The organism is Streptomyces sp. NPDC086766, from assembly GCF_044746005.1.
Taxonomy (GTDB): domain Bacteria; phylum Actinomycetota; class Actinomycetes; order Streptomycetales; family Streptomycetaceae; genus Streptomyces.
Genome location: NZ_JBIVBI010000007.1, coordinates 55,040 through 111,422, shown reverse-complemented (window position 1 = coordinate 111,422; position 56,383 = coordinate 55,040). Strand labels below are relative to the sequence as shown.

Here is a 56,383-nt window from a genome sequence, read left to right as displayed (position 1 = left end):
CCGAAGACCGTGTGCTGGAACCGCCGTACGAAGGTGACGGCGAGCTCCGGGTCGCCTGTGGCCAGCCCGGACAGCAGAGCCTCGTCCGGGAGACGGCCCACGGGGAACCGGAACCTCTGCATGTCCATAGGTACGGTTCGTCCCTGCCGGGGGATTGACCAGGGATTCGACCCCTTTCCCCTCCATCATGCCGCCGTCCGCGGACGTCGCGCTCACCGAGCGGCCCGGGGCGGGCGTGGCGCAGGACGAGTGAGCCCGCGCGGGCGGCGGGCGGTACCGCCGCGGCCGGCCTAGCCCCGGCCGCTGGTGGACAGGGGGGACGGGGGCGTGTCGGTCTGCCGGAGTTCGGCCAGCAGCTCGTTCCGCCCGGCCAGCAGCTCGGTGAGGATGCGGCGGGCGGCACGCAGCAGTTCCGCGACGTCGCCGCCCGCCAGCGCGTAGCGGACGGTGGACCCCTCCCGGATGGACACCACGATGCCGGAGCGCCGCAGCACGGCCAGCTGCTGCGACAGGCTGGACGGCTCGATCTCGATGTCGGCGAGCAGGTCCCGCACCGGCACGGGCCCGTGCTGCAGCAGCTCCAGGACCCTGATGCGCACGGGGTGTCCGAGCATGCGGAAGAACTCCGCCTTGGCCTGATAGAGGGGGACCTGCATGAGTGCTCGCTCCCAGCCGCGTCGGGGATGGTCTCAAGGAGCGGCGGCGCCCCGAGGGCGCCGCCGCCGGATGTGCCCTGTGACTGCCGATCCTGGTCGCCCGGGGCCGCGTGCATCCACGTATTGGGATCTTGCTGATGTGCTGACTTGAAGAAGTTTTCACATCATGGGCGCACGTCGGCCCGGGACGCCGGACGGTCTAGACCTCGAGCTGTTCCTCCACGCGCTTGAGCTGGTGACGGGCCATCGCCAGGTTGGAGCGGTCCTTGTCGAGCACGAGGTAGAGGAACAGCCCGTTGCCGTTGCGGCCGGTGACCAGCCGGATGAGGTGGTACTGGGTGCCCAGCGTGATCAGCACGTCCTCGATCTGGCTCTTGAGGCCCAACTGCTCCATGGTGCGCACCTTGGCGCGGATGACGTCCGTGTTCCCGGCCGCCGCGATCGTCAGATCGAGATCCTTGCCCCCGCCCAGCGTTCCCAGGGCCATTCCGCTGGTGTAGTCGACGACGGCCGCCCCCAGCGAACCCTCGACCCCGGCCATCATCTCCTTCAGCGACACTTCCACACTCGCCATGGCGCCTCCCCTTGTTCGTCTGCTGCGGCGGGTCGGCGATCGCCGCCCCACCCGGTGATCGCACCGTAGGCATATGACGGCGGCGCCAGGGGAGGGTCTCCAGGAGTGACGCCCGATGATCGGAACGTGCCGGTGTGCGAGAGGCTGCCGACCGGAACTGGCGTGCCCTGGTGCCGATGTTGTCACGGAGGCGTGCCGCGCCCCGCCGCCTTCCGCCGTGCTGTGTCACCGCCGTGTCACAGGTGATCCCCGGGGGAACCCGGCGCCCGTCGGCCACCTCTCCCTCGGCGAAGGCCGGCGACGGACCGGCCGTGCAGTCCGATTTCGGGGGGCGTCATGCATTACGGGAACCGCGTTCGCAAGGCCACGCTGGCGACGGCCGCAGTCACGGCCGCACTGTCGCTGGCCGCGTGTCAGCCGGGCGGTGACGGGCCGGCGAGCGGGGCGTCCCCGCACGCGCCGGGCACGGCGGCCACTTCCGCGGGTACACCGGGTTCCGCGACCACGGCCCCCGCCGGCGGGACGCCGGGGGCCGGGGCACCGTCCTCGGGCGGGACGTCCTCCGGCACGGGCGGCGCGGGCCGCACGACGGCGCCGGCTACGGGCGCTTCCCCGGTGTCGGGGTCGTCGGGCGCGGCGGTGCGGACGTGCGCGGCGACGGCGCTGAAGGTGACCGCCCGCCAGGCCGCGCACCGTCCGCCGGGGACGGGCACCGGAGCGGCCGTCGTCGGGTTCACCAACGTCTCCGCACGGCCGTGCCTCCTCCAGGGGCATCCCACGGTGGCGGGCGCGGGCAACGGTTCCCCGCAGCACAACGTTCCGCTGTCGGTCACCCGGGTCGGCTCCGCGACGCCGGTCCGGGTCGCGCCGGGCGGCAGGGCCTGGGTGAAGCTGACCTTCGTCCAGGTCCAGGGCGAGGCGGACGGCTACTGCGTGTCCGGCGCCGACCCGGTCGTCTACCCGACGCTGGTGATCGGCCTGCCGGGCTCCGGCGCGCATCAAGTGGCTCTGGACGACGGTCAGTTCGCGGAGTGCGACAACAAGGTGACGGTCACTGCCGTGTCGGCGGCGAAGCCGGTCTGATCCGCGTCCCGGTCATGGCCGCCGGCAGTGGAGGAACAGGTGCGGCTCGGGTGCGCCCTCGGGATGATCGGGGGTGAACACCACAGTCTCCTGGGAGAGCACCGTCAGTCCCGCTCCGGCGGCCAGGCCGGTGAAGTCCGGTGCGTCGAAGCTCGTCACCCGGACGGCCTGGCCCATGAAGACGCCCTCGACGTCCTCCACAGCGAGGGGCACGGTGGCGAGGACCACGCTGCCGCCCGGCGCCACGGCCCGTGCCACCCGGCGCACCACAGATGCCTGGTCGGCGCGCGACATCTGCAGCAGGGAGAAGTACACGCAGGCCGCGTCGAAACCGGCTTCGGCGAGCGGCTCTTCGCGCACGTCGGCACACCGGAACTCGGCATCGGGCACCTGACGGGAGGCCAGGCAGACCATGACGGGGGAGACGTCGAGGCCGAGTACGCGGTGCCCCGCCGCGGCGAGCGCGGCGGCGGTGGGGCGGCCGGTGCCGCTGCCGACGTCCAGCACCCGGCTTCCGGGCGCGAGTTGGTCCAGCAGCCACGCCAACGACGCCCGGTGCGCCTCGGAGTGGGCGAACGCCTTCTCGTAGTCGGCTCCGAGGGCGTCGAACACCGCCGCCGCCCGGGTCCGTTCTCCCTGGTCGCTCAAGTAGCCTCCCCCTCCGTGAACGCCGCCGGTGCGGGCATCGTCGCATCCACGACCGCCCCGGACAACGGGGGACGCGCGCGCGGCCCCTGACGCCGACCTCGGAACCCGCGGCCGGTGCCCGCCCCGCGAGGGACGGGGGGACCCGCGGCCGGGGGCCCGCCCGGAGAGCAACAGACCGCCCGACCATCGGACCGTCCACCGCTCACGGCCGTCCCAGGGCGTACTGGCCGCTCACCGCTCAGGGCCCCGTCCCAGGGCGTCCTGGCCGTCCACCGCTCAGGGCCGTCCCAGGGCGTCCTGGCCGTCCACCGCTCAGGGCCGTCCCAGGGCGTCCTGGCCGTCCACCGCTCCCTCGTCCGCCGCACCCCGCGCTCCCGCGAGCGAGGCCTCGGTGGGCGAGGGTGCGGGGACGGAGCCGGAGGAAGTGCTCCGCCGAGCCGTCAGCCGGCGGGCCAGGGGCTCGGTGAAGCGGGCGGTGAGCGGGCCGAGAACGACCAGGATCAGCACGTAGGCGGTGGCCAGCGGGCCCAGTGCGGGCTGGATCCCGGCGGTGACGGCGAGCCCGGCGATGACGATGGAGAACTCGCCCCGGGCCACCAGGGTGCCCCCGGCCCGCCAGCGGCCCCGGGACGATATCCCCGCGCGCCGCGCCGCCCAGTAGCCGGTGGCGATCTTCGTCAGGGCGGTGACGGCGGCCAGGGCGAGGGCGGGCAGGAGGACGGGCGGGATGTCCGAGGGATCGGTGTGCAGGCCGAAGAAGACGAAGAACACCGCGGCGAACAGGTCCCGCAGCGGCGCGAGCAGGTTGTGGGCGCCCTCCGCGACCTCACCGGACAGGGCGATCCCGACCAGGAACGCGCCGACCGCCGCGGAGACCTGCAGCTCCTGCGCCAGACCGGCGACGAGCAGGGTCAGGCCGAGCACCACCAGCAGCAGCTTCTCGGGGTCGTCGCTGGAGACGAAACGGGAGATGTGGCGGCCGTAGCGCACCGCCACCAGCAGGACCAGCCCGGCGGCGCCGAGGGCGACGGCCAGCGTCACACCGCCCGCCGCGAGACCGGTCCCGGCGAGCAGGGCCGTGACGATCGGCAGGTAGACCGCCATGGACAGGTCCTCCAGGACCAGGATGCTCAGCACGACAGGCGTCTCGCGGTTGCCCAGCCGCCCGAGGTCGCCGAGCACCTTGGCGATCACCCCGGAGGACGAGATCCAGGTGACCCCGGCGAGCACGACCGCCGCGACCGGGCCCCAGCCGAGCAGCAGCGCGGCCAGGGCCCCGGGCAGCGCGTTGAGGGCCGCGTCCACGAGTCCGGCCGGGTACTGGGTCCTGAGGTTGGAGACCAGGTCGCCGGCCGTGTACTCCAGGCCCAGCATGAGCAGCAGCAGGATCACGCCGATCTCGGCGCCGATCGCCACGAACTCCTCGCTGGCGCCCAGCGGCAGCAGACCGCCCTCTCCGAAGGCGAGCCCGGCCAGCAGGTACAGCGGAATCGGCGAGAACCGCAGGCGCCCGGCGAACCGGCCCAGCAGTCCCAGGGCGAGGATGATCGCGCCGAACTCGATCAGGAAGACCGCGGAGGAGTGCACGCCCGGTCACTCCCGTCCGAGGATCGCGGCGGCCGCGTCGGCGCCCTCGCGCGTGCCGATCACGATCAGGACGTCGCCGCCCGCCAGGCGGAAGTCCGGACCGGGGGAGGGGATCGCCCCGGCCCGGCGGAGCACGGCCACGATCGACACCCCCGTCTCCGTCCGCATCCGGGTGTCGCCCAGCAGCCGCCCGTTCCAGTGCGAGGTGACCGGCAGCTCGATCCGCTCGGCCACCAGCCCGAGCTCGGTCGTCGACAGCAGGCTCGGACTGCGGTGCTCCGGCATGAGCGCGTCGACGAGGGTCTCCGCCTCGCCAGGGGACAGCCGCACCGACAGCGCGCAGGCGTCCGGATCGTCCTGCCGGTAGGCGCTCAGGGTCCGGGAGCCGTCCCGGTGGGCCACGACCGACAGCCGCCTCCGCTCCCGCGTGGTGAGGTCGTAACGGACCCCGATGCCCGGCAACGGCGTACTGCTCATGCGTGCGACCCCCACGGTTGGCTCCCGACCTGACTCGCGCGTGACTGTTTCTTGACCGATCTTTGACAACACCCTAACCGGCGTCCCCGAATCCCCGGCCGGGACCCGGGTGGCGCAAACGTGACGAAGATCGCTCCGGCCGCACGGCCTGTTTGCGTACGCCACGAGTGAGCAACCGATCCCGTGCACGCCCGTGAACCGGCAGATGGGAGCCCTCCGTGGCGGACAGCGCATCCGATCCGCTAGAGATCGACGCCGACCCCGAGGCGCTCCGGCGCCACCGCACCCTCTTCAGAGCCGTCAAGCGACGCAGGAATCCGCCCCTGCGGCGGACCGACATCACCGTCACCGACACGAAGGCCGTCCAGCGGGCGGTGAAGGCCGCCTCGCTCGGCAACGCGATGGAGTGGTTCGACTTCGGGATCTACAGCTATCTCGCGGTCACCATCGGGCACGTGTTCTTCCCGTCCGGGAACGGAACCGTCCAGCTGCTGTCCTCGTTCGCGACCTTCGCCGTGTCCTTCCTGGTGCGGCCGATCGGCGGCATGGTCTTCGGACCGATGGGGGACAAGATCGGCCGCAAGCGGGTGCTCGCCCTGACCATGATCATGATGGCGGTCGGCACGTTCGCCATCGGCCTGATCCCCTCGTACGCCGTCATCGGCTTCTGGGCCCCGGTCCTGCTGATCCTGTTCCGCCTGGTCCAGGGCTTCTCCACGGGCGGTGAGTACGGGGGCGCGTCCACCTTCATCGCCGAGTACGCGCCCGACCGGCGGCGCGGTTTCTTCGGCAGCTTCCTGGAGCTGGGCACGCTGGCCGGCTACGTCGGCGCGGCGGGCCTGGTGACCGTCCTGACCGCGCTCCTGGGCGACGCCGGCATGGAGTCCTGGGGCTGGCGGGTGCCGTTCCTGGTGGCCGGCCCCATCGGGCTGATCGGCCTGTACCTGCGGCTGAGGCTCGACGAGACGCCGGCGTTCCAGCGACTGGAGGACGGCTCCGTCCACCGGGCGTCCGAGGCGGCGTCCACCGCGGAGACCACGGCCAAGGGAGACCTGGCCAAGATCTTCCGCGAGTACTGGCCGACCCTGGTCCTGTGCGTCTGCCTGGTCGCCGCCTACAACATCACCGACTACATGCTCCTGTCGTACATGCCGACCTACCTGTCCGACGAGATGGGGTACTCCGAGACCCACGGCCTGCTGATCCTGATCGGCACCATGGTGGTGCTGATGCTGCTGATCAACGTGGTGGGCAACCTGTCCGACCGGGTGGGCCGCAAGCCGCTGCTGATGGCCGGGATGCTCGGCTTCCTCTTCCTGTCGGTCCCCGCGTTCCTGCTGGTCAAGCAGGGCAGCCTGATCGCGGTCTCCGCGGGGATGCTGATGCTCGGACTGTCGCTGGTGTGCATGCTGGGCACGATGTCGGCGGCGCTGCCCGCGCTGTTCCCCACCCAGGTCCGCTACGGCTCCCTGTCCATCGGCTACAACCTCTCCACCTCCCTCTTCGGCGGCACCACCCCCCTGGTGATCACCGCGCTGATCTCCGCCACCGGGAGCGAGCTCATGCCCGCGTACTACGCCATGGCCGCGGCGCTCGTCGGCGTCATCGCGGTCGCCTGCATGAAGGAGACGGCGCGCCGGCCGCTGGCGGGCTCCCCGCCCGCGGTGTCGACGCAGGAGGAGGCCGCCCGGCTGGTGGAGAGCCAGGCCCAGGCGCCCAGGTTCTGAGCCGCGCGGTTCCGTCCTCTCCACGGCGGGCCCTTCACGCGGGGGCGGCCCTGCGTGAAGGGTGGCCGGTAGGAGTGCGTTGCTCACTCGATCGGGGCAACGTGGCCCCCGCGGGGCCACGGGCGGCGAGACTGGTGCCGTGTTGAGCAACCTGCCCGAGAACGACGCCGACTTCGTGGGACGCCGTACCGAACTGGCCGACCTCGCCGACGCGTTGAAGCGGTACCGCCTGGTCACCGTCACGGGTATGGGCGGGGTCGGCAAGAGCCGCCTCGCCCTGCGCGCCGCGCACACGGTCCGCGACGGCGGCGCCCGCGGGGTGGCCTGGGCGGACCTGTGGCCGCTGCGGGACGACCGGCTGCTGATCGCGACGGTGGCCGACGCGGCCGACTTCTCGGACCACACCGCCACCATGCCGCAGGACGCCCTGTGCGAGTGGCTCGCGGCCAAGGACGCCGTGCTGGTGCTCGACTCCTGCGAGCACCTGGTGAGCGCCTGCCGCCATCTGGTCGCCCATCTCGTCATGACCTGCCCCGACCTGACCGTCCTGGCGACGAGCCGCGAGCCGCTGGGCGTGCCCGGGGAGCACGTGTACGCCCTGGAGCCGCTGCCGGCCGAGACCGACGCCGTCGAGCTGCTGCGCCGGCGCGCGGCCGCCGCGGGCACCCCCCTCACCGACGCGGAGGACCTCGCGACCGCCACGCGGCTGTGCCGGTGGCTGGAGGGCATCCCGCTGGCCCTGGAACTGGTCGCGGGACAGCTCGCGCGGCACACCGTCACGGAGGTCGAGCGGGACCTGCGCTCACGGCTGGACGTGCGGGCCCGCGCGGTCCCGGCGGGTCCGCAGCGCCACCGGGCGATGCGGACCGCCATCGGCTGGAGCCACGAACTGTGCGCACCGGCCGAACGGCTGCTGTGGGCACGGATGTCCGTCTTCCGCGGCCCGGTGGACCCGGGCGCCGTGCGCGCCGTGTGCGGCGGGGGGCCACTGCCGGCCGCCGACGTCGAGACGACGATGGCGGGCCTCGCGGCGAAGTCCGTCCTGTCCCGGACCTGCGACGGCTACCGGATGCTCGACACGGTGCGCGAGTACGGCGGCATGTGGCTCGACGGCGTCGGCGAGACCCCGCTGCTGGCGGACCGGCACGCCGAGCACTTCCTGAGTCTTGCCCGAACCGCCCACCGGGCCTGGCTGGGCCCCCGGCAGGCGGTCTGGTACGGGAAGGTGGAGCGCGCCCACGCCGACCTGTGCGCCGCCCTGGACCATCTGCTCGTCACCCCGGCCGGCGGCGGCACTGGAGACGGCCGGACTGCTCGCCTTCTTCTGGAGCTGCTGCGGGCACCTGCGCGAGGCCGTGGTCTACGGGGAGGCGGCGCTGGCGGCGGCGACCGAGCCCGGCCCGGAGCGCGCCCGGACCCTGTGGGGCCTCGGCGTGGCCCGCGTGCTGCGCGGGGAGCACACGGCCGCGACCGCGCTGGCCGAGGCCTGCCGTGCGGAGGCACAGGCCCGGCAGGACGGGGAAGGCCTGCTCCACGCGGCCTATCTGGAGGGCCTGGTCCATCTTCTCCAGGGCCGTCCGATGACCGCCCGGTGGGTGGTCGACGAAGCCCTGGACCTGGCCGCCGGACCGGCCTTCTCCTCGCGGGGCCGGGTCCTGTGCCGTCTGGTGCGGGTCTTCGCCCTCACGTCGGAGGGACTGCTGGGGCGGGCCCGCGACGAGGCCGGGGAACTGCACGGGGTGTGCGTGGCCCTCGGGGAGTGGTGGACCCGCGCCTACTGCGACTACCAGCTCGCCCTCGTCGCCCTGTTCGAGGACCGGGTGAAGGACGCGGCCGCGCACGCCGCGTCCATGCTGGAGGGCAAGCGGCGCATCGGGGACGGCTTCGGTCTCGCCCTCGGACTCGACCTGCTGGCATCGGCACTCGCCGCACAGGGCGCGGGGGAGCCGGCCGTCGCGGCCTACGGCGCGGGCGAGACGTTCTGGAGCGCGGTCGGCCACCCGCAGCGCGGGACCCCGGAACTGGCACCCGTGCGCGCACGCTACGAGGCCACCGCGCGGACCCTGCTCGGTGACGAGACTACGAGGAGGTCATGCTCCGCACCGCCGGCCGGGACCCCGAGTCCGTCCTGGTGGAACTCCTGGGCCGCTCGGCCGACGGCGGCTGACGCGTCGGCGGGCCGTCAGCGGGCGGCCGCCGCCACCGCGGCCGGATCCTCGCCCGTCAGTTCCACGATGCGGTTGACGGGCACACCGGCCGCGAGTGCCCGGCCCAGCAGGGCGTCCCTGCCGTCCGTGCAGTCGCGGTAGGCGAGGAGCGCCTCCTCCACCCGGGCGATCCGCTCCGGGGCGCTGTGCTGACGCACCCGGCTCAGCTCCTCCTCGCTGAGCGGGACCGGCAGGCGTTCCGCCCGCTCCGGAATGGCTGCCGTCTCGTCCGGCGGCAGCACCCGCAGCTTCGCCGACGTCGCCGAGACGCCCTGCGCGTCGAGCCACGCCCGCACTGCGGGGGTGTCCATGCACGCGAGCTGCCCGACGGCGGCCGGCGGCACGCCGAGCGAGGCGGCCGGATCGTCGAGATCGTTCAGCAGGAACAAGTAGGCGTCGTCGGTCATGCGCGGTTCTCCCGGGAAGCGGTGGGCTGGTCCCGGTTCCCGTACCCCGCGACGGCCGGATCATCGTCCGCCGACCGGGGGGTCTCGACGCGCCGGCGCCGGAATGTCAGGAAGGGCCGCGCGCACCAGGGGGCGCGCTGTCGCGGGCTGGTGCGCGTCGGCCCGGTCTGCTCGCCGGTTCGTTCACCAGTAGTGCCGGCGTCCTGCGACCGCGTGGCCCATGGCTCCCAGGACCCACAGGACGGCGCCGACCACGGCGAGGATGATGCCGATGGTCCACAGGACGGAGATGCCGGTGACGAAGCCGATGACAAGCAGAATGACGCCGAGGATGATCATGGCCGCCTCCCGTTGCAGGTGGTGCGTCTCTCCCCGTGTACCCCGAGTCGTGAGGAGTCGTCCTCCGGGTTTGGTACAAAGGCGAAACGGCTGATGACCGCGACCGCTGTGCGTGCCGGTCGGCCCATCGGGTACTGCGTGAGAAAGAACGGAACATCATACGTTTTGTCTGCCACTTACTGAAAGTGACCCACTCGTGACGCATCTCGGCGGTTTCGGCGATGACCCGGACAACGGGCCGGACGGCGATGCCAAGGCCGTCGCGCTGGAGATCGCCGACGCCGTGGACGGCCTGACGGACCTGTGGCTGCTGGCCGCGCAGGAGGCGCCGCTGCGGCTGTCCCTCCAGCAGTTGCGGGCGCTGCGGGTGGTGGCGGCCGAGCCGGGGCTGAATCTGACCACGCTGGCCGAACGGCTGGACATGGGGCCCCCGACGGCCAGCCGGCTGTGCGACCGGCTGGAGGCCGCGGGGCTGTTGGAGCGGGTGCTGCACCCGCTCAAGCGCCGTGAGGTGCAGCTGAGCCTGGCCGCGCAGGGCCGTCAGGTCCTCGACGAGGTGGCGGGACGGCGGGCGCAGGGCCTGGCGGAGGTCCTGGGGGCGATGGAGGCGGACGACCGTGCCGCGCTGCGGCGGGGGATGAGGGCGTTCCGGGCCGTACGGGACGCGGGGGTGCCGCACCCGCACGGCCCCGACAGGACGTAGACCCGGCGGCACCACGGCCTCCCGGGGCGGCGGCCCGGGGTCAGCCGTCCGCGGCGGGGCGTCCCCGCCAGTCGAGGCAGATGACGGCGGCGTCGGCGGCCAGGTCCCGGCTGCCGAAGTGCTCGACCAGGCCGGAGACCACCGCCCGCGCGGCCTCGTGCGGGGGCATGGCGGCCGCGGCGGTGATCGTCTGGCGCAGGGCCTGCTCCCCGAACAGGGCGCCCTTCTCGGAGCGGGCCCCGTGCACCCCCTTGCTGACCGCGACCAGCCGGTCGCCCGGCTCGACCTGGAAGGTCTGCTCCTCGTACAGCGTCTCCTCGAGCATGCCGAGCGGGAGTTGGGCCTCCAGCTCGATCTGGTCGATGCGGCTGCCGCGCTGCCGGAACAACTGCGGTGAGCCCGCGTCGACGGCCTGTACGACGCCGGTGTCCAGGTCGAACCGGAGCAGCAGCGTGGAGGCGTAGGCCTTGCCGCCGTACTGGGCGAAGACGGCCTGGTCGGCGAGGCACGCCTGGTCGGCCAGGCCGATGTCGGCGCGGCGGGCGTTGCGCAGGGCGCCGACGGCGAGGGTGGTGAGCAGGGAGGCGTCTATGCCCTGCCCCATGCCGTCGGTCATGGTGACGGTGAGGTGGTCCGCGTCCGCCGACCAGTCGAAGTTGTCGCCGCCGATCGCGTAGGCCGGCTCCAGATGCGCTCCGATGCTGTACTCCCGGCGGGCGCAGCCCCGGCCCGGCAGCAGCTGCCACTGCATCTCGGCGGCGAGCGTGAGCCGCCGGGTCCGCCGGGCCTGGAGGTAGAGGTCGGTGTCGCGGCCGGCCGCGGCGATCTCGTGGGCCAGGGCGGTGGCGACGTCGGCGATCTGGAGCACGGTGGCCGGATCGGTGCCGGAGGCCGGCAGCCGCACGGACAGGACGCCCAGCCGGTCGCCCCGGACGGTGATCGGCAGGTGCACCCGGTCGGTGACGGGGTCGTCGGTGACCTCGACGACCGGGACCTGGGTGGTGAACGCCCGGCCGGCCGGGCCGTCCGAGGCCGGGACCGGCTCGCCGGTGTGCGGCAGATGGGTCACCGGTTGCAGCACGCTCAGCCCGTAGTCAGCCACCAGAAGCGTGACCTCGCGGGCGCCGACGCGGTCGGCCAGCAGCCGGGCCGTGGTGGCGACCAGTTCGTGGGGCGGGGCAGCCCGGAGCAGCTTCTCGGCGCAAGGGGCCGGTTCGGAGGCCTTCACGCTGTCCACACCCTCTCCGTCTCAGTGGTCCGCGCCGTCACGGCCCGGCGCTCTTCGGGGGCCGTGACGGCCTGCTCATGGTTGGACTTCCCGGCACGCCCGGCTCACATGCCGGTCCGGTCCGGTCCGGGTCGGCGCGCCGCGCGGACCGTCACCCGCACCCGCGGGTGGGGCGGCGCGGCCCGGCTAGTACGCTGACGGGCACCCCGGTGCCTGCGAGAGTGTGACTGTGACTTCCTTCCGCCCCCGTCAAGAGCCCCAGGAGGTCGCGCGAGTGACCTCCACGGCGGCGGAGTTGCTGGAAATCCTGTGGGGGCGGGCCTCCACCGCGCCCGCTTCCGTGTCCCAGCTGCGCGTGCTGCTCGTCCTCGAACACCACGAGGGCATCAACCTGCGCACCCTGGCCGACTCCCTCGCGTCGACCCCGCCGTCCACCAGCCGCCTGTGCGACCGCCTGCAGGCCTCCGGCTTCGTCGAACGGGTCGTCAGCCCGGCCGACAGGCGCGAGGTGCGACTGCACCTCAGCCGCCGGGGCCACGCCTTCCTCGCCGATCTGCGCGCCCGCAGGGAGGCAGCGCTGAGCGCCGTGCTCGACCAGATGTCGGCCGCCGACCGGGGCGCGCTGGTGCGAGGGCTGGAAGCCTTCTGCGCCACGGCCGCGACGCGGATATACGACGAGCCCCAGGCGTCCGACAGCCGGACCGCCTGAACCGGCCCCCGCGGCACCGGGGCCGCCGAACGGTTCCCCGGACCGGCGCACGCACCGGCCTGCGCCCATCGGACCATCCCCCGTTCCTTCCCGTGCTCACGTGACGCGGCCACTTTGTTGCCTCGCGGTCATAGTTGTCAACCTGCAATAGTTGCGGAACCAGGCAATGAAAGACCCGAACCACCGGAGCCGCCGGCGAGCGCGTCTGGGTATGCTCTCGACCGTTGTCTGTCGGCAAGGGTCTGACGGGCACGATGCGGGGCGGGGAGGGGCGGGTTCATGGCGACGTCGCAGCCGGAGGCTGCCGACCTGTCCTCACAGGCGCGGGCACGGGCACAGGCACGGATACGGCCGCAGGCACGCACACCGGCGCCGGACGGCCTTCCCCTGGACCTGGCGGGCGGGAAGCCCTCGGTCCTGCTGATCGAGGACGATCCCGGCGACGCGCTGCTGGTGGAGGAACTGGTCGCCGACAGCGAGCTGACGATGCGTCTGCGGTGGGTCCGCTCGATGGCCGAGGCGAGCGAGGTGCTCGCCACGGAAGTGCCGGACTGCGTCCTGCTGGACCTCCATCTGCCCGACGCGCAGGGGCTCCAGGCCGTCTCGCGCGTCCAGGCCCACGCCGACCAGGTCGCGGTGGTGGTGCTCACCGGACTGGCCGAGGAGCACACCGGACTCGCGGCCGTCGCGGCCGGAGCCCAGGACTACCTGGTCAAGGGCAGGGTCGAACCCGACCTGTTCGGACGGGCGGTCCGCTACGCCATCCAGCGCAAGCAGGCCGAGCAGGCGGCGGTCGCCCTCCAGGCCAGCCAGATGCAGGCACGGGAGAACGCCCGCCTGGAACGGGGACTGCTGCCGCGCCCGCTGCTGCGCGGCGACGGCGTGGAGGCGGTGGCCCGCTACCGTCCCGGCCGGGCCCAGGCGCTGCTGGGCGGCGACTTCTACGACATCGTGCAGAGCGCCGACGGCACCGTGCACGCGGTGGTCGGCGACGTGTCCGGGCACGGGCCGGACGAGGCCGCCCTGGGCGTGGCCCTGCGGATCGCCTGGCGCACGCTGGTGCTCAGCGGCATCACCGGCGCGCGGCAGATCGGCCGGCTCGAGGAGATCCTCGTGGCGGAGCGGGTCAGGCCCAACGTGTTCGCCACCCTGACCAGCCTCACCGCCGCGCCCGGCGCCCGCAGGGTCCGGACGGTGCGGGCGGGCCACCCCGGCCTGCTGCGGCGCACACGGGACGGTGTGGAGTGGGTCGAGGTGCCCGCGGGCCCGGCGCTGGGCGTGCTGCCCGGCGGGGCGCGCTGGCCGGAGGAGGAGCTGCCGGTGCCCGCGGGCGCGTCCCTGGTGCTGTTCACCGACGGGCTGTTCGAGGGGCACGTCGGACGCGGGCCGGAGCGGCTGGGCGAGGACGGGCTGCTCGCCCTCGCCCGGGAGGTCGCCGCACTGGCGCCGGAGGCGTTCGTCGACGGCCTCATCGAACGCGCCGAGGGCCTGGCCGAGGAGCAGGGCGGCCTGGCCGACGACGTCGCCGTGCTGCACCTGCGGTGGAACTGAACGGACGGGACGAACGGTGGCGGAGCACACGGTGGAGAAGACGGCGGACAGGGCACGGAAGGCCGGGCGCCGGCTGACGGTGCAGGGATGGTTCCACCTGGTACTGGCGCTGATGGTGCTGCTGGTGGTGATCGGCACCGCGGTGGGCTCCAGCCTGCTCACGAGCACCGCCGAGGTCACCGACGAGTTGCTCCTGCGGGTGCAGCCGGCCCAGGTGGAGGCGTACCGGCTGCAGGCGGCGCTCGTGAACCAGGAGACCGGCATCCGCGGCTACGCCATCGCCGCCGACCGCCAGTTCCTCGACCCGTACGCCCGGGGCAAGCAGGACGAGGCGCGCTCGGCCGCCCGGCTGCGCGACCTCCTCGGCGACCGGCCGGCGCTCGTCGCGGATCTGCGCGCCGTCGAGCGGGGAGCGGCGGCCTGGCGGCGCACGTACGCCGACCCGCTGGCGGCCGGCATCACCCCGGGCCGGCCCCGGACGATCGACCGGACCAACGCCGAACGTGGAAAGGCCGCCTTCGACCACCTGCGCACGCTGTGGTCGAAGCAGAACGGCGACCTGGCCCGGGCGGTCGAGGACGGCCGGGCCCGGCTGGCGCACGCGCGCACCGTGCGCAATGCCGTCCTGACCGGCATGGTCGCGGCGTTCCTGCTCACCGGGGTGGTGCTCGCCTTCCTGGTCAGACTGCTGGTGGCCCGCCCCCTGGAGGCGTTGCGCTCGGCCTCCCGGCAGGTGGCACGCGGCGACTTCGCGCATGTCATCACCGGCGACGGTCCCGCCGACCTGACCGCCGTGGCGAGCGACGTCGAGGACATGCGGCAGCGGATCGTGACCGAGCTGGAGGCCTCCCGCAGCGCCCAGGACGTCCTGGTCCGGCAGGCCGCCGATCTGGACGCCCAGGCGGTGGAGCTGCGCCGGTCCAACGCCGAACTGGAGCAGTTCGCCTACGTCGCCTCCCACGACCTTCAGGAACCGCTGCGCAAGGTCGCCTCCTTCTGCCAGCTGCTGGAGAAGCGCTACGGCGACAGCCTGGACGCGCGCGGACAGCAGTACATCGACTTCGCGGTCGACGGCGCCAAGCGGATGCAGGTCCTCATCAACGACCTGCTCACCTTCTCCCGCGTCGGACGGGTCAACGACTCCCGGCTCCCCGTCGATCTGGACGAGGCGTTCGCCAGGGCGCTGGCGAACCTGACGGCCTCCGTCGAGGAGTCCGGCGCCCGCGTCGAGCGGCCGGAGCGGCTGCCCGGGGTCGTCGGCGATCCGATGCTGCTGGCCATGCTGTGGCAGAACCTGGTGGGCAACGCGGTCAAGTTCCGGCGCCCGGACCTCGCGCCGCACATCCGTGTCACCTGCGAGACCGACCCGGACCAGCCCGACATGTGGCGGCTGTGCGTCACCGACAACGGCATCGGCATCCCGGAGGAGTTCGCCGAGAAGGTCTTCGTCATCTTCCAGCGGCTGCACAGCCGCGACGCCTACGGGGGCACCGGCATCGGCCTGGCGCTGTGCAAGAAGATCGTCGAGTACCACGGGGGCCGGATCTGGATCGACACCGCGCACACCGGCGGCACCCGCATCTGCTTCACCCTCCCGTCCGCCGCCGGCACGGCGGAGGGCACCGACTCCCGCACCGACTCCCGCACCGAAGAGAAGGCCCTGACATGACCGTCCCCGCTGCCACCCCCATCGACGTCCTCCTCGTGGAGGACGACCCCGGTGACGAGTTGATGACCCGTGAGGCCTTCGAGGACAACAAGATAGGCAACACCCTCCACGTCGTGCGGGACGGCGAGGAGGCGCTCGACTTCCTCTACCGGCGGGGCGAGCACGCCGCCGCGCCGCGGCCGGACCTGATCCTGCTCGACCTCAACCTGCCCAAGTACGACGGCCGTCAGGTCCTGGAGAGGGTCAAGTCCGACCCGGACCTGACCCACATCCCGGTCGTGGTGCTCACCACCTCCGCGGCCGAGGAGGACATCCTGCGCAGCTACAAGCTGCACGCCAACGCCTACGTCACCAAGCCCGTGGACCTCGACCAGTTCATCGCCGCCGTCCGCCAGATCGACGACTTCTTCGTCCAGGTCGTCCGCCTGCCGAGGTACGGCCGCTGAGTCCCGGCTCTTGGGCAGGGCGCCGCTCGATGACAGCTCTTCGGCAAGGTGCCGATCAGCCGCGGCCCTTGGGCTTCGCGTGGGCCCGGCCATGGGCCTTGGGCTGATGCGCCGGGGCGGTCGCCTCGCGGGCGCGGTGCTTCCCGGGCCCGTGCCCGGACGCGCCGGCCCCACTCCCGGCTTGGTCCTCCAGCGAGGTCTGCTCCACGGGGTCGGCCGCGGCGGCGGCCGAGGGCGCGGAGGAGGGCGTGGCGGAGGGGGACGCCGGACCGGCCGGCCGGGGAGCCCGCGGTGTGCCCTCGGAGGGCTGCCGGGTGAGCGGGGACGTGGGCGCGGCCCGTTCACCGCTGTTCGGGGGGCTGTCCGACAGCGTGGTGAATCCGGCCCCCAGCGCGGCGGCGGAGAGTGCCGTGAGGGCCGTGCCCACCGCCAGCCGCCGGACCTGTGCGCCCCGTCGCGTACGCCGGGGCCGGGCGGGCGGTGCGGCGGCGGGTTCCTGGAGCGGCGCCCCCATGTCCGCCGCGGTGAACGACGAGGTCGCCGTCCCGTCGGAGGGAGTGGCCAGGGTCGACAGCGCCTCGGCGCAGTGCTCGGCGTCGGGGCGGGCCGCCGCGTCCGTGGCCGTCATGAGGTGCAGCAGGCAGGCCAGGTCGTCGGGGACCCAGTCCGGCACCAGGGGCGGCCGGTGCATCCGGGCGACGGCGGCCTCCAAGGGAGTGCCGTCGTACTCGAGTTCCCCTTTGAGGCACTCCAGGAGCACCAGGCCGAGCGCGTAGACGTCGGCGGGCGAGCCCACCGCTTCACCCATGACCTGCTCCGGGGAGAGATAGGCCGCGGTCCCTATCAGTACGTCGGAAGCGGTGTGGCGGGTGGAGTCGGCCAGCCGCGCGATGCCGAAGTCCGTCAGATGGGGATGGCCGGAGGAGTTCAGCAGGACGTTGGACGGCTTCACGTCCCGGTGGACGACACCGGCTGCGTGGACGTGGGCGAGCGCGCGGCCGAGTGCGGCACCCAGTTCGGCGACGCGCCCGGGGCGCAGCGGCCCGGCCGACAGGCACCGGCGCAGCGTCGGGCCCTTCACCAGCTGCATCACCAGGTAGTCGAGGTCCCTGTGCCGGCCGACGTCGTAGACGGTGACCAGGCTCGGGTGCTGCATACGGGCGAGAAGGACCGCTTCCTCCGAGAAGCGCTCCTCCATGTGCGGGTCGGATCCCGGCCGGAAGACCTTGACGGCCACCTGCCGTCCCAGGCGGAGATCGACGCCCTCGTGGACGTCGGCCACGCCGCCCTGCCCGATACGCGTCCCCAACCGGTAGCGGCCGCCGACGACTTCGGCAGGCCGTGCCAGAAGCGTCGAGGGGAAACCCGATCGAGGGCCCTTCATCTGTCTCTCCGTTACTGTCGACGCAAGCAGTGCGCGATGGCCGTCCGTGCCTGATCGCGGGTACCCGCTTTCGTGCGGTCCACCCCATCGGTGACGGTCGTGCCGCCGCCGAGCGCGTCCGCCCGCCGCGTCGGCGCGCCGGTCAGCGACCGGAAGCGGAGGAGACGCTCGCCCGAGCCGCGGCCTCCACCAGCCGGACGCCGTCCTTCATCGACGCGCTGCCGTCCGACAGGACCGCGACGAGGTAGCGGTGGCCGTGCGCCCCGACCTGGCCGACGCTGTTGACGTCCCACAGCCCGGACGTATTGCGTTGCAGCCAGCCGTTCTTCACGGCCGAGGCGGCGCCGGAGGCCGCCGGCACGCCCCATGTCTGGTCGCTCGACACCTGCGTCATGAGGGTGCGGATGTAGGCCCGGGACCCCCCGTCGAGTGCCGTGGAGCCCGCGTGCGCCGCGGAGCGGGTGCCGAACACCGCGCGCAGCAGCCGTACCTGGTCGCTCGCCGTGGTCCGGGTGAGCCCCCACCGGGGGCCGGGGCCGCCGTGCGTGGCGGTCAGCCCCAGGCGCTTGTTCGCCGCCGCCAGGCCCGGCGCCCCGCCGATCCGCCGCCACAGGGCGTTCGCGGAGGCGTTGTCGCTGCGCCGGATCATCGGCGCGGCGTACGCGCGCTCCTGGGCGGTGAGGCCCCGGTGCGTGTCCTGCGCCTTGAGCAGCAGCGCCGCGAGGATGTCGACCTTGCTGATGCTGGCGGTGTCGTACGGGACGTCGTGGCCGTACACGGTGGGCTGCCGGGCCGGGCCGTCGAGGTCGAGCACCGCGGCGGTGACCCGCGCCCGGCCCTGCGGCCGGACCGGCAGGGGCTTCCCGGTCGGGACGCCGTTCCGCACCGACGGTGCGGCCCCGGCGGCCGTGGCGGCGTGCGGGGAGGTGGTCGCCAGGAGCGTGGTCAGCGAGGCGAGGAGCACGCCGGCGGCGACGGCGCGTCCGCCACGGCGCCTCCCGGGGGTCGTCGAAGGCGGGACGGGGCAGGGTCGGTACGGCAGGGACACGGGAGCCTCAGCGGGTGGTCGGACAGGGGCACAGAGCAGCGAACGTAGACAAATCGCCGCTTCCGTGAGGTGACCGCCGTCACCGCGGGCCGCATTTCGGCCGAATTGTGAAAAGCGCCATAAGCGGCGGCGCGCCGTGCCCCGGGCGAGGACGCCGGGAGGGGGCAAAGGGTTTCATCCGCCCGTTTCGGTCAACGGGCAGTGTATGGCCCAGTCGAAACGAGAGACCGAACGCAAGTACGCGGCGCCTGCGGCCGACGACATGGCGTGGCTGCCCGACCTGGCCGGTGCGCACCCCGGTGCGTCGCTGGTCGACCGGGGCATCCAGGACCTGGACGCCGTCTACTACGACACCGCCGACCTGCGGCTGGCCCGCGGGGCGGCGACCCTGCGGCGCAGGACGGGCGGTGCGGACGCCGGCTGGCACCTCAAGCTGCCCCTGGCCGGGGACAGCCGCGAGGAGGTGCGGGCCCCGCTGACCGACGACGTACCGGACGAGCTGCGTGCCCTCGTCCACTCCCGCACCCGCGGCGCACCGGTGCGGCCGGTGGTGCGCATCCGGACCACCCGGTCCGTCCGGGACCTGGTCGACGCCCGGGGCGGCGCCCTCGCCGAGCTGAGTCTGGACACGGTGCGTGCCGACTCGCTGGTCGAGGGGGGCGGCCACGCCGTGTGGACGGAGATGGAGGTCGAGCTCGCCGAGGGCGGCGACCCCGCCCTCCTGGACGGCGTTGAAACGATCCTGCGCAAGCGGGGCGTCGACCGTGCGCAGAGCCCCTCCAAGCTGGCCCGCGCGCTGACGGAGACGACGCCGGGCGCGCCCGGTGCCGAGGAGCCGGAGACGGACGTGGTCCCGGGCTCGGCCGGCGCGTACCTCCGCGACCACCTGCGCGAACAGATCCGCGCGCTGGTCGACCTGGATCCGGCGGTCCGGCGCGGCGCGCCCGACTCGGTGCACCGGATGCGCGTCGCCTGCCGCCGGCTGCGCGGCGCCCTGCGCTCCTACCGTTCCGTCCTCGACCGCGACGTCACCGACCCCGTCCGCGGCGAACTGCGCTGGCTGGCCGGGGAGCTCGGGCCGGAACGCGACCAGGAGGTGCTGGGCGAACGCCTGCACGCGGGGGTGCGCGAACTGCCCGCCGAGCTGGTCCTCGGACCCGTCGCCGCGCGCCTGCAGGCGTGGGACGCGGCGGAACGGGCCGCGACCCGCGGGCGCACCCTCGCGGCCCTCGGCTCGCCCCGCTACACGGCCCTGCTGGACCGGCTGAGCGAACTGGACGCCCGCCCGCCCCTGCGCGCCAAGGCCCGCCGGAGGCCCGAGAAGGTCATGGTCAAGTCACTGGTCAAGGAGTACGGCCGGCTGGAGGGGCGCATGGACCGCGCGCTCGGTATGCCGCCCGGCCCGGACCGCGACGCCGCGGTCCACCGGGCCCGCAAGGCGGCCAAGCGGCTGCGCTACGCCGCCGAGGCGGCCCGTCCCGCCCTCGGCCGTCCCGCCCGGCGGCTCGGCAAGCGCGTCAAGGCCGTCCAGCGGGTGAGCGGAGCGCACCACGACGGCATCGTGGCCCAGGACGCGCTGCGGCGCCTGGCCGTCGCGGCACACGCGGCGGGGGAGTCCAGCTTCACCTGGGGCCTGCTGCACGGCCAGGAGCGCGTCAGGGCCGCCGAACGCGAGGAGCAGCTGCCGGAGGTCTGGGAGCGGGCGGGGAAGGCGAGGTCGTCGCTCTCGTAGCCACCGCACGGATCCATCCCGTCTTCCCCGGCTGTCGGTGGGCCACAGTTGCCTAAAGGTTTTAGGTAACTGCATAATACCTTCGGTCGAGTGGGAGGAAGGTCATGGCACGTGTGGGGCTGACCGCGGAGCGCCTGGCGCGGGCCGGGGCGGACCTGGCCGACGAGGCCGGCTTCGACCAGGTGACCGTCTCGGCGCTCGCCCGCCACTTCGGCGTCAAGGTCGCCAGCCTCTACTCGCACGTGCGGAACTCCCAGGACCTGCGGACCAGGATCGCCCTGCTCGCCCTGGAGGAACTCGCCGACCGTGCCGCCGACGCCCTGGCCGGGCGGGCCGGCAAGGACGCGCTGACCGCGCTCGCCGACGTCTACCGCGACTACGCCCGGGAGCACCCCGGCCGCTACGCCGCGGCCCAGCTCAGGCTCGACCCGGAGACGGCGGCCGCGAGTGACGGGCCGCGGCACGCGCAGATGACGCGCGCGATCCTGCGCGGTTACGACCTGGCCGAGCCGGACCAGACCCACGCGGTCCGCCTGCTGGGCAGCGTGTTCCACGGCTACGTCAGCCTGGAGCTCGGGGGAGGGTTCAGCCACAGCGCCCCCGACACCGAGGAGACCTGGTCACGGGTCCTGGACGCCCTCGACGCCCTGCTGCGCAACTGGCCCGCGCCCTGACCGCAGCGCCCGCGCCCCCGGGCCGCCCCCACCCCTTCGACCGACAGGCCGGAACCATGCACACCACCGAGCAGTGGATCACCACGCCCATCACCGCCGGCCTCCTGCGCGGCGCCCTCGACCTGGAGCGCACGGCACACGGCGTGCTGCCGCACCGGCTGCCCGCCCGGGCCCGCGCCCAGTGCCCCGACGGGCAGCTCGCCCTGGCGGAGTCCCAGCCCTCCGGCGTACGGCTGGTCCTGCGCACCCGCGCCACCGCCGTCGAACTGGACACCCTTCCCACCAAGCGGGTCTACGCGGGCGCGCCGCCCCGCCCGGACGGCGTGTACGACCTCCTCGTCGACGGCCGCCTCGCCGGACAGGGCAGCGTGCGCGGCGGGAACACCCTCACCCTCGACATGACCACCGGGGCCGCCGAGCACAGGCCCGGACCGGTGGGCACCCTCCGCTTCGCCGGCCTGCCCGGCGAGATGAAGACCGTCGAGATCTGGCTGCCGCACAACGAGACCACCGAACTGGTCGCCCTGCGCACCGACGCGCCCGTCGAGCCCGCCCCGGACCACGGCCGCACGGTGTGGCTCCACCACGGGAGTTCGATCAGCCACGGCTCCGACGCCGCGAGCCCCACCACCACCTGGCCCGCCCGGGCCGCCTCCCTCGCCGGGGTGGAACTGGTCAACCTGGGTCTGAGCGGCAGCGCCCTGCTCGACCCGTTCACCGCCCGCTCCCTGCGCGACACCCCCGCCCACCTGATCAGCGTCAAGATCGGCATCAATCTCGTCAACACCGACCTGATGCGGCTGCGCGCCTTCACCCCCGCCGTCCACGGCTTCCTCGACACCATTCGCGAGGGCCACCCCACCGCGCCGCTGCTCGTCGTCTCGCCCCTCCTGTGCCCCATCCACGAGGACACGCCCGGCCCGAGCGCCCCGGACCTCGGCGCACTCGCCGCGGGGCGCCTGCGCTTCCGGGCCGCGGGCGATCCGGCGGAACGCGCGAGCGGCAAGCTGACTCTGGGGGTCATACGGGAGGAGCTGGCCCGGATCGTCGCGCAGCGGGCGGCCGAGGACCCGAACCTGCGTCTCCTCGACGGGCGCGAACTCTACGGACCCGACGACCACGACGAGCTGCCGCTGCCCGACGGGCTCCACCCGGACGCCGCCACCCACCGCAGGATCGGGGAACGCTTCGCCGGGCTGGCCTTCGGCGCCGGCGGCCCCTTCGCGCGGGAAACCGCCTGACAGCGGGCCTCCGCGCACGGGGCGACCGCGATCGGGGCCGCCGTCCGCGGCCCTGGGGAAAGTGAACGGCCCGGACGCCGACGGGGGATGCAGCATCCGGGCCTGTGAACAGACTAACCCCAAAGCGGGGTTCCACACGTCACCGCCCCCACCGGGATGCGGAGACAGGCCACCTGGCTCACCGGTCCGCCCCTCGAGCGCCGCCGCCCGGTGCGGGGCCGCCGCCCGCGTCGACGGCGGCAGCGCAGAGGGGCCCCAGGTGCGAGCTGGGGCCCCTCTGCCGTTCGGGCATGCCCTGCCCCACCCCCGTGGGGGCTGGACACACCCGGGTTTCGGGCGGCCGTCAGCCGGTGAGGGCCTGTGGCCGCGGCGCGGCGGGCAGTACACGGGCGAGCAGTTCGCCCACGGCGACGACCGTCCGGTCCGCCAGGTACGGGCCGATCACCTGGATCGACAGCGGCAGGCCGTCCTCGGTCCGCCCGGCGGGCACGACGAGGGAGGGCAGCCCGACCGGACCGGCCAGGTTGAGCCAGCTCGTCTGGTCGAAGTAGGAGCGCCGGACGCCGTCCACGGTGATGTACCGCTGGGGTGTCGGGACGGACGTCTGGTCGGGGACGGCCGCGGTGGGGGCGGCCGGCGTGATCAGGACGTCGTGGTCGGTGAAGTAGGCGGCCCAGCGTGCCCGCAGCCTCTGCCGCTCCTCGTCGGCGCGGGCCCAGTCCCGGTGCCGCATGGTGCGCGAGGTGAGGTAGAGGGCGCCGGGGGCGTCGTCGGCGAGGCCCTCGGCGGCCCGCACCTCGGCGGCGAACGCCTCGTCGGTCGCGGTGGCCGAGCTGGTGGCGTACATCAGCCGCTGGAACAGCCGGTCGACGGCCGCGAAGTCGACGGGCCGGGTGGTCTCGTCGACGGTGGCGCCGACCTTGCGCACGCGCGCCACGACCTCGTCGAGCAGCGCGCGGACGGCGGCGTCCACGCGGCAGTACGGGTCGTCGGCCCACACGCCGATGCGGTACCGGTCGAGCCCCGCCTCAGCGGGGGCGGGCAGGGACACCTTCCAGGCGGCGCCGTCGGCGGGGGAGGGCGCGGCGATCACGTCCAGGAGCAGGTCGAGGTCGGCGGCCGAACGCGCCATCGGCCCCAGGGCGAGCATGTCGGAGCTGCTGAGCCAGCCCGGCGGGCGCGGGATGTGCCCGCGGGTGGGGACGACCGGCACGGCGCCGCGGGAGGTGCGCAGGGCGTAGACGCCGCAGTAGGCGGCCGGCAGGCGCAGCGACCCGGCGAGGTCGGAGCCGACCTCGAGGGGGGTCAGTCCGGTGGCGACGGCGGCGGCCGGTCCGCCCGAGGAGCCGCCGGCGGTGCGGTCCCCGGCGTAGGGGTTCTTCGTGGTGCCGAAGACCGGGTTGCAGGTCTGGATGTCCTGGCAGAGCGTCGGGACGTTGGTCTTGCCGATGACGACGGCGCCGGCCGCCCGCAGCAGCGCCACCACGTCGGCGTCCGTGTCGGGCACGTGGTCGGCGAGGTCGGGGGAGCCGCACGTGGTGCGCAACCCCTTCGTCTCCAGGGCGTCCTTGACCGTCATGGGCAGCCCGTGGAGCGCGCCGAGGGGTTCGCCGGTCCTGGCCAGGTGCCGGTCGGCGCGGTCGGCGGCCGCGCGGGCACCCTCGGCGTCCAGGGTGACCACGGCGTTCAGGCCCGGGTTGGTCCGGTCGATGTGCCGCAGGTACTGCTCCAGCAGGTCACGGCTGCTGGTCCGGCCGCTGCGGAGGGCGGCGAGCTGCCGGCGGGCGGAATCGAGGTGAAGGGGCATGCGCGCGGGTTTCTGGGTGGGGGGACGGGAACGGGCGGCCGCGGGGGTGAGTACGGATCCCGCGGTGGCCAGGGCGGTCGAGGCCAGGAGAAGGGTGCGGCGGAGGATCACGTGCCGGCTCCCGACGACGTACGGGAACGGGGCGTTCCGCCGGGAGCGGGCGGGGTGAAGTAGGCGGCGACGCGCCGGAGATGACGCAGCTCGTCGTCCGTGGTGGCCAGGGAGAGACCGGCGTCGGCGTACTCGGCCGGCTGGTCCGCCGGGGTGTCCGCGCGGTGCAGGAACAGCGCGTGGTGGATCTGGTCGGCGGTGACGGCGGCGGCGAGTTCGGCGCCGGTCAGCCCCTCGGCGCGGCGGCGGGACTCCGCCCGCGCGCGGATGTCCGGGTCGAGATAGCGGCGCAGCAGCTTCTGGCCCTGACGGATCTCCACCCGGCGGCGCAGCAGGGGGAAGTGGGCGCTGCGGCCGCGCAGGACCTCCTCGCGCTGCCGCGCCGGGCGGCGCAGGGTGATGCCGGGGTCCGCACGGTCGAGGGCGGCCCACAGCGGGCGCAGGCGCCGGTAGGTGAGGTGCGCGGCCGCCCAGTCGCGGGCGGCGTCCACCCGGCGGGCGAGGACGGGCAGGAAGTAGCCGATCTGGGTGAGGGTGGCGCCGATGTCGCCGCAGGCCCAGGCGAAGTTGTTCCAGCGGTCGACGCTGAAGCCGGTCTCGGCGCCGACGACGGCGGCGATGCGGATGCCGCTGTAGCCGAGGGTGACGACGGCGCCCACGGTGATCAGGCGCAGGCCCCAGGCGATCGACGCGGTGCTCGCGGTGCGGGCGTACGTCCAGCAGGAGACGGCCAGATAGATCTCGGCGGCGCTGTAGGTGCCGAAGTACAGCAGCACGTAGGCCTGGAAGAAGGGGTCGTGCGCGTAGTAGAGCGAGAAGTCGACGGGCCTGGTCGTCGCCGGGGTCAGGAGGACGAACAGCACCGACATGCCGGCGATGACCGCGGCCGCCGCGGCGAACAGCAGGCGGCCGCGCCGGCGGGCCCGCTCGGGCGGCATCGACCAGTACGCCAGCACGGTCGACTGGAGCGCCAGGACGAGGATGACGCAGCTCTGCGCGAGCGGCACGGAGATGTTGGTGACCCCGAAGACGCCGTCGATGCGCACCCACACCCAGGTGAGCGACACGGCGTAACTCACCGCGGAGAAGCCGTAGGTGAAGGCCAGCGCGACGAGCGCGGGATCGCGTCTGCTCCTGCCGAGGTCGCGCAGCAGAAGGACGAAACCGGTGCTCGCGATGGCCAGGCAGAGGGGGTGAAGGATGTCTTTCACGGGCCTTTGCGGGGGTCAGCGCAGCAGAGTGCGGGCGATGGGGTCGGTGTCCTGGGCGCGCGCGGGGCGGGAGGTGCTCACCCGCTCCTGCAGCAGGGAGCCGAGCATCTCGGCCTCGAACTCCTCCGGGTCGTTGTAGCGGGTGCGGCCGAGGATGAGCTGGATCGTGCCCGGATCGATGTCCGTGATCAGGCCGCCGAGGTTGCCGAACGGGGACTTGGCGGCGTTGCCGCGGTGCTGTCTGAGCATGTGGGCGAACTCGTGCGCCACGATGATCTCCGCGTGGGAGCGGCTGATGCCGGCGTCGTAGAAGACGTAGTCCGTGGTCTTCGTGGCCAGCCACAGCCCGCACGGCGCGGAGGCGTCCAGGGAGTCCGGGTCGGCGGGGTCCGGGGTGAACGGCACGAGCTGGAGGGAGCGTCCGCGCCGGTCCTCCATGAACGGCACCAGGTCCAGCACGCTGTCCACCGCGGGCAGGTCGAGCGTGTCGAGGAACGCGCGGCTGCGGCGTTCGACCTCGTCGGCCGTGCGGTCACGGCGCCCCATGCGGATTCCCTTCCTCGTCGCGGCCCTTCGGCCCGTCACGGCAACTCCTCCTCCGGCTCCGGGGGCAGGCCCTCCTCCTCGCGGACCGCGTCGAGCGCGGCCAGCACCTTGCGCTGACCGGCCGCGGAGACGCCCATGGAGCGCAGGAAGATCTGCTCGATGCCGTTCTCCTTGATCTTGCGCAGGAGTTCGAACTGCGTGGCCACCTTCTGGGTGACCTCGTCCTCCACGAAGTAGGCGGCCTCGACCCCGAAGAAGCGCGCGAGGAGCGGCACGAGGGTGATGGTGGGTTTCCCCTCGCCCCTGCGGAGTTTGCCGATCCACGCGCCGGTGACGCTCTCGTCGCCGTACGCGGAGATCGTGCGCGCCACGTGCTGGTTGCTGAACTCCCTCGCCCCGGCCGGGCGTACCCGGTCGAAGAGGAAGTTGAGACGGTCGGCGAACGGCGCCCCCGGGCCCGGCACGGGGATCGGCTTCTGTTCCTCCGCCGTCCCCGCATCGGAGTTGTGGTCCGGCTCCGCCACCTGCACCGCTCCCTCCCGATCCGCTGAAACTATAGTTGACGCTATCGCGGAGGGGAGCCCTGGGGGAAGCCCCCTGGGTAACAGGCGGGCCTACTGGGGCCGTTCACCCCCGGACTCCACGGGCGACAGGGCCCGCAAGGTGTCCCGAAGGCTGTGGGGGCGCAGCAGTCCGGGGTCCGTCCGCCTGCCCCATCCGGGGCCGAGGAGCAGTATCCGGCTCTGCCGCCGGGCGCCGCGAACTCCCCAGCGCAGGCCGGCGATGTGCCCGGCCAGCGCCAGGCTCGCCGTGGAACGGGACTGCGACCACAGCGCCACCGCGGCGGGACCGACCCGCCGCACCGCGGCGACGAGCGCCTCGGCGGGAACGGCGCCGCCGAGCATCAGGACCGGCACCCCTCGCTCCGCCAGCGCCGCGCACAGCGTCTCGATCGGCAGCGTGTGATGCTCGCCGGGCAGCCCGGCGAGCACGACGGGGGAGGAGTCCGTGCGCCGCCCGCGCAGGACGGAACCGACGTACACCTGACGCACCGTCGCCGAGACGTGCCAGGACAGCAGGTGCTCGACCTCCACGTAACCGTCGCCGGAGGACTGCCACTTGCGGCCGACCGCGCGCAGCGTCGGGGCGAGCACCTCGTCCCAGGCGGTCACCAGACCGTACGTCCGGACGGCCGCCGCCACCTGCTCCTGCACCGCAGCGCCGTCCAGGCGCACGGCGGCGCGCGCCAGTCCGCGGCACTCCTGGCGCACGTCACCCAGCGGAAGCCCGCTGCCCGAGCGGGACGCCCGCCGCGCCGAGGGCCCGGTGGCGGCGGGCTCCGCCCCGCGCCGGAGCGGCCACGAGACCGGCAGGTAAGAGTCCGACGGCGGCGAGAGCGAAGGCGACGAATCCGCCGACCGGGAGACCGCCGACCGCGAGAGGGCCGACGGCGAGAGGGCCGACGGCGAGAAGGACGGCGACGAGACCGACGGCTGCGCGACCGGCGGCGCCGACACCGTTCCCGAGGGGACCGCCTGCCGCGACGCCGACTGCGACACGGTCTCCGGCGGGTCCGCGGCGGTACGGCCGCGGGCGAACTCCTGTGCGGCGCGGGCCGCCTCCGCCGGGGGCACACCCGCCGCCGTCAGTCGGCACATCTCCTGCATCATCGCGACGTCGTCCGGCGACCACCGGCGGTGGCGGCCGTCGGCGCGCGCCGCGGGGCCCAGCCCGTACCTGCGGTCCCAGGAGCGCAGTGTGGTGGGGGAGACGCCGAGTCTCCGCGCCAGGAAACCGGTGGTCACACCCACGTCGGGGGTTGCCGTGGACTTCGCGGGGTTCGACACGACCATGACTCTCCCCTGCATCGTTTCCGCATCGTTTCAGGCCGTGCGCGCGAGGGAGCCGTCCTCCCGCAGGCAGCGGGCGAGGCGGTGCAGCCCCCGCCGGGCGTGGCTCTTGACGGTGCCCAGGGGCCAGCCGGTGACCTGTGCGATCTGCCGTTGCGTCAGGTCGTCGTAGAACGCCAGGCCGAGCACGCGGCGCTGGGGGGCCGGCAGGCGGGCCAGCTCGTGGCCGACGAGGACGCGGTCCAGGACGCCGTCCGGCTGCGCGGCCCGGTCCGGGGCCCGCAGCGCGGCCAGCGAACCGGCGGCCGCCGCCAGCTCCGTACGCCGGGTGCGGGCCGACAGCGCGTCGGCGATCTTGCGCCGGGTGATGCCGACCAGCCACGCCGACAGCGCGCCCCGGTCGGGGTGGAACCCCGCGCGTCCCCGCCAGGCGGCCAGGAAGACCGTCTGCGTGACGTCCTCGGCCTCGCCCGCGTCGCCCAGCGACCGTCGGGCGAGCGTGTAGACCAGAGATCCCCACCGGTGGTAGACGGCGGCGAGGCAGGCGTCGTCGCCGTCGGCGAACCGCGCGGCCAGCTCCTCGTCGGCGCAGGACTCCTCCGTGGGAGCCCGCAGGGGGGTGCCGGTGGGGGTGTCGGAGGTGGTCTCGTGTGCGGTCATGGCGACTGCTCCTCCTGCCGAGCGGCATGTGCCCCGCCGTCGGGGGCCCGGGGCGGACCGGGCCCGGGGACGTGCCGGGGGATCCGCCTGCCGGGTCGCACCGGGCGACTCGGCTCGACCACCGTGCGCCGGTCGAAGGTGTCGCTTCAACTCGCATCGACTCTGCATCGACTCGGCCGGGCGACGTGGCGCCGGATCGGCATGACTGGCCGGCCCCCGTGCGGGTACACGACCGCCGTCATCGCAAGATCGTCGCCGGAGGAGTACGCGGATGTGCCGACGGCCGACCCCGGCGTACCGTGGGTTGAGGCGTGTCACGCCGTACGAAGGAGCGGGCGTATGGGCCTGAAACGGTGGATCGGCGAGTGGCCGGTGTACCGGCAGCTCACGGGAACCGATCCGCTGGGGCGCGGCAAGGCCGCCGAGTCCCGGCGCTCGGCCTCCCTGGGGCCCCGGACGGCCAGTGCGGACCGGGTCGCGGACTCCGTCTGCCCCTACTGCGCGGTCGGCTGCGCCCAGCGCGTCTACGTCAAGGACGAGAAGGTCGTCCAGATCGAGGGCAACCCGGACAGCCCCATCTCGCGCGGCCGTCTGTGCCCGAAGGGCTCCGCCAGCAAGCAGCTCGTCACCGGCCCGCAGCGTGAGCAGAAGGTGCGCTACCGGCCGCCGTACGCCACCGAGTGGCAGGACCTGGACCTGGACACGGCCATGGACATGGTCGCCGACCGGGTGCTGGACGCGCGGCGGCGGGGCTGGGAGGACGCCGACGAGGACGGGAACGCGCTCAACCGAACCATGGGCATCGCCAGCCTGGGCGGGGCGACGCTGGACAACGAGGAAAACTACCTGATCAAGAAGTTGTTCACCGCCATCGGAGCGTTGCAGATCGAGAACCAGGCGCGTATTTGACACTCCGCCACGGTTCCCGGTCTGGGAGCCTCGTTCGGACGCGGCGGCGCCACCGACTACCAGCAGGACCTGGTCAACGCCGACTGCGTCGTCATCATGGGCTCGAACATGGCCGAGGCCCATCCGGTCGGGTTCCAGTGGGTGACGGAGGCCAAGGCGCGCGGCGCCCGGGTCTTCCACATCGACCCGCGGTTCACCCGCACCAGCGCGCTGGCCGACCAGCACGTCCCGCTGCGCGTCGGCACCGACATCGCCTTCCTCGGCGGCGTCATCAACTACATCCTGACCCACGACCTGTACTTCAAGGAGTACGTGCAGGCGTACACCAACGCGCCGTTCCTGCTGAGCGAGCGCTACCAGGACACCGAGGACCTGGACGGCCTGTTCAGCGGCTACGACCCGCACACCGCGTCCTACGACTCCTCCACCTGGGCCTACGAGAGCGTCGAGGCGGAGGAGGAGCGCCCGGGGCACCGCGTCAAGGAGCAGGCGGGGGCCTACGAGCACGGCGCCGGCGGCCCGGTCGTCGAAGGCGGGGCCGGCGAGATGGCGGCCGACCCCACCCTGCAGCACCCCCGGTGCGTCTTCCAGGTGCTCAAGCGGCACTTCGCCCGCTACACCCCGGAGATGGTCGAACGGATCTGCGGAGTCCCGCAGGAGCTGTTCCTGGACGTGTGCCGGGCCTGGACGGCCAACTCGGGCCGGGAGCGGACCACCGCGCTGGTCTACAGCGTCGGCTGGACGCAGCACTCCACCGGCGCGCAGTACATCCGCGCCGGCTCGATCGTCCAGCTGCTGCTCGGCAACATCGGCCGTCCCGGCGGCGGTGTCTACGCCCTGCGCGGCCACGCCAGCATCCAGGGCTCCACGGACATCCCGACCCTGTTCAACCTGCTGCCCGGCTATCTGCCGATGCCGGACACCACCCACGAGAACCTGACCGGCTACCTGGACAAGATCCGCCGCCCCGGCCAGAAGGGCTACTGGAGCAAGGGGGACGCGTACATCGTCTCGATGCTGAAGGAGTACTGGGGCGACGCCGCGACCGAGGAGAACGACTACTGCTTCGACTACCTGCCCCGCATCAACGGTGACCACGGCACCTACCGCACCACCATGGACATGATCGACGGGAAGGTCTTCGGCTACTTCCTGCTCGGCCAGAACCCCGCGGTCGGCTCCGCCCACGGACGTCTGCAGCGCCTGGCCATGGCCAATCTCGACTGGCTGGTCGTCCGCGACCTGAACATGATCGAGAGCGCCACGTTCTGGAAGGACGCCCCGGAGATCGAGACCGGGGAGATCGTCACCGAGCGCTGCCGCACCGAGGTGTTCTTCTTCCCGGCGGCCTCGCACGTGGAGAAGTCGGGCACGTTCACCCAGACCCAGCGGATGCTCCAGTGGCGGGACAAGGCCGTCGAGCCCAGCGGGGACCAGCGGTCCGATCTGTGGTTCTTCTACCACCTCGGCAGGCGCCTCCGCGAGAAGCTGGCCGGCTCCTCCGACCACCGCGACCGCCCCGTGCTCGACCTCGCCTGGGACTACCGCACCGACGGCGACGAGCCGGACGCCGCGGACGTGCTGCGCCGGATCAACGGCGTCGACCTGCGCACCGGGCGGGCCGTCAGCGGCTACGCCGACCTCAAGGCCGACGGCACCACCGCCTGCGGCTGCTGGATCTACAGCGGTGTCTACGCCGACGAGGTCAACCAGGCCCGCCGCCGCAAGTCCCGCCTCGAGCAGGGCCCGTACGACGCCGAATGGGGCTGGACCTGGCCGATGAACCGGCGCGTGCTCTACAACCGCGCCTCCGCCGACCCCGACGGGAGGCCCTGGAGCGAACGCAAGGCCCTCATCTGGTGGGACGAGGAGCGCGGCGAGTGGACCGGGCACGACGTCCCGGACTTCGAGAAGGACAAGCCGCCGCACTACCGGCCGCCCGAGGGAGCGTCGGGCCCGGAGGGACTGAGCGGCGAGGACGCCTTCGTCATGATGGCCGACGGCAAGGCGTGGCTGTTCGCCCCGGCCGGACTGTCGGACGGCCCGCTGCCCACCCACTACGAGCCCCACGAGTCCCCCGTGCGCAACCTCCTCTACGGCCAGCAGGCCAACCCGGCCCGCAAGGTCTACGGCCGCCCCGACAACCCGTCCAACCCGTCCTGGCCCGAGGAGCACGGCGAGGTGTTCCCCTTCGTGTTCACCGCCTCCCGGCTGACCGAGCACCACACCGCCGGGGGCATGAGCCGGCAGCTGCCGTACCTGTCGGAGCTGCAGCCGGAGCTGTTCGTGGAGGTGTCGCCGGAACTGGCGGCCGAACGCGGGCTGCGGCACCTGGACTGGGCCCATGTGATCACCAGCCGCACCGCGGTGGAGGCCCGCGTCGTCGTCACCGACCGGCTGGCGCCGCTGCGCGTGGAGGAGCGGACCGTCCACCAGGTCTGGATGCCCTACCACTGGGGCCAGACCGGCCTGACCCGCGGCGACGTCGTCAACGACCTGATCGGCGTGGTCGCCGACCCCAATGTGCTGATCCAGGAGAGCAAGGTGCTGACCTGCGACATCCGTCCCGGGCGAAGGCCGCGGGGCCCCGCCCTGCTGGAGTACGTCGAGGAGTACCGCCGCAGGGCCGGGATCACACCGAGCACCGGGACCCGCATCGTGACGGCGGGCGACCACCACAGGCCGGTCCACACCGAACCCGACCGGCCGGAGGACACCCCATGACGGACGAGCACAGCCTCTACGGGCCCCTGGAGGACCCCGCCGCCGACGCCGGCCACCGCGACCACCCGCCCCGGGTCGGCTTCTTCACCGACACCTCCGTGTGCATCGGCTGCAAGGCGTGCGAAGTGGCCTGCAAGGAGTGGAACGACGTCCCCGAGGACGGCCTGGACCTGCTGGGCATGTCGTACGACAACACCGGCATGCTCGGCGCCAGTTCCTGGCGGCACGTCGCCTTCATCGAGCAGGAGCGCCCGCTGGGACGGCAGGACGCGGGGCTCTCCGGCCTGCCCACCGGACCCTCCGGCACCGCCGCCACCACCGAGGTGGTCGCGGACGCCCTGCGGGACAGCCCGCGCGGCGGCGGCGAACTCGGCACCGGACCGGTGGACCTGGGGTTCCCCTCCTTCGGCCTGCCCGGTGCCGCCACCGGCCCCGAGACCCGCACCGACTTCCGCTGGCTGATGTCGTCCGACGTGTGCAAGCACTGCACCCACGCCGGATGCCTCGACGTCTGCCCCACCGGGGCGCTGTTCCGCACCGAGTTCGGCTCCGTCGTGGTGCAGCCCGACATCTGCAACGGCTGCGGCTACTGCGTCTCCGGCTGCCCCTACGGGGTCATCGACCGGCGGCCCGACGACGGCCGCGCCTGGAAGTGCACCCTGTGCTACGACCGGCTGCGCGGCGGCATGGAACCGGCCTGCGCCAAGGCATGCCCCACCGACTCCATCCAGTTCGGGCCGCTCGACGAACTGCGCGAGCGGGCCGACCGGCGCCTGGAGCAGCTGCACGAGGCCGGAGTGCCCGAGGCACGCCTGTACGGCCGCGACCCCGACGACGGCGTCGGCGGCGACGGCGCCTTCTTCCTGCTGCTCGACGAACCCGAGGTCTACGGCCTGCCCCCGGACCCCGTGGTCCCCACCCGCGACCTGCCGTCCATGTGGAAGTACGCCGGGGTCGCCGCCTCGGCCCTGCTGGCGGCGGCCGCCGCCGTCTTCGTCAAGGGAGACCGCCGATGACCGACGACGACGGACTCCTGCGCGAGCCGCGCAGCGACGAGGGCGCCGCCGACGTCCGGGCGCGCACCTTCGGCTCGGGCCGCGACCGCGGCGGGCGCGGCGAGCAGACCACCGTGCCCCGGGCCGAGTTCCGCTCCTACTACGGACGGCCGGTGCTGAAGCCACCCGTGTGGGAGTGGAAGGTCCCGGCCTACCTGTTCACCGGCGGCCTGTCGGCCGGCGCCGCGCTGCTCGCCGCGGGCGCCGACCTGACCGGACGCCCGGACCTGCGCCGCACCGGCCGCCTCGGCGGCTTCGGCGCCCTGCTGGGCAGCACCTATCTGCTCGTCGCCGACCTCGGCCGCCCCGAACGCTTCCACCACATGCTGCGGGTCGCCAAGCCCAGCTCACCGATGTCCGTCGGCACCTGGATCCTCGTCGCCTACGGCCCCGGCAGCGGCCTGGCCGCCGTCACCGAACTGCTGCCCGCCTCCTGGCGCGCCGGCCTGCCCGGACGGCTGCTGCGCGGGGCCGGCCGCCTCGGCGGCCTGTCCGCGGCCGCCCTCGCCCCCGCCCTCGCCTCCTACACGGCCGTCCTGCTGTCCCAGACCGCAGTGCCGGCCTGGCACGAGGCCCGCCGCGAACTGCCCTTCGTGTTCACCGGCTCCGCGGCCGCGAGCGGCGCCGGGCTCGGGATGCTGCTGGCGCCGGTGAGCGAGGCGGGCCCCGCCCGGCGCCTCGCCGCACTCGGCGCGGCGGCCGAACTCGCCGCCGCCCGGCTCATCGACCACCGCCCGGACTTCGAGACCAAGGCCTACACCCGCGGCCGCGCCCGCGGCCTGCGCCGGGCCTCCGAGTTCCTCACCCTCGGCGGGGCGCTCGCCGCCGTCACCGTCGCCCGCCGCAGCCGCCCGGCCGCCGCCGCGGCCGGACTCGCGCTGCTCGCCGGCAGCGTCCTGCAACGCTTCGGCGTCTTCGACGCGGGCGTCGCCTCGACCAAGGACCCGGCATATGTCGTCGTGCCGCAACGCGCCCGCCTGCGCGACCGGTCCGGCGAGCCCACCGGCGGGTGAGCCGGGTGCGGACGCCCGCCCGGGTGCGGACGCCCGCCCGGTCGCGTGCGCCGGAATTCCGGAACGCTCAGAACAGCCCGTCCTGCTCCACGGGCGCGGCGGGGCGGGCGGGACGGCGGACGACGGTGCGCCGGGCCGGCGGCTCGTCGCCGAACAGCGGGTCCGTGCCGCACTCGTCCGGCTCGGCCGGTATCGCGGTGGGCCCGGCGGACACGGCCAGGCGCAGCGGCTCGTCCCGGTCGAAGTCGCCCGGGGTCATCCGCGTCCAGTCGCGGCCCTGCTGGTCACTCACTCGTCGTCTCCCGTCCGCGGCGCCCGCGCCCGGGTGCGGCCCCGGACGGGGCGCACCCCGTCGCGCGCCGGCACGTCGGCCACCCTTACCGTCCCTTCCCCCCGAACGCCCATCTGTGTCCCATCCAACAGCATCGGCGATCACCGGACCGCCGGCCGCGGCCCCGCCGTGCGGACACGCCCGGGCGAGTGGCCCGACTCACATGGCGTGACCGGGACGACGCCGACACCATGGTCCTCCCACCGCCAGGCCGAAGGGATCCAGGATGTTCCGCAAGGTGCTCGTCGCCAACCGCGGCGAGATTGCGATTCGCGCGTTCCGCGCCGGCTATGAACTCGGCGCGAGAACGGTCGCCGTCTTCCCCTACGAGGACCGCAACTCGCTGCACCGGCTGAAGGCCGACGAGGCGTACGAGATCGGCGAGCCGGGGCACCCGGTGCGCGCCTACCTCTCCGTGGAGGAGGTCGTCCGCGCGGCACGCAGCGCGGGAGCGGACGCGGTCTACCCGGGCTACGGCTTCCTGTCCGAGAACCCGGAACTGGCCCGCGCCTGCGAGGAGGCGGGCATCACCTTCGTCGGGCCGGACGCCGACACCCTGGAACTGACCGGGAACAAGGCCCGCGCGGTGGCGGCCGCCCGGGCGGCCGGCGTGCCGGTGCTCGGCTCCTCCGCGCCCTCCACCGACGTCGACGAACTCGTCCGCGCCGCCGAGGACGTCGGCTTCCCGGTGTTCGTGAAGGCGGTAGCGGGCGGCGGTGGCCGCGGCATGCGCCGCGTCGAGGACCCGGCGGCGCTGCGCGAGTCCATCGAGGCGGCGTCCCGCGAGGCGGCGTCCGCGTTCGGCGACCCGACGGTCTTCCTGGAGAAGGCCGTCGTCGACCCGCGCCACATCGAGGTGCAGATCCTCGCCGACGGGCAGGGCGGCGTCATCCACCTGTTCGAGCGCGACTGCTCGCTCCAGCGCCGCCACCAGAAGGTGATCGAGCTCGCGCCCGCGCCGAACCTCGACCCGGAACTGCGCGACCGGATCTGCGCCGACGCGGTGCGGTTCGCCCGCGAGATCGGCTACCGCAACGCGGGCACGGTCGAGTTCCTGCTCGACCGCGACGGCAACCACGTCTTCATCGAGATGAACCCGCGCATCCAGGTCGAGCACACCGTGACCGAGGAGATCACCGACGTCGACCTGGTGCAGTCGCAGCTGCGCATCGCCGCCGGCGAGACCCTCGACGACCTCGGCCTCTCCCAGGACACCGTCACCGTGCGCGGCGCTGCGCTGCAGTGCCGCATCACGACCGAGGACCCGGCCAACGGCTTCCGCCCGGACACCGGCAGGATCAGCGCCTACCGCTCGCCGGGCGGCTCGGGCATCCGGCTGGACGGCGGCACCACCCACGCCGGTACGGAGATCAGCGCCCACTTCGACTCCATGCTCGTCAAGCTCACCTGCCGGGGCCGGGACTTCCGGGCCGCGATCGGGCGGGCCCGGCGCGCCGTGGCCGAGTTCCGCATCCGCGGCGTGGCCACCAACATCCCGTTCCTGCAGGCCGTCCTGGACGACCCGGACTTCCAGGCCGGCCGGGTCACGACGGCCTTCATCGAACAGCGGCCGCACCTGCTCACCGCGCGTTCCTCCGCCGACCGCGGCACCAAGCTGCTCACCTACCTCGCCGACGTCACGGTCAACAAGCCGCACGGCGAGCGCCCCGAGCTGATCGACCCGGTCGGCAAGCTGCCCACGCCGCCCACCGGCGAACCGCCCGCGGGCTCCCGGCAGCGCCTGGTCGAGCTCGGCCCGGAGGGCTTCGCGCGCCGGCTGCGCGAGTCGCCGACCATCGGTGTCACCGACACCACCTTCCGCGACGCCCACCAGTCCCTGCTCGCCACCCGGGTGCGCACCAAGGACCTCCTCGCCGTCGCCCCGGTCGTGGCGCACACCCTGCCCGAGCTGCTCTCCCTGGAGTGCTGGGGCGGCGCCACCTACGACGTCGCCCTGCGCTTCCTCGCCGAGGACCCCTGGGAGCGGCTGGCCGCCCTGCGCGAGGCCGTGCCCAACATCTGCCTGCAGATGCTCCTGCGGGGCCGCAACACCGTGGGCTACACGCCGTATCCGACGGAGGTCACCGACGCCTTCGTCCAGGAGGCCGCGGCCACCGGCATCGACATCTTCCGCATCTTCGACGCGCTCAACGACGTCGGCCAGATGCGCCCCGCCATCGACGCCGTACGGGAGACCGGGACCGCGATCGCCGAGGTCGCCCTGTGCTACACCGCCGACCTGTCCGACCCCTCGGAACGCCTGTACACCCTGGACTACTACCTCCGCCTGGCCGAGCAGATCGTCGAGGCCGGCGCGCACGTCCTCGCCGTCAAGGACATGGCGGGGCTGCTGCGCGCCCCGGCCGCCGCGAAGCTGGTGACGGCGCTGCGCCGCGAGTTCGACCTCCCGGTCCATCTGCACACCCACGACACCGCGGGCGGTCAGCTCGCCACCTACCTCGCCGCGATCCAGGCGGGCGCCGACGCCGTGGACGGCGCCGTGGCGTCGATGGCCGGCACCACCTCGCAGCCGTCGCTGTCGGCGATCGTCGCCGCCACCGACCACTCCGAGCGGCCGACCGGCCTCGACCTCCAGGCCGTCGGCGACCTGGAGCCGTACTGGGAGAGCGTCCGCAAGATCTACGCGCCGTTCGAGGCGGGCCTGGCCTCGCCGACCGGGCGCGTCTACCACCACGAGATCCCCGGCGGCCAGCTCTCCAACCTGCGCACTCAGGCCGTCGCGCTGGGCCTCGGCGACCGCTTCGAGGAGATCGAGGCGATGTACGCCGCCGCCGACCGCATCCTGGGCCACCTGGTCAAGGTCACCCCCTCGTCGAAGGTGGTCGGCGACCTCGCCCTGCACCTGGTGGGCGCCGGGGTCTCCCCGGAGGACTTCGAGGCGACGCCCGACCGGTTCGACATCCCCGACTCGGTCATCGGCTTCCTGCGCGGCGAGCTGGGGACCCCGCCGGGCGGCTGGCCGGAGCCGTTCCGCACCAAGGCACTGCAGGGCCGCACGGAGGCCAAGCCCGTGCAGGAGCTGAGCGCCGAGGACCGGGCGGGCCTGGAGAAGTCCCCCCGTGCGACGCTCAACCGGCTGTTGTTCCCCGGCCCGACGCGCGAGTTCGACAACCACCGCCAGGCCTACGGCGACACCAGCGTGCTGGACAGCAAGGCCTTCTTCTACGGTCTGCGTCCCGCGAAGGAGTACGGCGTCGACCTCGAACCCGGAGTGCGGCTGCTCATCGAGCTCCAGGCCGTGGGCGAGGCGGACGAGCGCGGCATGCGCACCGTGATGTCCACGCTGAACGGCCAGCTGCGGCCGATCCAGGTCCGCGACGCGGCCGCGGCCTCCGGCGTGCCGGTGACGGAGAAGGCCGACCGGACCAACCCCGGGCATGTGGCGGCGCCGTTCGCGGGCGTGGTCACCCTCACGGTCGCGGAGGGCGACGAGGTGGAGGCCGGGGCGACCGTGGCCACCATCGAGGCGATGAAGATGGAGGCGACCATCACCGCCCCGAAGGCGGGCCGGGTGAGGAGGCTGGCCATCAACCGCGTCCAGCAGGTGGAGGGCGGCGACCTGCTCGTCGAGGTGTCCTGAGCCGGCGCGCGGGCGCGTGAGGTCCGGCCCCGTCCCCGGCATCTTCCGGGGGCGGGGCCGCCCCGACCCTCCCGAGGGGCGTCCCGGTGCGTCAGCGCACCGGGAACCCGAAGGAGTACCCCTGCTGCTTCAGCCACGGCAGCAGCTCGCGCAGCGCCGCCACCGTCTGGGAGCGGTCGCCGCCCGCGTCGTGGAAGAGGACGGTCGGGCCGTTGGAGATCTCCCTCTTCACGGTGGCGACCATGACCGCGGTGCCGGGACGCTCGAAGTCCTTGGAGTCGACGTTCCAGCCGAGCGGCCGCATCCCCCGGGAGGCGGCGAGCCGGCGGCTGTAGGGGGTGAAGGCGCCGCCGGGAGCGCGGTAGTACAGGGGGCGGACGCCCCCGGACGCCTTCGTGATCATCCGTTCCGCGTCCAGGATCTGCTGGGACTGGTAGGCCTCGGACTTGGTGTCCATGGCGGTGTCGTGCGACACGGTGTGGTCGCACAGCCGGTGCCCGGCCGCGACCACGGCCCTGACCATGTCCGGGTGCGCCTGGGCCTGCGTGCCCACCATGCAGAACGTGGCCTTCACCCCGTTCTCCCTCAGCACCCGCAGGACCTGCGGCGTCCAGACGGGGTCCGGCCCGTCGTCGATGGTGATGTTGAGGCCCCGGGCGCCGCGGTCCGAGGCGTGGGCGATGTCCACCGACACCGGCACCCCCGCGCGGCCCTGGGCCCCGGCGCCCGGCGCCGCCGGTCCGGCCGAGGCGGCGGGGTGGTCCCGCCCCGCGACGGAATCGGCCTGCGCGGTCCACACCGAGGTGGCGGCGGCCACCGCCGTCACCCCGATCGCCGCCGCGAGCACCCGGCCGTGCCAGCCCCGTCCCCCATGCCGCACCATGTCCGCCCCGTTTCCTGCCGTCTCCGTGAACTCCGTGCATCCGTCAGGACGGAGAAAGGCGGCCACGGGATCCGTCCGTTACCGATCACGGACAATTCCGGGGGGATTCGGCGACAGGGCGGGCCGGAGCAGGGGCGCGCGGCCACCCGCGGGGGCGCACGACGCCGGGGGAGCGCCGTCCGGGCGACGCCGCAGCAGCGGCCCCGCGGACGCGTCCGCGTCACCGCATCGGCCGTACGTACCGGGCGCGCCCGCCGGATCCGGCGGACAGTGGTGTCGGGCGACGTCCCAGCCCGCTCCCCGTCCCGGCACAGGAGGCCCGATGCCCGTCTCACGGCCGCTGACCGCGGCCACCGGCACGGCGCTGCTCGGCATCGCGCTGGTGGCCTGCACCGACCAGGCGCTCGGCACGATCACCGCCCGGAACGCGGCCGCCGCCTACCGGCAGGTCATCTCGAACCCGGCGGTCGGCGGGTGCCACCGCTTCGCGCAGGGCGCGACCCACGTCGACAACTTCACGCAGAACGACATCATCCTGTACCAGGGCGACAGCTGCGCCGAGCCCGCGAACGGGCAGTCCACCTACCTGGCCACGCAGTCCTCCGACAACGTGGTCGCGGGGGCGGCCCCCTGGCGCAGCTTCACGATCGTCGGCCGCTGACGCGCCGTCACCCGCCCGGGGTCCCGCCCGGTTCACCGGCCCCTGGGCAGGTGGGGTCGTCGATCGCGGTGACCGTGTACGGGGGTGTGCCCGGAGCGTGGTCGTTCTGGCTGTTGACCACGTAGAGGCGGCAGTCGTGCCGGGCGAGCGTGGTCGGCAGGTCGAACCGCTCACCCGTGATCCGGTGCACGACCTCTCCGCTGCGCAGGTCCTCGCTCAGCTCGGCGATGTAGACCCCGTGCGGGGCGCCGTAGTTGAGGACGGCGTACAGGGTGCGGCCGCGCAGCACCATGCCGTCGGCGCCGAAGGACTGGCCGCCCAGCCCCACCTGCTCGACGGCGCGGGTGGAGGTGTCCACCCGCCACACCGCCTCCGTGCCGTTGGACGCCACCAGCAGCGTCCCGCCCGTCCGGTCGGCCACGATGCCGTTCAGCAGCCAGTACCGCGCCGGGAACTGCGGGAACGCGGAGCGGATGTCCAGCCAGGGCGCCAGCGGGCCCAGCCGGCCGTCGCGCAGGTCGGCCCGGTACACCACCGGGTTGGCCCAGTCGGTGGCGTACACGGCGTCCTGGGTGATGACCAGGTCGTTGAGGTCGGACGGGCCGAGCGGGCCGCCCTGCGCCGTCCTGGTCTGCAGCAGCCGGCCCCGCCGGTCGTGCACCATGAGCGTCGCGCCGCCCACCGAGAAGACGCGCCCGCGGGCGTCGGTGTGGACGCCCAGCGTGCTCGTACGGTTCTCGAGGCCCTGGGCGGGGAACGGGCTCAGGCCGGGGCGGCGCACGTTCCCGCGGTACAGCCGCCCGGTGCCGTCGGAGGACACGTACATCGTGCCGTCGCGTCCCACGGCGATCCCCTCGGGCAGGACACCGGGGTCCCGGGAGACGACGTAGGTGCCGGGCAGCGCGTGGGCGCCGGCCTGACCGGTCTGGGCGGCCAGCGCCAGCAGAACCGAGGCTCCCAGGCACAGCAGGCGTCTGGTGGCGTGCATCGATCGACCTCCGGGGACAGGGGGGACAGGACCTGTCGTGCGACAGCGTCCCCAGCCTGGCCCACTCGGGTGCCGGACCGCGCCCCTTTCAGTCCTGGCCGAAAAGTGCGGTCCCGCCGGCCGCCGGTGGGCCCCCGCGGCGGATCGCCCGCCTGGTCCGGCCCGCCGGGCTCAGGCCGCGGTCCGCGCCCTCTGCCGCCTGGCCGCCAGCACGGCGTAGACGAGGACGCCCGCGAACAGGAACAGCACGCCCTGGTACACGGCCGCGTACCCGGCGCCCGCGACGAGCCAGATCGAGAAGGCGGCGGCGACCGAGGCGACCACGGCATCGCGCACCAGCCGCGCCCGGTTCACCCGCTCGCGTCGCCCGGACACCAGGTGGAAGAGCTGTGCGGCGGTGGCCAGCAGGTACGGCACGGTCGCGGTGAACGTGGTGACCAGGACCAGGATCTCGAACACCCTGGCCGAGCCCGACGTGTAGTTGTAGACGGTGAGCAGCGAGGCCAGGACGACGGTGACGCCGACGCCGACCGTCGGGACGCCCCGCCGCCGGCGTGCGAAGGCGGCGGGGAACAGCCCGTCGCGCGCGGCGGCGTACGGGGTCTGCGCGCTCAGCAGCGTCCAGCCGTTGAGGCAGCCGGTCATCGACACCAGCGCGGCGAGCGCCACGGCCCAACCGCCCCAGCTGCCGCCGAACATGGCGTTCACGGCGTCCGAGAACGGCGCGGTGGACTTCACCAGCCGGTCGTGGGCGACCGTGCCGAAGACGGACAGCGTGCCCAGCAGATAGACGAGCGCGGCGCCCACGGTGCCGATGACCGAGGCCCGGCCCACGTTGCGCCGGGCGTCCTTCACCTCGCCCGCGCTGACGGCGGCGGACTCGACCCCGAGGTAGGAGAAGAGCAGGATCGCGGCGGAGGCGGAGACCGCGCCGACCGCGCTGCCGCCGCCGGCCCGGAACGGGCCGAGGTTGTCCGGGTCGAAGAAGAACAGCCCGCCCACCGCGACGAGCAGCAGCGGCGCGAACTTGAGCACGGTGGAGACGAGTTGCACGGCGCCGACGTAGCGGGTGCCCGCGAAGTTGGCCAGCGCGGGCAGCCACTGCAGGGCGAGCGCGGCGAGGCAGGCGGTCCAGCGGTGGCCGCCGACCGGGATCAGCACGTCGAGGTAGCCGACGGCGGCGACGGCGAGCGCCGCGTTCGACACCCAGGTGGTGATCCAGTACGCCCAGGCGGCGAGGAATCCGGCGAAGTCGCCGAAGGCCTCCCGGGCGTAGACGTACGGCCCGCCGGTGTCCGGATGGCGCTCGGCCAGCCGGCCGAAGACCAGCGCGAGGGCGATGGCGCCGACGGTCAGGACGCCGAAGGCGACCAGACTGATCGTGCCGTACGGGGCTACGGAGGCCGGAAGCAGGAAGATGCCGCCACCGATGATGTTGCCCATGACCAGGGCGGTGGCGACGGGCAGCCCGAAGCGGCGGGCGTGCCTGCCGGGGGAGCCGGCGGGCTCGGCGGCGGGCGTGGGGGCCGCGGGGGTCTCCTGCGGGGCCGGAGCCGACTGTGGGACGGTTCCGGTGACGTGCATGGGGTGGTGCGCCTCTCTTCGAACAGATGCCCGGGATCGCCGGGGCGAGCCCATGGTCGGACACGGTTCGAGCAGATTCCAAATCCCCTGCGTTTGTCCCGTATGCCCCCGCTCGACGCCGCAAAAGGTGCGCCGTGCCGCCCTCTGAGCAGGGAATTCTTCCGACGTCCGCTCGTCGGGCACACCCCGGCGGCCGGCCCGGGAACGGCCGCCCGCCCGGGTGCCGTCCCCCACCTACTCGAACAGCTTCTTCGCCACCCGGGCCGCCGCCTCGCTCTCCGCCGCGGCGGGCGACAGTTCGCTCAGGGTGTCGAGATCGGTGTCCTGCTCCAGCTCCGCCTCCCAGGCGGCGGCGAGTCTGTCCTGCTCCTCGCGCGGCAACCGCTCGACGTGCTCCCGGTGGTGCGGACTCAGCGCCGCCAGGAACCGCTCTACGGTGTCGATGGGCATCGTCGTCTCCTCGCTCGCGGGGTGCCGGCCTCGGGCGGGCGGCACCGTCCCAGCGTGATCGGAGCGGCGGCCCGGCCGTCGGCGCCGTGGCCCGCGCGCACCCGATCGGAGGAGGCCCACTGCTGCGAGCGGGCACCCGGCCGCGCGCGGCCGGAGGCGGTCGCCCCCGGCCGGGCGTCGCCGGCACACACCTGCCGGCCGAGTCCGGGCCGCCGAGGCGCGTCCGGGTCCGCTCGGCCGGGCCGCGGTCGTTCGCCGGGACGTCCGGCCCGCTCAGCCGCGTCGGGGTCCGCCCGGCTGCGCCGCGGCCCGCCCACCGCGCGCTCCGGTCGGCTCAGCCGCGTCCGCGTCCCTCGGCCAGCCGCTCCGTCACGGCGCGCGCCATGGCCTCCTCGCCCTTGGCGTTGGGGTGCGCGGGGGCCGCGGGGGAGGCGGGCGCCAGGGGCTCGATCCAGCGGTCGGCCGGGGCCTTGCACATGTCGTGGCCGGCCGTGGGGCCGTAGGTGTCGACGTACTCGACGTGGTTCCACGCGGCGACCAGCCGGAGCATCAGGTTCAGCCGCTTCCCGGTGTCCCGCAGATAGGGGAAGTCCTTCGCCGCGAACGGCACGGAGGGGTAGCAGCCGCTGCCGTCGTCGGGCAGCAGGTCCGGATAGCCGACGACGAGCACCCGGGCGTGCGGAGCCCGGGAGTGCACGGCCCGCAGCACACGGTCGACCTTCGGCGCGGTCTGCGCGATGGCGACCGTCAGCCGGTCGGTCCCGGAGGAGTTGTAGTAGCGCTCGCAGGGATTCCCCGACGGGTCCGTGGAGCTGAGTCCGGCGCACGTGGCGATGATGGAGCCGAACCCCATGTCGTTGCCGCCGATCTGGAGGGTCACCAGGTCGGTGCCCCGCTCCAGCGCGTCGAGTTGCGGAGCGTTGGTGCCCTGCGGCGCCCACATCTGGTCGGTCTTCGCCGCGCTGCAGCTCACGTCCTTGAGCGTGGTCCGCTCCCGCTGCGCCGCCACGAGCGAGGGGTAGTTGTGGTCCGAGCGGGCGCAGTTGGCGTCCACCTGCCTCGGGATGAGGGGGCCCGAGGTGTAGGAGTCGCCGAGCGCCACGTAATCCGTGACGTGCCCGGATCCGGTGCCGTGCGCCGCGGCGGGCACCGTGGACGCGGCGACGAGGACGCAACCGCCCAGTGCCGCCCCTACGGCCGCCGGCCACCGGCGCCGTTCCGCCGCCGCACCCGCACGCGTGTCGCTCGCCATGACAAGCCTCCCCCTGTGACCGGGACTCCGTGCACGACCGGCCCCGCGGCACGGTCGTCACACGTTCAACGGGGCTTGTATACCGTCCGGTAGGTACCCAGGGCCATAGACGGGAACGAATGATCCGTTGCCGCCGCCGGTCCGGATTGGTCCGGAAAAAAGTTTCGCCCGATCGGGCGGCCGACCAATCCGCCGCCCCACCAGGCCCGGATTCCCCACGTGACAGGCGATCAGGAGCAGCGAGGACATCCCAGGACCTGGGTCCGGCCGGCGCTGGGCGCGCTCAGCGGCGTGCTGGCGGGGTTCGCCGCGCTGTCCTCCGCCGAACTGGCCGCCGCCCTGGTGCGTCCCGAAGCGGGTCCCGTCGTCGCGGTGGGCGGCGCCGCCATCGACCGCACGCCGGCCGCCGTGAAGGACTGGGCGATCCGGAATTTCGGCACCCACGACAAGCTCGTGCTCCAGCTCGGGATTCTGCTCGTGCTCGCCCTGTTCGCCCTCGCGGTGGGTCTGCTGGCGGTGCGGCACCGTCGGCCCGGCGCGGCGGCGGTCCTCGTCCTCGGGGGCGTCGGGGCGGTCTCGGCGGTCAGCCGGCCGGACTCCACCGGTCCGGTCGACGCGCTGCCCTCCCTCCTGGGCTCGGTCGCCGGAGCGCTCCTGCTGTACGCGCTCGTGGGCCGGCTGCCCGCCCGGAACGACTCAAGTGCCGTGCCGGACGGCGTCGTTGCCGACCGGGAGGGCGCTCAACGGTGCGGGCCCGAGGAGTGGGACCGCCGTGGGTTCGTCGTCGCGGCCACCGTCGCGGCGGCCGCGTCCGCGGGAGTGGGCGCACTGGGCCGCGCACTCGGCGGATCCAGTGCCCGGGACGCGGTCGGCTCCCGGAACGGCCTCGTCCTTCCGGGTCCCGCCTCGTCGGCGCCGCCGGTGCCCCGGGGCGCGCGGGTACGCGTGGACGGCGTCAGCCCGTTCCTCACGCCCAACGGGGACTTCTACCGGGTGGACACCGCCCTGGTGGTGCCCAAGGTCGACGCCAGGGCCTGGCGGCTGCGCGTCCACGGCGGGGGCGTCCGCGAGCCGGTCACGCTCACCTTCGACGACCTGCTGCGACGCGAACTCGTCGAGCGGGACATCACCCTGACGTGCGTGTCGAACGAGGTCGGCGGTCCGTACGTCGGCAACGCCCGCTGGATCGGCGTGCGTCTGGCGGACCTCCTGGCCGAGTGCGGGGTGCGCCCCCCGTCCCGGGGCGGCCGGGCCGACCAGCTCGTGGCCCGATCCGTGGACGGCATGACGATCGGCACACCGGTCGAGGACGTCATGGACGGCCGCGACGCCCTGCTCGCCGTCGGCATGAACGGGGAGCCCCTGCCCTTCGCCCACGGCTTCCCGGTCCGCATGGTGGTCCCCGGCCTGTACGGCTACGTGTCCGCCTGCAAGTGGATCAAGGACATCGAGCTCACCACCTTCGACGCCTACGACCCGTACTGGGTCCGGCGGGGGTGGGCGCGCGAGGCGCCGGTCAAAACGCAGTCCCGCATCGACACTCCGAAGCCGTTCGCACGGCCGAGGGCGGGCACCGTGATGGTGGCCGGCGTCGCCTGGGCCCAGCACCGGGGCATCGACCGGGTCGAGATCCGCGTCGACGACGGCCCCTGGCAGGACGCCACCCTCGCGGCCGAGGACTCCCGCGACACCTGGCGCCAGTGGTCCTTCCCGTGGCGGGCCGGCAAGGGCGGCCACACCCTCACCGTCCGCGCCACCGACCGCACCGGCGCGGTGCAGACCGTCCGGCGCACGCGCACCGAGCCCGACGGCGCAAGCGGCCACCACTCGGTCGTGGTGACCGTCGAGTGACTCCCGCACGCCCCGACCGACAGGCCTTCCGCCCCCGCCGCCTGCCCCCTGGCCCTCTGTCTCTCCGACCCCCTGCCCCACCCCATGAACCGGCGGCGACCGCCGCCTCTGCCAACAGGAGGAACATCATGAACACCCGTATCCGCCGTATCGCCGTGACCGTGGCCGCCGCCGCCGTCCTGCCGCTCGCGCTGAGCGCCTGCTCCGACAACAGTGACTCCGCCAAGTCCGACTCGTCCGGCAAGGCGTCGGCCTCGGCCACCGCATCGGACGACAGCATGACGGGTTCCGGCAGCGACGCCTCGAGCATGAACGAGCCGTTCGGCCCGGCCTGTTCGTCGGTGCCCAAGAGCGGTGCCGGATCGTTCGACGGCATGGCCAAGGACCCGGTCGCGACCGCGGCCTCCAACAACCCGGCGCTGTCGACCCTGGTGTCGGCGGTGAAGAAGGCCGGCCTGGTCGACACCCTCAACAACGCCCAGAACATCACCGTGTTCGCGCCGACCAACGACGCCTTCGCCAAGATCCCCAAGGCGACGCTCGACAAGGTCCTCAACGACAAGGCGCAGCTGACGAAGATCCTCACCTACCACGTGGTGGGCAAGAAGCTCGCCCCCAAGGACCTGGAGAACGGCTCCTTCGACACGCTGGAGAAGTCGAAGCTCAGCACCTCCGGCTCCGGCGAGTCCTACATGGTCGACGACTCCGCCAAGGTGGTCTGCGGCAACGTCAGGACCGCCAACGCCAACGTCTACATCATCGACACCGTCCTGATGCCGAAGAGCTGACGGCCGGCCCCCGCGGGGGCGGTACGGAGCGGAAGGGGGTGGCCGGATGTCCGGCCACCCCCGCCTCCGTCCTCCCCACCGCGGGCGGCCTCACCGCCGCCCCGGTGATGCGAGGACTCGGCCCCGGAGGCTCAACTCTCCCGCCACACCAGGGCCGTGAGCACCGCGCTGGTCACGGTGACGGGCTGGGCGCTCTGGTTCAGCAGCCGCACCCGCATCCCCCGGCCGGCGCCCAGCCGCTTGGTCAGCGGGACGACGCCGAAGCTGTCGCCGCCGGTCCCGACGATCTCGTGCACGGGGTGGTCGGCCTTGAAGTCACCGCCTTCGTACTCGCTCATCCGGACCTGGACGACCCCGCCGACGGGCAGGCCCTCGAACCGCAGGCTGACCGAGCCGGTGAAGCGGGCGGCTCCGCGCGCGAAGACCGCGCCGTCGGTGGCGTGGCCGCCCGGCTCGTCCGACCACTCCTCGGTGAACTCGATCGAGTCCCAGGCGTCCGGCCGCAGCGCGTAGGGCCTGGCGACACCGAGGTTCACGTAGGCGGGCATCTCGTCGTCCTCCTGGGATGCGGGGTTCCAACCGGGGCTGTGCCGCAGCCGCTCGGCGACGTCGGCGCGGAGCCTGTCCATGGTGAGCTTGAAGGGGCCGCGGCCGACGTATCCGGCGACGGGCCCGGCGGGGTCCGGCTTGCCCTCGATCGAGGTCTCCAGATGCCCGGCGCAACTGGCCGCGCTCCAGCCGTGCGCGCGGCACACGGCTGCGTTGAACCGGACCCAGGTGTCGTACTGCGCGCGGGTGTAGGTGTCCTTGCCGTTCCCGAGGTTCTCGACCTCGATCCCGTAGAGCACGTCGTTGCCGTCGACAGTGCCCGAGCGGGCGTCGGGGCGGGGGATCGGCCGCTCGGCCAGGATCGCCTCGTACGCGTTCCGGGCGGCCAGTCCGGCATGGTTGGCCCGGCCGTCCGCCACCAGGACCAGGACCCCGGACTTCGGCAGATAGGCGTGGGCGAGCGGGGCGGGCAGTCCGGGCCGCCCCTTGACCGCGATGGTGGCGAGGCTGTCGGTGCCGGCCGTGTGGTGGTTCAGCACACCGTGCACCGGGCCGAATATCCGGCCCGTCGCCCCGTCACGGCCGCGTGTCGTCCAGCCCGCGTACTCCGTGAAGCGGACGCCCTCGGCGCGCAACGCCGCCCGCCACCCGGCCGGGGTCAGGGGAGACGTCATCACGTCACCCCCGGCCGATGTCCACGGTGCCTTCTCGTCATCAGCGTCCTCGCCGTCCTCGCCGTCGTACCGGGACAGGCGCCGCGCGGTGACTCTCGGTGAGCTCCCGGATGCGGGCCCGCACCGGCCGGCCGACGAGGCGCCCGCACTCGTTCCCGGAGTGGCGCCCGGCGGCGGCCTGCGCGTTCACATCGGTAATGCCCCGCTGTCCGGGACGTACGCGTGGGCGGGTGAAGTCGTGCGCACCGGCGCCCGCGTGTGCGGACGGTGAGCGATCCGGTGGTCGCGTGGAAACGTCACGTTCGCAACCAGCCGCTCGCCCTCCCGCCTTTTCGGGGCCGATCTTGGGGGCACTTGACGAAGTGTCCGCTCGCCGCCGCGCACCCGCGGCGGCACATCCGGAGGAAGAACAGGAAGGCGAAGGCCATGCGGTTCGACGACGCCGGACGAATCCACCGACCCCGACTGCCTCGGCGGCGCAAGGGACGGGCACTGCGCGCCGTACGACGAGAAGTGTGCGAACTGCCCGGCCTCGGCGGGCGGGACCTGTTCGCGGTGCCGGACGAGGAACTGCGGTCGCCGCACCGCCGTGCCCTGGTGCGGGACCTGCGTCCGCTGACCCCCATCCGCAGCCGTCCGTCGCGGAGTTGACCGCCTCCCCCGGGGGCGCGTGGGGCGACGGGATGAGCCCTGTACGCGCCCCCGAGGGCGCCGGAAGAATGCTCCCCGCCGGCGGTCCCGCCGCCGCGCTCCGGTCCGCGTCACCGCCCCACCGTCCAGGAGAGCAGGTCGGCTGCCGTGCTGTTGCGTCTTCCCACGTCCGTGTCCGAGGCACAGCGATACCTGGCCCAGAAAGCCGTACCGGTGGGCGGGGCGACCCTGGTGTGGGCCACGTGGCAGCGGGACGGCTTCCCCGACCAGGCCCTGTCGCTGCGCCACGTCCCGGAGGCCAACGAACTGGGTCGGAACGCGCTGGGCGCGGCCGTGGTGCTGCACCAGATCGACGACCGTGTGCCGCTGGTGCTGCACTGGGCGGCCGCCTCGGTGGGCACCGGAGCGGTGCGCCGCGCGGCCACGGTCGGCGGCAACCTCGTCGGCAGCGCGCTGCGCTGCCTGCTGCCCGCGGCGCTCGTCCTGGACGCCCGGGCGACCGTGCTGGAGGCCGACCGGGTCCACGAGGCCGATCTCGGAGAAGTCGTCGCCAAGCGGCCGCTCCTGCTCGGCCTTCGCTGGCGTGAGCCGATCGCCAGCGCGTACCGCAAGCTGCCCCAGGAGGCGGGCGGACGGCCGCCGTTCGTGGTCGCCGCCGCCCTGCACGCGACCCACGGGGGACCCGACCGTCTCCGCGTCGCCGTCCGCGACGGCCTCGAAGTGCTCAGCGGCAGCGTCGCCCGCGACACCGACACCGAGACGGTGCTGCACGACCTGCGGCGCACGGCGATCGGGGAACTCCCCCCGCAGTCATGGGAGGTGGTCGGCGAACAGGTCACCGCACTTCTCAACGGCCGGACCGACAGGCCCCGTTCCCACCCGTGAGGCCCCGAACCGGGGATGCGGGTGGAAGCGCGGGGGAGGGGCGTGGGAGACCCGGGGGAGATCGTCGATCTGGTGCTGTCGAACTCCCTCGCCCCGGTGTCCACCATGCGCGGCGGCACGAGTCACCATCACCCTCGTCCTGCCCTACGCCGGCCACCGACTGATACCACCCCCGCGCCCGCCCACCCGCGTGACGGTGCGCTGAGGCGCCCGACACACAGGGACCCGACCGGCGCCCGGCAGATCACCGATGGGCCGAACAGCCGAGGAGCGCACCCCTCCAACGAGAGCGGTCCCGCACGGCGCCGCCCGCACCACGACGGCCCTCGCCCTCGCCCGACCAGGCGCCTCCACTGGCAGCCCGCCCCCACCGGGGGTGAGGTGGGGGGATGGGATCCACAGCCGCGCCCCCACCTCCGAGTTCCGCCCAGCGGGCCGGGGCGTTCACGGCGGTGTCGATCGCGCTGTTCTGCATCCAGGTCGACTTCTTCGCGCTCAACCCGGCCGTCCCCGGCATCGCCTCCGACCTGCGCGTGACGGTCTCCGCCGCCCAGTGGACCCTGTCCGCCTACATGCTCGCCATCGGCTGTTTCTTCATCGTCGGCGGCCGCCTCGGCGACCTGTTCGGACGCCGGCCGCTGCTGCTGACCGGCATGGCGCTGTTCACCGCCGGCTGCGCCCTCGCCCCCACCCTCGACGCGCTCGTCGCCGCCCGCGACGAGACCGCCCCCCGCCAGATCGACCTGCCCGGCTGCCTGACCATCGTCACCGTCTTCCTGGCGACCCTTCAGCTCCAGCAGGTACGCGGTCTGTCCGCACTCGCCGCCGGCGCGGTCTTCCTCGTACCGGCCCTCACGGTCGCCTGCACCGGCCCGCTGGGCGCCTGGCTCTCGCTGCGGATGTCCTCCACCACCGTCATGGCCCTCGCCGGACTCGTCGCCGGAACCGGAATGACCGGCCTGAGCCTGGTGTGGTCCTGGTGGCTCTACGTCCCCCTCTTCACCTGGTGCGCCCTCGGTCTCGGACTCGGCTGGACCTTCGCCAGTGTCGCCACCCAGCAGGTGGTCCCGCCCGCCCGCGCGGGCGAGGCCTCCGGCGTCGTACTCACCGCACTGGTCACCCTCGGCGCCGTCGCCCTCGCGGCCACGGCCACCGCCGTCACCGCCCTCACCCCTGAGACCGGCCCCGCGCACGCCTACGACGCCATCCTGCGCACCGGCGGCGCGATCGTCCTCGAGGCCTGTGCCGCGGTCTTGTTCGTCCGGCACCGGCTCGCCGTACGCGGCCTCGTACCGTCCCCCGTCGGCTCGGCCGACCCGGCCGACGTGACCGGCTCGGCGGGTCCGGTCGGACGCCGCCGATCCCGTTGCCCCGCGCGGGTCATGCCGTCCCTCGGCAGACGGAACCTCAGCCGAGACCACCCGTATGCGGCTCCGTCGCAGGAAAGCAGAAAATCAGATCCTCCTGATGGGTCATCGGCTTCCATCTGATGGGGCATCGACATCCCGCGGAGCCGCCCGGATGGCCCCAGGATGCGGCGCTGGCCGGATAGCCCATCTGCGGCGCCCCAGTGGTAGGCCGCCCCGATCCTGCCGAAAGTGATCACGTTGCACCTGTGTTTCCGAGTGAGCGGGCAGCCTGCCGGCTCTCGCAGTTGCGACGGAAGGAACACCCATGCGTATCACCCGTACTCTGTTCACTTCGGCGGCGATCGCCGCCGCCGTGGCTCTGTCCGCGCCGGCGGCCGGCGCCGCGACCCTGTCCGCGTTCGCGGTGGCGCCGGCCGCGGGCTCCGACCACGGCGACTCGCACGGTTCCCGGGGCGACGACTCGGACGGCAACGGCGGCGACAACGGCGGCGACAACGGCGGCTCGAGGGGCGACGAAGGCGGCTCCCAGGGCGACGACGGCGGCTCGAAGGGCGACGACGGCGGCTCGAAGGGCGACGACGGCGGCTCGAAGGGCGACGACGAAGGCCAGTCCAGGGGCGACGAGGGCTCGAAGGGCGACGAAGGCGGCTCCCAGGGCGACGATGACGACTCGTCGAAGAAGGGCGGCGAGTGGTCCAAGAAGGGCGGCGAGTCGTCGAAGAAGGGCGGCGACTGGTCCAAGAAGGGCGGCGACTCGTCCAAGAAGGAAGAGGGCCGCAGCGGCGGCAAGCCGAAGGGCGGCGTCCACGCCGGTGGCGGCGCGCTGGCCATGGCGCCCAACGAGGGTGGCCGCGGCGGCGACGAGGGTGGCCGCGGCGGCGACGAGGGCGGCTGGTCCAAGTCGGGCGGCGGCGACGACGAGGGCGGTCGCGGCGGCGACGAGGGTGGCTCCTCCAAGGGCGGCGAGGGCGGCTGGTCCAAGTCGCACGGCGGCAGCGAGGGTGGCTCCTCGAAGGGCGACGAGCGCGGTGGCAGCAAGCCGCGCGGCGGCGTCCACGCCGGTGGCGGCGGCCTGGCGGACAGCACCAACACGCTGGGTGTGGGAGCCGCGCTCCTGCTGGGCGGCCTGGGAGCCGGCGCGTACATGCTGCGTCGGCGCAACGGGTCGAACGCCTCCGCGGCCTGAGCCGATTCCTCTACCGACCGCTGTGCTGTCGCGGTCTTCGTCACCCGCCGAGGGTGGCCGAAGACCGCGACAGCGGCTTTCCCCCCACCCGGCTCACCGTCACCCGTTCACGAAAGGCATCTCGCATGGCCTCCCCGCAGTCGCCTCGGACGGAGCAGCCCGGTACCGAGCCCGCCGCACGGCCTCGCCGGAACCACCTCGTGTGGCCGGCGGCGGCGGTGGCGCTGGGCGCTCTGCTCATCCACAACTCCCTGGACACCCCGGTCCAGGGCCTCGGCAGCCCGACGCACGTCCGGCCCACCACCGTCTACAGCAGCGTGCCGGATGTCCCCGACGTCGAGGCGACGCCCCCGCCGCCCACCGACGACGGCTCGCTGTCCCGATCGGAGCCGACACGGCTGTCGATCCCGTCCATCGGTGTGAACGCGCCCTTCACCAAGCTGAACATCGGCCCGTCGGGACAGCTCCAGGCCCCGCCGCCGAACAACACCAATCTCGTCGGCTGGTTCGAAGGCGGCGTCTCCCCGGGCGAGCGCGGAGCGTCGATCGTCGTGGGGCACCTCGACACGAAGATCGGTCGCGCCGTCTTCGCGGACCTGGACACACTCCAGCACGGAAGCCTGGTGAAGATCACGCGTGCGGACGGTGTCACCGCGCGCTTCAAGGTCGACTCCGTCCAGGTCTTCAGCAAGGCGAACTTCCCCAACGACAAGGTCTACGCCGACACCCCCACACCCGAGCTGCGCCTGATCACGTGCGGCGGCGCCTACAACCGCACCGTACGGGACTACGAGGACAACGTGGTGGTGTTCGCCCACCTCGACTCGACCGACCCCGCCTGACGCCCTCCCGGTGGCCACGGGCCCGGCCGGAGCCGACGGCGTCCGGGATTCATCTGGTCCAACCAGTTGACCAGCCGTCGCGGCGGGTGCACGCTGACCGCCATGGCAGAGGAACGCATCCGGCGGGAAGCGGTCTCCGACCAGCTTTTCGCGCTGCTCAGGGACCGCGTCCTGAGCGGTGCCCTGCCCGCGGGCACCGCCCTGACGGCCGAGCGGGACCTGGCCGCCGAGTTCGGCGTCAACCGGCACGCCGTGCGGGAGGCGCTGAAACGCCTTCAGCAGGCGCGGCTGGTCGAGGTGAGCCACGGCGGCCGCACCATGGTGCTGGACTGGCGGCGCACCGCCGGACTGGACCTGGCGGTGCGGATGGCCGAGGCCGGCCCGCCGCTGGACTCCCACGACCTGCGACGCGACGTCCTGGAGATGCGGGCGTGCGTCGGCGCCGACGCGGCCCGGCTGTGCGCGGCGCGCTGCTCGCCGGAACAGGCGGCCGCCATCGAGGCGGCGGCGGCCGGCTACGCGCAGGCCGGCCCCGACCTCGCCGCTCTCGGCGCGGCGGACGTCGCCTGGTGGCGGCTGATCGTCGAGGGCTCCGGCAACCTGGCCTATCTGCTGTCCTTCAACACCCTCGTGGGCGGCACGCTCGCCGCCGGTGAAGTGCCGCCCGACCGCCGGGCCGAGGAACTGCTCGACGTGGCGGCCCATCTGCGGCTCGCCGAACTGATCGCCGCACGCGACGAGGAGGGCGCCGAGCGGCTGGCCCGCCACCTCCTCTCCCGCAGTGTGCCCGCCGTCCCGGAGAGGAGAGCGGGCTGACATGATCCCCGCCATCGTGTACGCGATACCGTTCTTCGTCCTGCTGGTCGCGGTGGAGGCGCTGTCGTACCGCTTCCTCCCCGACGACGAGGAGCGCGGCTACGAACTGCGCGACACGGTCACCAGCATGTCCATGGGCGCGGGCAGCCAGGTCATCGGACTGCCGTGGAAGGTGGTCGCGGTCCTCGGCTACGCCGCCGTCTGGAGTGTCGCCCCCTGGCACCCGCCGGTCACCTCGCCGTGGACATGGATCCTGCTGTTCTTCGCCGACGACCTGGCGTACTACGCCTTCCACCGCGCGCACCACCGCGTCCGCGTCCTGTGGGCGAGCCACGTCGTGCACCACTCCAGCGTGCGCTTCAACCTCTCCACCGCGCTCCGCCAGAGCTGGACGCCCATGACCACGCTGCCCTTCTGGCTGCCCCTCGCCCTGCTGGGCCTGCCGCCGTGGATGATCCTGCTGCAGCAGTCGTTCAGCCTCCTCTACCAGTTCTTCCTGCACACCGAGCGGGTGGACAAGCTGTGGCGTCCGGTCGAAGGGGTCTTCAACACCCCCTCGCACCACCGGGTCCACCACGCCTCCAACGACGTCTACCTGGACCGCAACTACGGCGGCATCCTCATCCTGTGGGACCGGCTCTTCGGCACCTTCGAACCGGAGCGGGAGCGGGTCGTGTACGGGCTGACGAAGAACATCGACACCTACAACCCGCTGCGGGTGGCCTTCCACGAGTACGCCGCCGCCTGGCGCGACGTCCGAGGAGCGCGGCGCTGGCGCGACAAGGCGGGCCATCTCTTCGGCCCGCCCGGATGGTCGCCGAGGGCGGAGCTCTGAGATGCCGCCGATCCTCCTCGCCTACGCGGGACTTGCCGCGCTGAACCTGGCCGGCGTCGCACTGCACCAGGAGCTCCTGGAATGGTGCACCAAGCCGCTGCTCGCACCGCTGCTGGCCGTGTACCTGTGGCGCTTCACGCGCCGCGACCATCCCGCCGTGCTCGCCGGCCTGGCACTGGCGGCCGCCGGTGACGTCGCCCTGCTCCTGCCGGGCGCCGGGGCCTTCGTGGCGGGCATCGCCTGCTTCCTGGGCACCCAGCTCTGCTACATCACCGCCTTCGTCCGGCAGGGCGCCGTCGCCCACCTGCGCGCCCGGCCGCTGCTGTGCGCGGCCTGCCTCGCGGTGTGGGCGGCCGTGAACGCGGCCCTGCTGCCCCACCTCGGACCGCTGGCCTGGGCGGTCGCTCCCTACAGCCTGGCCCTGGTGACCATGGCGGCGACCGCGCAGGTCCGGGGGCCGCGTGCGGCCTGGGGAGGGGCGGTGTTCGTCGCCTCGGACCTGCTGATCGGACTCGGCGCGGCGGGAACGGAGTTCACCGGCCGCCCGGTCCTCGTCATGGCCACCTACACCCTGGCCCAGTTCCTGCTGGTCGACGCCTTCGCCCGCACCCGGCCACCGCGCACGGCGCTCCATCCCGCACCCGAGCACACCGAGCGGGTACCGCCCGGCGACCGACCGCGACGCGCCACGCCGCAAAACGGCTGAGCGATTGTCAGTGCCGTGCTGAACAATGGCGGGAAGAAATGAGATCGACATCGCCCGAACGGGGTAACCGGTCTCCAGTCCCTGTCATGAGGAAGGCCTCCACACTGATGCAGCCCATCCCCGGTCCGGCGGCTCCGGCCTCCGCCGCCTCCCCGACCGCGCGACGGCAGCAGGCCGAGGACATACGCGCATACGCGGTCACCGCCGCCGCCGTCATACCCGCCGCACGGGGCCGGCACGCGGCACCGCCAGGCCCCGAGCGCGGAGACGGGCCACCGCTGCCGGACGCGACGCGGTCCCGCGCCGCCCGTCACGCCCGGGTCCGGCGGACCGCGCTCGGGGAGGCCTGACGATGCTCCTGACCCACCGCGGCCGCTCCGGCGCCCCGCTCAGCCCCAAGGGCGCCGACCTCCTGCGCATCATCAACGACCCCGGTACCACGGTCTTCCTCACCGTGCACGCGGGCGGCCGCCGCAGATACAGCTACTGGCAGCCGTTCGACGCCGCCACCGGCCAGGGAAGCTGCTACGTCGCCCTCCCCACCGCCGAGTGCGACGCCCTGCACTCCAGCGGGCGGATCGCCCTCGGCGAGCCCGTGGTCGACCCCACCAAGACGACGTACCGCGTCCGGCCCGTCCGTACCTCGTCCGCCTCCCAGCGTGCGGCCCAGCGGTGGTCCCGCGCCGCCTGACCGGCGTCCGACCGCGGGCCGCCGCCCCAGCCGAAGGGACCGGCGCCCATCCGGAGCCCGCCACGGCACCGCGCCCCCTGCGGCACTCAGTCACCGACTCCCAGCCCGATGCCCGGTGAGCGACTGCCGCTGGGCGAGGCGCTGGCGCTGCCGGTGGGACTGGCGGACGGCCTCGCGGAGGCGGACGCCGTTCGCGTGGGCGAGGCGGGGCGGCTGCCGGTAGGCCGTGGGGCCGGCCTCGTCCTGGACGGGGGCGGCGCACTGCTGGTGGCCGCGGAGGGCGACCGGGACGTCGGCGGCGCGCTGGGCGTCACGGTGGGCAGAGGACGGCGGAAGCCCTCACCACCACGGTTCTCGACAGCCTTTCGGGCCGGGTGCGTGGTCGCACGCTCGGGCGGGGTGGACGAGGTGGGCGAGTCGGTGACGTCGAGCCGGGAGTCCTCGGGCAGCGGCTGGTCCGGGATCGTCGCCGCGCGCGGGGTCGCCGACTGGGGAAGCACCGACGCTGCGGCCACTCCGCCGAGGACGGTGAAGGCGGCCGCGGCAAGAGACCTGACGGCGTACCTCCTCATCCGCGGCGGACGGTTGTCCCGGCCGGTCGGCAGCTCCTGCGGGGGAGTTGGCGCTCCCGGGCCCTCGGCACCGTCGGGGGAGCCGGTGGGGCCGGGCAGCTCGCTGAAGTGGAACTCCGCTGTCCTGGTGCCCACGGTCGCGGGAGCGACATCACCCGGCTCGCCGAGCGGTGCCATCCGGGAGTCGTAGGCCCCGCACTCGGGGCAGGTCACGGCGCCGTTGAGCGTGCGGCTGCACGGG

The 56,383-nt window shown here is 73.7% G+C and carries 51 protein-coding genes (1 of these 51 only partly in view); 27 read left to right on the top strand and 24 right to left on the bottom strand.

Annotated elements, in window-relative coordinates; translation table 11 throughout:
* The 3 genes from ACIPM1_RS15740 to ACIPM1_RS15730 form a co-directional block, all read right to left on the bottom strand.
* On the bottom strand, positions 1-122 hold the 5' end (the start) of the coding sequence (locus tag ACIPM1_RS15740; RefSeq protein WP_356189892.1) for a sigma-70 family RNA polymerase sigma factor. Its footprint begins 466 nt before the window's first position; only the first 122 of its 588 coding nucleotides appear in the window; the start codon lies at positions 120-122; its stop codon lies off the left edge, out of view.
* A 168-nt stretch (positions 123-290) separates the two neighbouring features.
* Positions 291-656 (bottom strand): metalloregulator ArsR/SmtB family transcription factor, encoded by a 366-nt coding sequence (locus ACIPM1_RS15735; RefSeq protein WP_356189738.1) that lies wholly within the window; start codon positions 654-656, stop codon positions 291-293.
* Between the two features lie 199 nt (positions 657-855).
* On the bottom strand, positions 856-1,230 hold the full coding sequence (locus ACIPM1_RS15730) for a hypothetical protein (protein WP_356195235.1): 375 nt from the start codon (positions 1,228-1,230) through the stop codon (positions 856-858).
* Positions 1,231-1,845: 615 nt separating this feature from the next.
* Here ACIPM1_RS15730 and ACIPM1_RS15725 point away from each other — a divergent pair.
* Positions 1,846-2,313: a DUF4232 domain-containing protein gene (locus ACIPM1_RS15725; RefSeq protein WP_402434276.1), complete on the top strand. Its 468-nt coding sequence runs from the start codon at positions 1,846-1,848 to the stop codon at positions 2,311-2,313.
* A 12-nt stretch (positions 2,314-2,325) separates the two neighbouring features.
* Here ACIPM1_RS15725 and ACIPM1_RS15720 read toward each other — a convergent pair whose 3' ends face one another.
* The 3 genes from ACIPM1_RS15720 to ACIPM1_RS15710 form a co-directional block, all read right to left on the bottom strand.
* Positions 2,326-2,961, bottom strand: a complete 636-nt coding sequence (locus ACIPM1_RS15720) for a class I SAM-dependent methyltransferase (RefSeq protein ID WP_402434272.1) — start codon at positions 2,959-2,961, stop codon at positions 2,326-2,328.
* A gap of 312 nt (positions 2,962-3,273) precedes the next feature.
* Positions 3,274-4,548 (bottom strand): cation:proton antiporter, encoded by a 1,275-nt coding sequence (locus ACIPM1_RS15715; protein WP_402434269.1) that lies wholly within the window; start codon positions 4,546-4,548, stop codon positions 3,274-3,276.
* Positions 4,549-4,554: 6 nt separating this feature from the next.
* Positions 4,555-5,025: a TrkA C-terminal domain-containing protein gene (locus ACIPM1_RS15710; protein ID WP_356195224.1), complete on the bottom strand. Its 471-nt coding sequence runs from the start codon at positions 5,023-5,025 to the stop codon at positions 4,555-4,557.
* Positions 5,026-5,243: 218 nt separating this feature from the next.
* Between ACIPM1_RS15710 and proP the strand changes: the two genes are divergently transcribed.
* The gene (gene proP, locus ACIPM1_RS15705) at positions 5,244-6,752 is read left to right on the top strand and encodes a glycine betaine/L-proline transporter ProP (protein ID WP_402434265.1); all 1,509 of its coding nucleotides are present in this window, start codon (positions 5,244-5,246) and stop codon (positions 6,750-6,752) included.
* Between the two features lie 2,182 nt (positions 6,753-8,934).
* Here the strand turns inward: proP and ACIPM1_RS15700 are convergent.
* Both ACIPM1_RS15700 and ACIPM1_RS15695 read right to left on the bottom strand, forming a co-directional pair.
* Complete coding sequence (locus ACIPM1_RS15700; protein ID WP_402434262.1) at positions 8,935-9,366, bottom strand: DUF6003 family protein; 432 nt, start codon at positions 9,364-9,366, stop codon at positions 8,935-8,937.
* A gap of 183 nt (positions 9,367-9,549) precedes the next feature.
* Positions 9,550-9,705, bottom strand: coding sequence for a DUF6131 family protein (locus ACIPM1_RS15695; protein ID WP_356195214.1), 156 nt, complete (start codon positions 9,703-9,705; stop codon positions 9,550-9,552).
* A 196-nt stretch (positions 9,706-9,901) separates the two neighbouring features.
* Here ACIPM1_RS15695 and ACIPM1_RS15690 point away from each other — a divergent pair, with 196 nt between their 5' ends.
* A complete protein-coding gene (locus ACIPM1_RS15690; RefSeq protein WP_402434259.1) occupies positions 9,902-10,408 on the top strand; it encodes a MarR family winged helix-turn-helix transcriptional regulator in 507 nt (168 codons plus the stop codon).
* Positions 10,409-10,448: 40 nt separating this feature from the next.
* On the opposite strand, the gene ACIPM1_RS15685 is transcribed toward ACIPM1_RS15690, so the two are convergent.
* Positions 10,449-11,645, bottom strand: coding sequence for a PP2C family protein-serine/threonine phosphatase (locus tag ACIPM1_RS15685; RefSeq protein WP_402434256.1), 1,197 nt, complete (start codon positions 11,643-11,645; stop codon positions 10,449-10,451).
* A gap of 214 nt (positions 11,646-11,859) precedes the next feature.
* On the opposite strand from ACIPM1_RS15685, the gene ACIPM1_RS15680 reads away from it, so the two are divergent.
* The 4 genes from ACIPM1_RS15680 to ACIPM1_RS15665 all read left to right on the top strand — a co-directional run bounded on the left by ACIPM1_RS15680 (position 11,860) and on the right by ACIPM1_RS15665 (position 16,011).
* Positions 11,860-12,345 (top strand): MarR family transcriptional regulator, encoded by a 486-nt coding sequence (locus ACIPM1_RS15680; RefSeq protein ID WP_402434253.1) that lies wholly within the window; start codon positions 11,860-11,862, stop codon positions 12,343-12,345.
* 279 nt (positions 12,346-12,624) lie between these two features.
* The gene (locus tag ACIPM1_RS15675; protein ID WP_402434250.1) at positions 12,625-13,896 is read left to right on the top strand and encodes a PP2C family protein-serine/threonine phosphatase; all 1,272 of its coding nucleotides are present in this window, start codon (positions 12,625-12,627) and stop codon (positions 13,894-13,896) included.
* 112 nt (positions 13,897-14,008) lie between these two features.
* Positions 14,009-15,565, top strand: a complete 1,557-nt coding sequence (locus ACIPM1_RS15670; RefSeq protein ID WP_402434832.1) for an ATP-binding protein — start codon at positions 14,009-14,011, stop codon at positions 15,563-15,565.
* Positions 15,562-16,011, top strand: a complete 450-nt coding sequence (locus ACIPM1_RS15665; protein ID WP_402434247.1) for a response regulator — start codon at positions 15,562-15,564, stop codon at positions 16,009-16,011. Before ACIPM1_RS15670 ends, ACIPM1_RS15665 begins: the two co-directional genes overlap by 4 nt.
* A 55-nt stretch (positions 16,012-16,066) precedes the next feature.
* Here the strand turns inward: ACIPM1_RS15665 and ACIPM1_RS15660 are convergent, their stop codons facing one another.
* A complete protein-coding gene (locus tag ACIPM1_RS15660; protein WP_402434244.1) occupies positions 16,067-17,395 on the bottom strand; it encodes a serine/threonine-protein kinase in 1,329 nt (442 codons plus the stop codon).
* A gap of 142 nt (positions 17,396-17,537) precedes the next feature.
* Positions 17,538-18,359 (bottom strand): serine hydrolase, encoded by an 822-nt coding sequence (locus tag ACIPM1_RS15655; protein WP_402434241.1) that lies wholly within the window; start codon positions 18,357-18,359, stop codon positions 17,538-17,540.
* A gap of 289 nt (positions 18,360-18,648) precedes the next feature.
* Here ACIPM1_RS15655 and ACIPM1_RS15650 point away from each other — a divergent pair, with 289 nt between their 5' ends.
* The 3 genes from ACIPM1_RS15650 to ACIPM1_RS15640 all read left to right on the top strand — a co-directional run bounded on the left by ACIPM1_RS15650 (position 18,649) and on the right by ACIPM1_RS15640 (position 22,090).
* On the top strand, positions 18,649-20,175 hold the full coding sequence (locus ACIPM1_RS15650) for a CHAD domain-containing protein (RefSeq protein ID WP_402434238.1): 1,527 nt from the start codon (positions 18,649-18,651) through the stop codon (positions 20,173-20,175).
* Between the two features lie 104 nt (positions 20,176-20,279).
* A complete protein-coding gene (locus ACIPM1_RS15645; RefSeq protein ID WP_402434235.1) occupies positions 20,280-20,849 on the top strand; it encodes a TetR/AcrR family transcriptional regulator in 570 nt (189 codons plus the stop codon).
* 56 nt (positions 20,850-20,905) lie between these two features.
* A complete protein-coding gene (locus tag ACIPM1_RS15640; protein ID WP_402434232.1) occupies positions 20,906-22,090 on the top strand; it encodes a GDSL-type esterase/lipase family protein in 1,185 nt (394 codons plus the stop codon).
* Between the two features lie 343 nt (positions 22,091-22,433).
* On the opposite strand, the gene ACIPM1_RS15635 is transcribed toward ACIPM1_RS15640, so the two are convergent.
* The 6 genes from ACIPM1_RS15635 to ACIPM1_RS15610 all read right to left on the bottom strand — a co-directional run bounded on the left by ACIPM1_RS15635 (position 22,434) and on the right by ACIPM1_RS15610 (position 28,275).
* On the bottom strand, positions 22,434-23,897 hold the full coding sequence (locus ACIPM1_RS15635; RefSeq protein WP_402434229.1) for an amidase: 1,464 nt from the start codon (positions 23,895-23,897) through the stop codon (positions 22,434-22,436).
* A 107-nt stretch (positions 23,898-24,004) separates the two neighbouring features.
* Positions 24,005-25,219, bottom strand: coding sequence for an MAB_1171c family putative transporter (locus ACIPM1_RS15630; RefSeq protein WP_402434226.1), 1,215 nt, complete (start codon positions 25,217-25,219; stop codon positions 24,005-24,007).
* Positions 25,220-25,234: 15 nt separating this feature from the next.
* A complete protein-coding gene (locus ACIPM1_RS15625; protein WP_356192162.1) occupies positions 25,235-25,765 on the bottom strand; it encodes a hypothetical protein in 531 nt (176 codons plus the stop codon).
* A gap of 35 nt (positions 25,766-25,800) precedes the next feature.
* On the bottom strand, positions 25,801-26,289 hold the full coding sequence (locus tag ACIPM1_RS15620) for a hypothetical protein (protein ID WP_402434222.1): 489 nt from the start codon (positions 26,287-26,289) through the stop codon (positions 25,801-25,803).
* Positions 26,290-26,379: 90 nt separating this feature from the next.
* Positions 26,380-27,612 carry a MerR family transcriptional regulator gene (locus ACIPM1_RS15615; protein WP_402434219.1) on the bottom strand — a complete coding sequence of 411 codons (1,233 nt, stop codon included), beginning with the start codon at positions 27,610-27,612 and terminating at the stop codon, positions 26,380-26,382.
* Between the two features lie 36 nt (positions 27,613-27,648).
* The gene (locus ACIPM1_RS15610) at positions 27,649-28,275 is read right to left on the bottom strand and encodes an RNA polymerase sigma factor (RefSeq protein ID WP_402434216.1); all 627 of its coding nucleotides are present in this window, start codon (positions 28,273-28,275) and stop codon (positions 27,649-27,651) included.
* Between the two features lie 339 nt (positions 28,276-28,614).
* Here ACIPM1_RS15610 and fdh point away from each other — a divergent pair, with 339 nt between their 5' ends.
* The 3 genes from fdh to nrfD are packed head-to-tail and all read left to right on the top strand — an operon-like array spanning position 28,615 to position 33,976.
* Positions 28,615-31,908 (top strand): formate dehydrogenase, encoded by a 3,294-nt coding sequence (gene fdh, locus ACIPM1_RS15605; protein ID WP_402434213.1) that lies wholly within the window; start codon positions 28,615-28,617, stop codon positions 31,906-31,908.
* Positions 31,905-32,924 carry a 4Fe-4S dicluster domain-containing protein gene (locus ACIPM1_RS15600; protein WP_402434211.1) on the top strand — a complete coding sequence of 340 codons (1,020 nt, stop codon included), beginning with the start codon at positions 31,905-31,907 and terminating at the stop codon, positions 32,922-32,924. Before fdh ends, ACIPM1_RS15600 begins: the two co-directional genes overlap by 4 nt.
* Positions 32,921-33,976 (top strand): NrfD/PsrC family molybdoenzyme membrane anchor subunit, encoded by a 1,056-nt coding sequence (gene nrfD, locus ACIPM1_RS15595; protein ID WP_402434208.1) that lies wholly within the window; start codon positions 32,921-32,923, stop codon positions 33,974-33,976. Before ACIPM1_RS15600 ends, nrfD begins: the two co-directional genes overlap by 4 nt.
* Positions 33,977-34,043: 67 nt before the next feature.
* On the opposite strand, the gene ACIPM1_RS15590 is transcribed toward nrfD, so the two are convergent.
* A complete protein-coding gene (locus tag ACIPM1_RS15590) occupies positions 34,044-34,268 on the bottom strand; it encodes a hypothetical protein (protein ID WP_402434206.1) in 225 nt (74 codons plus the stop codon).
* A 265-nt stretch (positions 34,269-34,533) separates the two neighbouring features.
* Here ACIPM1_RS15590 and ACIPM1_RS15585 point away from each other — a divergent pair, with 265 nt between their 5' ends.
* Positions 34,534-37,908: a pyruvate carboxylase gene (locus ACIPM1_RS15585; protein WP_402434204.1), complete on the top strand. Its 3,375-nt coding sequence runs from the start codon at positions 34,534-34,536 to the stop codon at positions 37,906-37,908.
* A gap of 91 nt (positions 37,909-37,999) precedes the next feature.
* Here the strand turns inward: ACIPM1_RS15585 and ACIPM1_RS15580 are convergent, their stop codons facing one another.
* Positions 38,000-38,791 carry a polysaccharide deacetylase family protein gene (locus ACIPM1_RS15580; protein ID WP_402434201.1) on the bottom strand — a complete coding sequence of 264 codons (792 nt, stop codon included), beginning with the start codon at positions 38,789-38,791 and terminating at the stop codon, positions 38,000-38,002.
* A 322-nt stretch (positions 38,792-39,113) separates the two neighbouring features.
* Between ACIPM1_RS15580 and ACIPM1_RS15575 the strand changes: the two genes are divergently transcribed.
* Positions 39,114-39,452, top strand: a complete 339-nt coding sequence (locus tag ACIPM1_RS15575; RefSeq protein WP_402434198.1) for a hypothetical protein — start codon at positions 39,114-39,116, stop codon at positions 39,450-39,452.
* Positions 39,453-39,459: 7 nt separating this feature from the next.
* Here ACIPM1_RS15575 and ACIPM1_RS15570 read toward each other — a convergent pair whose 3' ends face one another.
* From ACIPM1_RS15570 to ACIPM1_RS15555, 4 genes are all read right to left on the bottom strand, one after another.
* Positions 39,460-40,440: a hypothetical protein gene (locus tag ACIPM1_RS15570; protein WP_402434196.1), complete on the bottom strand. Its 981-nt coding sequence runs from the start codon at positions 40,438-40,440 to the stop codon at positions 39,460-39,462.
* A gap of 171 nt (positions 40,441-40,611) precedes the next feature.
* Entirely contained in the window at positions 40,612-42,024 is a 1,413-nt protein-coding gene (locus tag ACIPM1_RS15565; protein ID WP_402434193.1) for an amino acid permease, read from the bottom strand.
* A 234-nt stretch (positions 42,025-42,258) separates the two neighbouring features.
* Positions 42,259-42,474, bottom strand: a complete 216-nt coding sequence (locus tag ACIPM1_RS15560) for a hypothetical protein (protein WP_356192131.1) — start codon at positions 42,472-42,474, stop codon at positions 42,259-42,261.
* A gap of 334 nt (positions 42,475-42,808) precedes the next feature.
* The gene (locus tag ACIPM1_RS15555; protein ID WP_402434190.1) at positions 42,809-43,726 is read right to left on the bottom strand and encodes an SGNH/GDSL hydrolase family protein; all 918 of its coding nucleotides are present in this window, start codon (positions 43,724-43,726) and stop codon (positions 42,809-42,811) included.
* Between the two features lie 219 nt (positions 43,727-43,945).
* Between ACIPM1_RS15555 and ACIPM1_RS15550 the strand changes: the two genes are divergently transcribed.
* Complete coding sequence (locus tag ACIPM1_RS15550) at positions 43,946-45,577, top strand: molybdopterin-dependent oxidoreductase (RefSeq protein WP_402434187.1); 1,632 nt, start codon at positions 43,946-43,948, stop codon at positions 45,575-45,577.
* A 128-nt stretch (positions 45,578-45,705) separates the two neighbouring features.
* Positions 45,706-46,365 carry a fasciclin domain-containing protein gene (locus ACIPM1_RS15545; protein WP_402434184.1) on the top strand — a complete coding sequence of 220 codons (660 nt, stop codon included), beginning with the start codon at positions 45,706-45,708 and terminating at the stop codon, positions 46,363-46,365.
* Positions 46,366-46,496: 131 nt separating this feature from the next.
* On the opposite strand, the gene ACIPM1_RS15540 is transcribed toward ACIPM1_RS15545, so the two are convergent.
* Positions 46,497-47,588, bottom strand: coding sequence for an N-acetylmuramoyl-L-alanine amidase (locus ACIPM1_RS15540; RefSeq protein ID WP_402434181.1), 1,092 nt, complete (start codon positions 47,586-47,588; stop codon positions 46,497-46,499).
* Between the two features lie 354 nt (positions 47,589-47,942).
* On the opposite strand from ACIPM1_RS15540, the gene ACIPM1_RS15535 reads away from it, so the two are divergent.
* The 10 genes from ACIPM1_RS15535 (at position 47,943) to ACIPM1_RS15490 (ending at position 56,332) form a co-directional block, all read left to right on the top strand.
* Complete coding sequence (locus ACIPM1_RS15535) at positions 47,943-48,239, top strand: hypothetical protein (RefSeq protein WP_356192118.1); 297 nt, start codon at positions 47,943-47,945, stop codon at positions 48,237-48,239.
* Between the two features lie 147 nt (positions 48,240-48,386).
* The gene (locus ACIPM1_RS15530; RefSeq protein ID WP_402434178.1) at positions 48,387-49,124 is read left to right on the top strand and encodes an FAD binding domain-containing protein; all 738 of its coding nucleotides are present in this window, start codon (positions 48,387-48,389) and stop codon (positions 49,122-49,124) included.
* 389 nt (positions 49,125-49,513) lie between these two features.
* Positions 49,514-50,614, top strand: coding sequence for an MFS transporter (locus ACIPM1_RS15525; RefSeq protein ID WP_402434175.1), 1,101 nt, complete (start codon positions 49,514-49,516; stop codon positions 50,612-50,614).
* Positions 50,615-50,798: 184 nt separating this feature from the next.
* Positions 50,799-51,680: a hypothetical protein gene (locus ACIPM1_RS15520; RefSeq protein WP_402434172.1), complete on the top strand. Its 882-nt coding sequence runs from the start codon at positions 50,799-50,801 to the stop codon at positions 51,678-51,680.
* Between the two features lie 125 nt (positions 51,681-51,805).
* On the top strand, positions 51,806-52,522 hold the full coding sequence (locus ACIPM1_RS15515; RefSeq protein ID WP_402434169.1) for a class F sortase: 717 nt from the start codon (positions 51,806-51,808) through the stop codon (positions 52,520-52,522).
* A gap of 102 nt (positions 52,523-52,624) precedes the next feature.
* Positions 52,625-53,338, top strand: coding sequence for a GntR family transcriptional regulator (locus tag ACIPM1_RS15510; protein WP_356192105.1), 714 nt, complete (start codon positions 52,625-52,627; stop codon positions 53,336-53,338).
* Position 53,339: 1 nt separating this feature from the next.
* The gene (locus ACIPM1_RS15505) at positions 53,340-54,173 is read left to right on the top strand and encodes a sterol desaturase family protein (protein ID WP_356192103.1); all 834 of its coding nucleotides are present in this window, start codon (positions 53,340-53,342) and stop codon (positions 54,171-54,173) included.
* 1 nt (position 54,174) lies between these two features.
* Positions 54,175-54,879 (top strand): lysoplasmalogenase, encoded by a 705-nt coding sequence (locus ACIPM1_RS15500; RefSeq protein ID WP_402434164.1) that lies wholly within the window; start codon positions 54,175-54,177, stop codon positions 54,877-54,879.
* A gap of 352 nt (positions 54,880-55,231) precedes the next feature.
* The gene (locus tag ACIPM1_RS15495; protein WP_356192096.1) at positions 55,232-55,570 is read left to right on the top strand and encodes a hypothetical protein; all 339 of its coding nucleotides are present in this window, start codon (positions 55,232-55,234) and stop codon (positions 55,568-55,570) included.
* Positions 55,571-55,678: 108 nt separating this feature from the next.
* Positions 55,679-56,332, top strand: coding sequence for a hypothetical protein (locus ACIPM1_RS15490; protein ID WP_402434161.1), 654 nt, complete (start codon positions 55,679-55,681; stop codon positions 56,330-56,332).
* Positions 56,333-56,383 lie beyond the last annotated feature (51 nt).

Excerpts from the sequence above, each read along its gene's own strand:
- ACIPM1_RS15515 (WP_402434169.1), top strand. The coding sequence starts at position 51,806 with ATGGCCTCCCCGCAGTCGCCTCGGACGGAGCAGCCCGGTACCGAGCCC.
- ACIPM1_RS15645 (WP_402434235.1), top strand. The coding sequence starts at position 20,280 with ATGGCACGTGTGGGGCTGACCGCGGAGCGCCTGGCGCGGGCCGGGGCG.
- ACIPM1_RS15505 (WP_356192103.1), top strand. The coding sequence starts at position 53,340 with ATGATCCCCGCCATCGTGTACGCGATACCGTTCTTCGTCCTGCTGGTC.
- ACIPM1_RS15545 (WP_402434184.1), top strand. The coding sequence starts at position 45,706 with ATGAACACCCGTATCCGCCGTATCGCCGTGACCGTGGCCGCCGCCGCC.
- ACIPM1_RS15730 (WP_356195235.1), bottom strand. The coding sequence starts at position 1,230 with ATGGCGAGTGTGGAAGTGTCGCTGAAGGAGATGATGGCCGGGGTCGAG.
- ACIPM1_RS15695 (WP_356195214.1), bottom strand. The coding sequence starts at position 9,705 with ATGATCATCCTCGGCGTCATTCTGCTTGTCATCGGCTTCGTCACCGGC.
- ACIPM1_RS15710 (WP_356195224.1), bottom strand. The coding sequence starts at position 5,025 with ATGAGCAGTACGCCGTTGCCGGGCATCGGGGTCCGTTACGACCTCACC.
- ACIPM1_RS15580 (WP_402434201.1), bottom strand. The coding sequence starts at position 38,791 with ATGGTGCGGCATGGGGGACGGGGCTGGCACGGCCGGGTGCTCGCGGCG.
- ACIPM1_RS15640 (WP_402434232.1), top strand. The coding sequence starts at position 20,906 with ATGCACACCACCGAGCAGTGGATCACCACGCCCATCACCGCCGGCCTC.
- ACIPM1_RS15665 (WP_402434247.1), top strand. The coding sequence starts at position 15,562 with ATGACCGTCCCCGCTGCCACCCCCATCGACGTCCTCCTCGTGGAGGAC.
- ACIPM1_RS15585 (WP_402434204.1), top strand. The coding sequence starts at position 34,534 with ATGTTCCGCAAGGTGCTCGTCGCCAACCGCGGCGAGATTGCGATTCGC.
- ACIPM1_RS15660 (WP_402434244.1), bottom strand. The coding sequence starts at position 17,395 with ATGAAGGGCCCTCGATCGGGTTTCCCCTCGACGCTTCTGGCACGGCCT.
- ACIPM1_RS15560 (WP_356192131.1), bottom strand. The coding sequence starts at position 42,474 with ATGCCCATCGACACCGTAGAGCGGTTCCTGGCGGCGCTGAGTCCGCAC.
- ACIPM1_RS15670 (WP_402434832.1), top strand. The coding sequence starts at position 14,009 with ATGGTGCTGCTGGTGGTGATCGGCACCGCGGTGGGCTCCAGCCTGCTC.
- ACIPM1_RS15500 (WP_402434164.1), top strand. The coding sequence starts at position 54,175 with ATGCCGCCGATCCTCCTCGCCTACGCGGGACTTGCCGCGCTGAACCTG.
- ACIPM1_RS15555 (WP_402434190.1), bottom strand. The coding sequence starts at position 43,726 with ATGGCGAGCGACACGCGTGCGGGTGCGGCGGCGGAACGGCGCCGGTGG.
- nrfD (WP_402434208.1), top strand. The coding sequence starts at position 32,921 with ATGACCGACGACGACGGACTCCTGCGCGAGCCGCGCAGCGACGAGGGC.
- ACIPM1_RS15520 (WP_402434172.1), top strand. The coding sequence starts at position 50,799 with ATGCGTATCACCCGTACTCTGTTCACTTCGGCGGCGATCGCCGCCGCC.
- ACIPM1_RS15510 (WP_356192105.1), top strand. The coding sequence starts at position 52,625 with ATGGCAGAGGAACGCATCCGGCGGGAAGCGGTCTCCGACCAGCTTTTC.
- ACIPM1_RS15575 (WP_402434198.1), top strand. The coding sequence starts at position 39,114 with ATGCCCGTCTCACGGCCGCTGACCGCGGCCACCGGCACGGCGCTGCTC.
- ACIPM1_RS15490 (WP_402434161.1), top strand. The coding sequence starts at position 55,679 with ATGCCCGGTGAGCGACTGCCGCTGGGCGAGGCGCTGGCGCTGCCGGTG.
- ACIPM1_RS15495 (WP_356192096.1), top strand. The coding sequence starts at position 55,232 with ATGCTCCTGACCCACCGCGGCCGCTCCGGCGCCCCGCTCAGCCCCAAG.
- ACIPM1_RS15675 (WP_402434250.1), top strand. The coding sequence starts at position 12,625 with ATGGCGACGTCGCAGCCGGAGGCTGCCGACCTGTCCTCACAGGCGCGG.
- ACIPM1_RS15565 (WP_402434193.1), bottom strand. The coding sequence starts at position 42,024 with ATGCACGTCACCGGAACCGTCCCACAGTCGGCTCCGGCCCCGCAGGAG.
- ACIPM1_RS15610 (WP_402434216.1), bottom strand. The coding sequence starts at position 28,275 with ATGACCGCACACGAGACCACCTCCGACACCCCCACCGGCACCCCCCTG.
- ACIPM1_RS15540 (WP_402434181.1), bottom strand. The coding sequence starts at position 47,588 with ATGACGTCTCCCCTGACCCCGGCCGGGTGGCGGGCGGCGTTGCGCGCC.
- ACIPM1_RS15635 (WP_402434229.1), bottom strand. The coding sequence starts at position 23,897 with ATGCCCCTTCACCTCGATTCCGCCCGCCGGCAGCTCGCCGCCCTCCGC.
- ACIPM1_RS15600 (WP_402434211.1), top strand. The coding sequence starts at position 31,905 with ATGACGGACGAGCACAGCCTCTACGGGCCCCTGGAGGACCCCGCCGCC.
- ACIPM1_RS15570 (WP_402434196.1), bottom strand. The coding sequence starts at position 40,440 with ATGCACGCCACCAGACGCCTGCTGTGCCTGGGAGCCTCGGTTCTGCTG.
- ACIPM1_RS15735 (WP_356189738.1), bottom strand. The coding sequence starts at position 656 with ATGCAGGTCCCCCTCTATCAGGCCAAGGCGGAGTTCTTCCGCATGCTC.
- ACIPM1_RS15625 (WP_356192162.1), bottom strand. The coding sequence starts at position 25,765 with ATGGGGCGCCGTGACCGCACGGCCGACGAGGTCGAACGCCGCAGCCGC.
- ACIPM1_RS15650 (WP_402434238.1), top strand. The coding sequence starts at position 18,649 with ATGGCCCAGTCGAAACGAGAGACCGAACGCAAGTACGCGGCGCCTGCG.
- ACIPM1_RS15525 (WP_402434175.1), top strand. The coding sequence starts at position 49,514 with ATGGGATCCACAGCCGCGCCCCCACCTCCGAGTTCCGCCCAGCGGGCC.
- ACIPM1_RS15700 (WP_402434262.1), bottom strand. The coding sequence starts at position 9,366 with ATGACCGACGACGCCTACTTGTTCCTGCTGAACGATCTCGACGATCCG.